Source organism: Nocardia jejuensis NBRC 103114, assembly GCF_001613145.1.
Taxonomy (GTDB): domain Bacteria; phylum Actinomycetota; class Actinomycetes; order Mycobacteriales; family Mycobacteriaceae; genus Nocardia; species Nocardia jejuensis.
Map to the genome: position 1 here is coordinate 1 of NZ_BDBU01000019.1, position 57671 is coordinate 57671.

The window sequence follows — 57671 nt, forward strand, 5'->3', positions numbered from 1 at the left end:
GCAGGTGGCGGAGGCGGCGGAGCCGAACGAGCACCCGTGCCCGCCCCGCCACGACCGCCACCAGATCCTCCGCCCGCAGCGCCGCCACCGCCAGTGCGGCCGCCCGAGCGTGAGACATTGCCTGCCGGAGTCGATTTCGCGCCCGAGGCACCCCGGCCCATCGAGGTCGCCGCCCCCAGCATCGCCGTCGCGGCCGACGCACCCGAGATCCCACCGCCCAGCGAGGTCAACGGCGTGATCAGCCGCATCAGCGCCGGAAGCACGAGGGCCGCACTGCACAGCAGCACGATCCCCACCAGCATCTGCTGGCCTTGCTCGGTCGAGGGGGTTTGCCCGTCGGACAGGGATTGGGTGATCGATTGCGCGCTCGGCCCCGAGGTGGTGAACGCGATCATGTAAATCAGTGCCGCACACGGCTTGTAGAGCACGAACGCGATCGACCACGCCAAGAGCCGGTCATGGAATTGGCGGCCCATGTGCGTACCCGAGCTCGCGGCCGCCAACGGCAGCACCCCGACCACGACCACCAGCAGTGCTTGGCGCACGACCGCGAAGATCGCCTGCATCAGCGCGCCGATCATGCCGATCAACACGATGATGAACACCAGACCCGGACTCAACGCGGTCAAGGCCTGGGTTTGCATCATCGCCTCCGCCACACCCTTGGCGTTGCCGTCGGTGGAGGTGTCGATCACCCAGTCCGCGAAGGAATCCGAGGCTTGCGTGCCCAGGGTCAGCATCGTGGCGAACATCGCCGAGGCGAAGATCGCCCGCGCCAGCACCCGGAAGGACTCGGTGGCTTGTTCGGCGGCCGCGCTGCGGTGCGCGAACGCGAGCCGGATCGCGCACATGATCAGCGACGCGGCCAGCACGAGGATCTGCAGCTGGAAGGTGTAGGAGTTGATCGTGGAGAACAGTCCCGTGTTCGAGACCGTGGTGGAGGTCGGAAGCTTCGTCCACCACGTCAACGACAAGATCAAGCCCTCGCCCAAGCCTTCGAGCAGCGAGTTCACCGCCTTGCCGAAGGTCGTGTCCCACGCCTTGTTCGCCACGGCCTCCACCGCGTCGCCAGGGTGGGTAACTACGTTGCCGAGCTTGCAGACGCCTCCTCCGAGGTCACCGAAGCTGGGCAGGCCGGGGAGCGAAGGGAGTTCGTCGAGGTTGTCCTGAATCTGCTCGCACGTGTCGTTGAAACCATAGGTCCCACCGCCGCTGCCGTCCGGATCAGCGAACGCTGTTGCAGCAGGCGCGAATACGGCCAGGACGACCACAGATATAGCGAACAGGACACGACGGGCGGTGTTTCGAGAGTGGGTCACCATGTCGTCCACCCCGTTAGGGAATTGATCGTGGCCTTCGGGATTGCGCCGTCCTTGGCCAGTCGAAGCCGCCAGTTCCCGTCCCACACCATGACCAGCTGGGAGGACAGCCATTGTGGCGATCCCTTGACATCGGGCTCCTTTTTCGTCGCGACTCGGAGGACACACAAATCGCCGCTTGCAGACCAGGATTCGATCTGGAAGGCATCGGGGGCTACTAGCCATTTGGTTGCCGCTGCCGGAGCCAAGTCGGGGACTTTGCCGGTGGCCTTCATCCGATCGAACTCGTCGTGATCGCTGTCGCTCAAGACCTGCATGTGCTCACGCACGGACCAATCTCCCGGGCGTGCCACTGCTTGCCACGACGCGTACACCGCCGCCAACGCCGCCCCCTGCGGGGTGTGGGAGTAGCCGGTCGGGATGTTGTCCACCAGCGCGGTCGGGCCGTCGGAGGTCGAGAACGGCACCGAAACGTTGAAAACGCGCTGCCAGCCGCCCTGTTCGGGCAGGACCGGCGCAGCGGTCAGCCAGTTCGGATCCGCCGCCGTCAGCGGCCCCCGCGTCTGCGCGAGGGGCTGCCCGTACTTGTTGTTCGGGATATCGACACGACGCCCGAGCGCATCCACGTCCGGAGCGGCGAACCCGGTCGGGGCCGGGCCACCCGCGGCCGGGGAACCCACCTCGGACGACGCGGGAGTATTCGCGGTATCGGAATCCGCATCGCGGTTCATCAACCAGACACCGAGCGATCCGACGAGGATCAGCACCAGCACGCCGACGGCCAGGACCAGAGTCAGCGAGCTCCGCCCGCCGTCGCCGGTGTTCTTCTGAGGTTCGGGAGTAGTGCTCATCGCGGCGCCGCCATCGCGACCATGTCCGCCGGAGTCGCGGAGATCTCTTCCACCGGCGCAGTCGGCGAATCCGGGTCCGGGAGTTGAAGTTTCCAATCCCCGGCGAGCCAGTCCACCTCGTGGTGCAGGGCGGCCTCGGACGAATCGGGGTAGCGGGTGAACACCGTCAGCGTGGTGTGATCGAGGTTCCAGTCCTCGATCCGGTAACCCAGGATCGACGGGCGTGCCTTCGGATCGGCGGGCCCGCTGATCGACACCTGCGCGCGGGCCAGCACGTACGCGTCCTTGCCCGGGCCCGAGACCAACGATTTCGCTGCCACCGCTGCCCAGAAGCCGTCCGGGGACAAGCTGGTGCGGATCGAGTGCTGGATCGCCGCCAACGCCGCACCCTGCGGGGTACGGGAGAACCCCGCCGCCGCACCGGCCACCAACTTCGGGCCGTCGATGGTGCTGTAGGGCAAGGCAACTCCCTGCCAGGGCTCCCACCGCACCTGCGCGGGAGCGCGCCCCGGATCGGCCGGCGCGGGCCCGGCAGGGGCGGGGGTGTCGTGGTGGGGTGTGCTGGTGCACGCTGCGGTCGCCGTGAGCACGGCCGCGGTGAGCGCGAGTAGGACTGGGGTGCGCATCGCGATTCCTCTCTATAAAGGGGGTGTGCTCTATTCGGTCCCGAGCGCGAAAAAGGGCGGTCAGACGCTGTGGTCAGACTTGGGTCAGGACCGTGGCCGCGACCGTCATCGACACCGTGGCCAGCACGGCGGCGATCAGCGTGCGGCCGATGCCGTTGTGGGCTTCGGCGTAGGTTTCGACCGTGGAGTGCTTGAGCGCGAAATACCGGCACGCTCCGACGATCAGCCAGATCAGGCAGAGGAAATCAGCCATCCACAGCAGGTAGCCCAGCAGCGTCATCAGCGGCTCGCTCACCTCGCTCGGGAGGGTTTTCACCTCCCCGGCCACGTCCATCTCAGGATCCCGCCGCGGTGATGACCGCTTCCAGCAGCGGGGTCGCGACCGCGATCACCGCGCCACCGACCAGGCAGGCGGCGATGATCTTCGGGGACTCGACCGAGCCGCCGTTCCATTTCTCGACCGCGAAACGGCCTCCGCCGTACACGATTCCGACCAGAGCAGCGAAGTAGGCGAGGTATTTGATGTAGCTGCCGATCGTGCGCAACGCACCCGATCCCGGCGGCGCCACAGGGTCGAGGTTTTCCACGGCGAGGACGACGGTCGAAAAGTGTTCGGTGATCATGAGTGCGCTCCTGACGGATTCGCGGATTCGGTGCCGCCCAGCAGGGCGGTGATCGTGGCGAGCAACTCCTCGCCGAGCTCACGCACCCCGGCAAGGGGGTCGCGGCCCTTGGCCGGGCGTTCGCTGCCCGGCGTCCACACAGGCAGGTCCTCGAGGGGGCTCAAGGGCCACCCGCGCTGCCACTGCACCCGCCACAGCGCGCCGGGGGGCACCAGATCGGCGACCACGTTGCGGTAGCGGCGAATCGCCGCCGGCATCGTCCCGGGCTGAAATGCCACGGTCACCAAACCCAGCAGGATCACGCGGCCGGGTCCGGCTTGGCCGCAGTGGTATTGGCGCAACAGGTCATGCGCGCGGGTCAAGCCTTGGATGCTTTCGCGGGCGACCAGGACCACGAACGGGGACTCGTCGCCGAGCACGGCGGGCCATTCGCGCTCGCAGTCCGCTGCGGGGGCGATCTGGCGCGCCAGCGATGACACCCCGGCACCGCCGTGCGCGCCCAACAGCCACAGCAACGGCGGCCGCGTGCCTTCGAAGGTGACCGGCTTGCACCAGACCCCGGCCCGGCGGCCCTCTGCCGGAGGCAGCGCGGAGAAGTCGAGGCTGCGGGTGCGGGCCTTCGCCAATCGCGCGGTCTTGCCGCCCGGTGTCACCGCAGCGAGTGAGGTGTCGAGGGTGGCGGTCATGACCAGACCTCGGTGCGCGGGTTGTTGTGAGCCACCATCGGGTCCACCTCCCCTTTCGGGCAGTCGAAGGAATAGAACGAGGGTTCAGTTCGCGCCAGGAGCGGGTTCGCCACTGGCGGCAGGGATTTCGGGTTGTCCCGGTGTGAAGGTGCTCGGTGCGGGGGCCGCAGCGGCGGGGACTCCGGCGATGTCGGCGGCCGCGGCCGCGAACCAGTCCGCCACCCACCGCACCGCGGATTTGCCGTCGGCGCTGATCGCATCGACCTGATACGAGCCGTGCCGGGCCAGCACATCGGAGTACTTGGTCCAGGTGGAGGCGTTGAGCAGGTCGCGGTTGTCCTGGATGTTGTTCACGACCTCGGTGAACGCGGACTGGATCCACGAGGACGCGGTCGCCGGTGGGATCAACTGCGGGATCGCGCTGACGAGCTTCGTGCCGAACAACGCCAGCCCGGCAATCGGATTCGCGAGCCCGGCGGTGGCGATCTCGGCGATGTTGGCCGGGGTGAACACGGTCTTGACCACGGTGGAGATCGCGTTGATCGCGATGGTGCCGACCTTCAACAGGGCCTTGAGCGAGGCGTTGATATCGAGCTCGGTCCGCGGATCCGACGCCTCGGCAAGGGTTTTGGAGATGCTCTTGCCCGAGTTCAGGCTCAGGTTGGCCAGGGACGTGCCTTGGAGGTTGTCGTTCACCAGCCCGGTCGCGGCCTTGATCCCGGTCAGCGCGAGGGCTTGGGTGATCGAGGAGATCGCCTTGATCGGATCCCCGCCGATCTCGACTTGACCCGCCACGTTCGCGACCGTGCGCAGCAGCGCCGCGTTGTCGGGAGCATCGCAGCTCAGGTCACCCGAGGAGCAGAACGACGCGACACGGCCGGTCAGGGAGCCGTAGCTGGTCGCGATATCGCGCTCGGGAGCGATCCCGCTGCCCGAGGCGGTCGCGACGGTGGCGGCTTCGACGCCGGACACCGCGTGCCCGGAGGTGCCGGGCACCGGATCCGGAGCCGATTTACTCGACCCGGGGAACAGGTTCGCCGATTGGCCGCGGGTCGGATCGCCGAACAACGCGACCCCCGCCACACGATCCGCGGGAATCGAGGTGGAACCGGCGCCGATCTTCTGCGCGAGCATCGAGACCACATGCGCGCCTTGCGAATAACCGGCCAGCGCCAACCGCGTGCTGGAGCACGAGGAGATGACCTGTTCGGCCTTGCTGGTGAGCGAGGCCAGACCATCGGTGATCGACTTGGTGTAGGCGGTGGTGTCGGTGCTGGAGCCCATGCCGCCGAAGGACGCTTCGTACGGGATGTATTCGCGCGCGACCGGCACTTTCGCGGCCTGGGCGTCGGCCAGGAACGGGGTGAACAACTGCGACAGCATGCCGGTGTCGCTGGTCGGGGCCGCGTCCGGAGACGATTCACCCGTGCCCTGCACCCCGAGCGCGTACACGGCCGGGCAGCTGCCGGCATCGGGTTCGGCGTGTGCGAGGACCACGGTGCCCAGCGAGGTGGTCACGACGGCGGCCGCGCCGAGGGCGAGCGCGCGCAGGTGGGTGTGTGTCATTGCAGTTCTCCCATGGCGAGGCGATAAGCGGTGCGGGTCGCGCGCTCGAAGCGCTCCCAGATCAGCGGCCCCCCGGCCGCGAGTGCGCGGTCGTACGGGATCTCCACCACGGCGCGGACCCACCGCGCCAGATGCGTGCGCACATGCGCCACAGCCGCGGCGGAACCACCCGGGAACTGGTGGTTCACGACCACCACGACACGGTTGATCAGCCATTCGCCGTACTGGTTCAACAGCCACGACAGCGAGTGATTGAGGCTGTTGAGCGAGGCCGGGGACGCGGAGACAACCAGGGCCAGGCCCAGGCGCGGATCCTCGATCAGCGGCGCGATCAAACGGTTCGCGACGTGGCCGCCGCCGTCGTAGACCGCGACCGAACCCGATTCCTCGAGGAGGCGAGCAACCGACACGAACGAATGCCCTTGCGGCAGTGGCTCACTCGCGCGCGCGAGGATCCGCACCCCGGTCGAGGAGCGGCCGGTGCACGCCGCGACCGCCGAGGGCAGTCCCGGCTGCGGAGTCCCCAGCCACGCCTGCAAGGTCGAGACCGTGACCGCGCTGTCCGCGCCGCGCCGCGCCAGGTCCCCGCCCCACGCGGTGGCATCGACCGCGACCGCTTCACGGTCGGTGTCGGGGTGGGTCCCGATCGCGGCCGCCACACCCAACACGGTGGTCGTGACGCCGACTCCCCCACCCGAGCCGAGCACGACCGTGGCCGGGACACCGGTGCGCAGAAGGTTCTTCACCCCGTGCGCAACCGGGACCATGTCCGTCGGCGCACCGGGGGTAGCGGGCGTGGCCAGCAGCGGCGGCACCTCGGCACCAGCGGCAAGTGGGGACAAGTCGATTTTCATGCCGCACCCCCGGCGGTGATGGAGGTGATCACGGTGCGCCCGTCCTGCACCGCAGTAGTGACGGTCTGCTGCCAATGCGCGCTCGTGCCGTCCCCGTGCTTCTCATCGATCTGCACGTCGAACTTCTCCGGCGCGAGGGCGGTGATCGTGACGCAATGCTTCGTCCCGGCCGGGACCGCCGCGACCGCGGCGCGCGCGAGCTCCGGATCGGCGGCTTGGGCATCAGCGGCCAGGACCGCGCGGGAGGCATCGGCGTTGCGCGCGACGTACCACTGCCACTGCTGGTTCAGGATCAGATCCGGGCCCGTGACTCCAGGGCCCGGGGTGCGGCCTTTGCCGTTGCCGACAACGACTGCGGCCGAACGAGATTCAGCACACCACACGGGGGCGGCCGTGGCAGGTGTCGTGGCCGCCGACGCGGGGGCCGCAGCATGGGAGTCACCGTTCTGTATCGAGGTCAGCCCTATCGCCGCGCCCGCGATCAGCGCCGCCACCGCTGCGATCGCGCCACCGGTGCGCAGGAACTTCTTGCGCGAGGCGCCGGTACGGGCGCGGTCTCGCACCGCGAGCTTGATCTCCAGAAGCGGGTCGTCGTCGATGAACGGTTCGTGCTCGGCGATCGTCGCGGCACTGTCCGCGATATCGGTGTCCGGGAGCCAGTTACGCCAGGAATCAGTCATCACGTCACCTCGAGTACGGGTTGCGAAGCTCAGTTGCCGACCGCGGCCTGCACAGCGGCCAGGCGTCGTTGATCGGATCGGCCCACGCCCCGAACTGCTCCGGAGCCACAGGCGGGATATCGGCGACCGCGTTCGTGAACGAATCCACGACGCCGGCCAGGCCGGGATCAGCGGCCGCGACATCCTCGACGAAGGTCACGACCTGCTCGGTCACCTCGGCGGCGACCGGGATAATCGGTGCCGCGATCTCCTCGATGGGCATCGGATCCGCCACCGGGGCAGCGACTTCCACGATCGGCGCCAGATCCGCTACCTCCACAGCCGGGGCTTCGTAGGCCGGTGCCTGCGCAGCAGGGGCGTCCACGAGCGGGGGGACATCCGCGGGCAGGGCGACCTCGCGGTCCGCGCCGCCGATCACCGCACCGGTGCCCGCGCCGGCCAGACTGCCCGCGACACCACCGGCGGCGGCCGCGCCGAGCCCGCCTCCGACACCACCGACACCACACCCGACCGCGGCACCGATCAACGCACCGGGCACGGCCATCGCACCGGCGGTAGGGATTCCGCCGATCAGGCCACCGGCGATCGCGCCGACCACCGCGCCCGCACCGCAACCACCGACCGCGCCCACCGGGGCGGCCAGCGCCGCACCGGCCGGAGCGCCGATCACCGCGCCCCCGATCGCACCGGCGGCCAGGCGGTCACTCTCGTTGCTGGGCAGCCCGATTCCGTCTCCGGCGGCCGCGAGGTTCCATTCGGCCAGATCGATGTACGACTGGGCCTTGTCGCGGGTACGCACGTCCACCTCGCCCGGCAGCGCCATCGTGCCGTTGCCCACGCGCAGGGTGTGCGGACCGACCGGCACCACGACCGGCGCCTCCTCGATCACGGTCTCAGGCTCTTCTTCCTGGATCTGCGGAGCCACGTACTGCTGCTGCGGTTTCGGGGCCACATACTGCTGCTGTTGTGGTTTGGGCGCGACGTACTGCTGTTGCTGCGGTGCGACGTATTGCTGCTGTGGCTGGGTCTGCTGCTGCGGGCGCGGCCGCGACGGCACGGGCAACACCTGTTCGGGCTCGGGTACCCAGTCCGCGAGCTGCGCACCCGGTGAGGACTGCGGCGCCACCGGAGCGACCGGAGCCACGGGAGCTGCTGGGGCCACACTCGCGCCGGGTTGGCCCGTGCCCGGAGCGACCACACCCGGCTGTCCGGGAGCCGCTGTAGCGACACCGGCGGCGACCGCCAGCAGCGCGGGCCACGCCCCCACCATCAGGACCACTTTGCGGCTGAAGATCTTGCTGCTCATCGGATTTCCCTTTCCACCAGAGCCGGGGGCGCGGACCGCCGCCTCGGCTGGACCGAATCGAGTTCGGAAAGCTCAGCGAGCTCGCGGTACGCGGCGTACCAGCGCAATGCAGCGATGACCCATGCGTCCTCGGCCGCCAGGGCAGCCAGCACGCGCGCACTCACCGCGCACCCCCGAGGTGAGGGGTGTGCGCTGGTGGCGCAGTACATTTCGCCGCCGCCCACAACACGACCGGGGCGGTAGCGAGGGTGAGCCATACCCGCAGCCCCGCGTACAGGTCCGTGATCATCAAGGCCAGGACCCGGGCGGCGATCCGGCGCGAGTCGTGCATCGGGATACGGGTGGCGACCCGCACCGCAGCGGCCGAGGTGTGCGCTGCGGTGCGGGTCTGTCCACGCCTCCGGACCCGCGATGCGGGCCGGGTGACCAGGACATCCCACGCGTGCGGGCGAACCGAGACAGGCGCGAGATGCGCCGGGAGTTCGGTTCCAGCCGCGTCGAGCCCATGAGGGAGCGTGGCGTCCTGGACGATCGGGTGCTGCGCACGCGGGAGCGCGAACCGCTCCAGACACGCAGCGCTGGTGAGGCATTCGCGGCGCGCATCGAACACGTACATCGCCTCGCGGTCCAGGCAGTCGTCCAATTGCTGTGTCAGCGTGGCGATCTGCCCGGTGAGCTCCGCGATATCGCGTTCACGGGACAGGAGTTGTTCGCGTAGCCGGGCCACATCGAATCGGCGGGAACCAACTTGTGGCCCGGCATCAGCGACTCCCACGGCGAAGGCCCCGCGAGAGCGATCAGGAATACGCATTCCTCTGTGCGCCAACACTGTTGAGGAGTTGTGTGCCCGAGTGGTCCCGCCGACGCGCTGCCTCGAGGTTGGCAGACTCAGGCGGGACCACCGGGCTACCCGTGCCTGCTGGCGGACAGGCCGGGTGACCATGGAGTTGCTGGCAAGGGTTGGCGCAGAAGAAGTCATGACAGGGACCCCCTTTTGGGGCGAGGGTGGCGGCGATCCCCGCACACACACCGACAAGACCCGGTGGAGGGGATCTGATGAAGGAATGAGAGCTGGAAGCGATTTCTCGCACCACCGCCGAAGCGGATCCAGCTACACCTTCAGGGCTGCCAACACAGTCCCTGGACTGCTCGTGCTGAGGGCTTATCCGATTCGCTGAATCGTTGCCTCGTTTCGAGTGAGATCAGACTAAACCCAAAATTACGCCCACACAACAGGGCAAACCGTGACGTATTTTCTTCGGGCCGGTCAACGCCAGGAAATCCGCGCACGCCCGCACGGCACGCCGGGCACCTACAGCCAGAAAATCGGCCTGTCCCGAAACTTTGCCACCGACACCGGATTTCGGGACCGCGCGGGTGCGGATCAGTCGATCCTCGACATCCGGCGCGGGTGCGCGTGATGCTGAAACGTGTTGACCGAGGTCTGTCCTTGTGAGGGACCAAACCAGAGTGTGATCCGGCGCAGCGTGGCCGCGCTCAAGGACTATCCCGTCCAGATCGCGGCCGACACCGCCCGACGAGGCCGCCCACTTCGGCCGAACCGCCGCGACCGAGGGGCAAGGTGGCTCTCTCCATTTCTGAGCAGTCCTGAAGGCGGCGTCGTGATATTTCGCCGGATTTCGGCACCGTTGCATCGGCTGCCGCGTTCTACGGGCCGCGGGCGGGCGGCAGAAGCACTGACGACGATCAGCGTATGGAAAGCATGGAAGCCGTGTAGGCGAGTGCAACACCTAGCAGGAGCGAAGCTGGGCCGATCCACGTTTTCCAACGGTTCGGAACCCGTATTTCGGACAGCAGATAGGTGATGATCTGCTGCGTCACCAGCTCGACTTTCCGTGCACGTAGGTCAATTTCAACCGCCGGGCGAATCATCGTGGCCCACGCCTCGTCATCGCCTTGGGTGCGCTCCCGGGCAACTTGCATCGAATCGTCCTGTAGGTCCTGATGGGCCTTCTCGATGAGGTTCATTCTCTTTGTGAACCGACGGGCAGTGCCGTGCGCTCGCATCAAGTCTCGTACCACTAGCACGACGCCGACGAGCTGGAAGACCAGTCCCAGAGTGGCTGTGGTGAAGATTCCCATGTTGGACTTGAGGAAGTCGATCACTTCCTTATCCAAGCACTGATCGCGCGCACCACGACACGGGCGCGGCGCGGTGTCGAGGTTCTCGACCACATTGTCTCTAAAACGATCGGCACGAGGATTGATTTCGTCGTCCGCTGGCGCTGCGCCGTGGCTAGCCTTGTGACAGGCGGGATTCGGTGTCCGCGTGAGGGAGGAACACAGTGGCTTCGACAGGAGCGGTGCTGACAAAGGTCGCGATGCCAACAGCAGTGGTGGCAGTAGTGTCCACTGGGACCGCGGTGGCGGTGAATATGGCCACCGGCGGCGACGCGCGATGGTGGTGGTGGCTGGTCGTGGCTGGGTTGACCGCAGTCGGGTTCGCCTGCTCACTGTGGCAGTTCCTGCGCCAATCCAGTACCAACCCGCACCGCACGATCGATGCGTCAGGGCGTGGCACTGTGGCCGCGACCGGCACTGTCACCGGCCCGATCCGAGGCGGGAACATCGCCAGCCCGACGCCAGGCCCGGCACCGACCGCGCCGCCGGTGAACCCTGCACCGGGTTCGGTGACCGCGTCCGGGGACGGGTCCGTGGCGTTCGAGGGCACTGCTGAAAGCATTTCCGCCGGCGATATCTCCTGAAACCAGGCCGATGACGTGAGCTGGTTCGGTCGCCGTCGTCGCGAGAGTGAGAAGCAGCGCGAGTTCACCCTCCGGCCGACGACGCACGCAGAGGGAGCGCAGTCGGTCGCGATCGGCCCGGAGTCGGTGGTCGGTGCTGTGCTCGTCGGTGACAACGCTCAGGCCATTGTCCTGCCGCCAGATGCCTTCAGACCGATCGCCGAGGTCGACGCTGTACCCGGTATCAGCAACCTGCCGGCGGATTCGGGGCATTTCGTGGGCCGCGAACACGAACTCGCACGCCTGGACACCGCGCTGGCGGTCACCGGGCCGGTCTTGGTGCAGGCGGTGCATGGGTTGGGCGGGATCGGGAAAACCACCCTGGTGACCCGATGGGCGCACACTCGTGCGCACGGGCTCACCCCAATGTGGTGGATCACCGCCGAGGATCCCGCTCGAGTGCAGCAGGGTCTGGCGAAACTCGCGGCGGCACTGCAGCCGGCAGTGGCGCGGGTACTGACCGAGGAGCAGCTAACCGACCGCGCGCTGCAATGGTTGGCGACCCATTCGGGGTGGTTGTTGGTGCTGGACAACGTCGAGGACCCCACCCACATCGAGGAGGTCCTGGCCCGTGCACGCAGCGGACGGATCGTGCTCACCAGCCGCTTAGGAACAGGGTGGGCGCGCACCGGAGCTACTGTTGTGCATCTCGGTGTACTGGACCCCGTGGAATCGCGCGCCCTACTGCACGACATAGTCACCGGCGGAGGGACCAAGGAACGCACGCTCAAGGGTGCAGTCGAGTTGTGCCACGAACTTGGGTATCTGCCCCTGGCGATCGAGCAAGTCGGCGCGTACTTGGAACAGAACACGCTCACCCCGGTCGCCTATCTCGCATTGCTCGCGCGGTATCCGGCCCAGATGTACCAGCACGGGGGCGAGCACACCAAGTCCGAACGCACGATCGCCCGGATCTGGCGGGTGACTATGGATCGAATCATCATCAAATACCCAGCGGCCGCGGAAGTTCTGCGCGCCGTGGCATGGTACGCACCCGAGGCCATCCCATTCACACTGCTCGACGGTTTGGCCGAGCCTCCCGCTCTGCATACGGCATTGGGTGCTCTCGCCGCCTACAGCATGATCACGCTCGACCCCACGATGGCGACCGTGTCGGTCCACCGGCTGGTGCAGGCGGTCGCACGAACTCCCGACCCTCAAGACCCGCAGCGCACACCAGCACTGATCGAGCGATCCCACGATCGAGCGAGCACGACGCTGCGCGACGTGCTGTCAGAGCCCGAAACCCTCGTCGACTGGCCCGCTGTGCGAATCCTGTTGCCGCACATCGCTGCTCTGATCGCCCACACCACCGAAGACACCATCATCACTACGAACATTCTCGTGGTCGCAGTCCAGCTCCTCAGCGGCCAAGGTGCGACCGCGCGCGCCATCGAATACGCGGAACGCGCCCTCGCCAGCTGTGAGCGGATCTTCGGGCCGGAGCAGCCCAGAACCTTGACTGCCCGCAACGACCTCGCGCATACATACCAGGCAGCGGGTCGTCTCGACGAGGCGACCATCTTGCTCGAGCAGAACCTCGCCGACCGCGAACGGATCCTGGGCGTCGAGCACCCCCACACTCTCACTTCCCGCAACAACCTCGCCTATACGTACGGGGCGGCGGGTCGTCTCGACGAAGCAATCACCCTGTTCGAGCAGACGGTCACTGACCGCGAACGGATTCTGGGCGTCGAGCACCCCCACACTCTCACTGCCCGCAACAGCCTCGCATCCACGTACGCGGCGGCAGGCCGTCTCGACGAAGCAATCACCTTGTCCGAGCAGAACCTCACCGACTGTGAACGGCTCCTGGGCGTCGAGCACCCCAACACTCTGACCTCGCGCAACGACCTCGCGCACACGTACCAGGCAGCGCGTCGTCTCGACGAAGCGACCATCTTGCTCGAGCAGAACCTCGCCGACCGCGAACGGATCCTGGGCGTCGAGCACCCCCACACCTTGACCTCCCGCAACAGCCTCGCCTACATGTACGGGGCGGCGGGTCGTCTCAACGAAGCAATCACCCTGTTCGAGCGGAACCTCACCGACTGTGAACGGATCCTGGGCATCGAGCACCCCGGCACCCTCACTTCCCGCAACAACCTCGCCTACATGTACAGGGCGGCGGGTCGTCTCGACGAAGCAATCACCCTGTTCGAGCAGACGGTCACTGACCGCGAACGGCTGCTGGGCGTCGAGCACCCCGACACCCTGACCTCCCGCAAGATCCTTACCCAACTGCGCAGTCAGAGTCTGTAACCTTCGTTCTCTGAAGGACCGCTTCCAAGATCCGTTGCACGGCAGCGCGATTCGCTGGATGAATCGGCCTCGGAACCGGTCTTGATATCATCGTGCTGGTCGCTAGGTAGGCGGCGCCGCCACTTCCGGGACCTTAGACCGTCAGAGAAAACCAGGGCGCGTCGGGACAAGGTGCGAGCACAATCGAGCGATACTCGTGTGGGTGCGCAAGCGCAACAAGGCAATTGGTCGCTTCATCGGACGGATCGGCGCTGCCGTCGGTCGTACTGGCGCTGTTCGGCGGCTTGGCCGTCGCGGTCCTCGCGTTCAAGGTGCTGCGTGCGATCACCACAGTGGATCCAGCCAAGACCGTCGGCGGTATCGATGTCACCCGGATCGCGTTGACAGTCGCGGCCGGTGGCGGTGGTGTGGTCGCGTTGGTGATCGCGTACCGCCGCCAGCGCGACACCGCCGGGTTCGAGTCCGCGACCTTCTCCGACACCGTCTGGTTCGGCAACGTCACCTTTTCTGCCACCACCAGTGTTTGTTAGGGAAAATTTTGGGACCCAGCCCATCTCGTTCAACCATCCAAGGGGATATCGGAAGCGACCGCCACCGACTCACGGCCGGGACGACTGTTCGTCCCGGCCGCCGTGGTAGTCACTCGGTTTTGCTGATCCGCACCACATGCAGGTTCGCACCCACCTCACCCGGATACCGGCGCGAGCACATCTGCACCGGCTGCCACCCGGACTCGGTGAACCCACGAACCCGGCAGGTGAGGGTGTGTTCCTGTTCGCCTTCCAGGGTTGTAAAAGTTTCGCGGATCCGCGCCCAATCCTGCGGATGGAACATCACGGTGTCGCCGGTCTCACGCTCCCAATCGATCCACTTCGGCGCCGGACCGATCCACTGCGTGATCACCGGCCGATCGATCGACTCGGTGGACGCCAGCAACGCCGCGGCTGGACCATCACTGCCCGGGCGTTCGGTATTGAGGCCCAATGCCTCGAGCGGGCTGATCGGCGGGGCCTGGAAATCGGTGATGTCCAGATTCAGCCCGCGCATTCCGGTGTGCTGCTCGTCCGCGCGCCCACGCGCGGCGGCCTGCCACAACATCAAATGCCCGTCGTTGTGCAGCACCGTGAAGGTGGCGTCGTGGATCGCGGCCGGATCCGGCCCTATCCCGAGTGCGATCACCTCCGGCAGCGCGTCATAACGCACCACACGGCGGAACATCTCCGCCGGCGACAGGGTGGTCGCGTGGTACCCGGCATCCTCGGGCAGATTCGACATCGCCCACGATTCCTCGGTGAGCTGCGCTTGGAGGGTGTCCAGGTGAAAACACATGCCGGCGGCCGGACGGTGCGGGGTCGGCTCGTCCTCGAGGCCCCCGATCCACACGTGCATCCCGTACACGTCCCCCTCGGGCCCCAGGACAGGCACGACCCGGATCAGGCGGTCGGTGCCGTCGCGCCCGCGCACGACCTGCTGCACCGCCTCGCCGCTGCGCGAGTTGCGGACCTGTTCCAGCAGCTCGTCCAGGTCCACCGCTTCGTGTCGGTGCAGAGACCGTAGCGAGATCCATTCCCGAGGCGCGCCGTTCTTGTTGATGATCGTCATCGGCTCCGAGGCGCGCGCCAGAGACTCGACGAAATACCAGGTCAAGAATTTTCCTTCCGCTCGCAGGAACTCAACGGCGGGTCGCGAGGAGCGCATACGGCTCCGGTCGCAAACTCCCCCGCTCATACAGTCCCAGCGCCGGGGTGACCTCGCGTGCCTGGACACCGACAACGTGTGCCAGATCATAGCTGTCAGTCAGACGCGCCAGCAGAAGCGTCGCCTCATGCAGGGCGAATGCCATCCCGATGCACGCTCGAGGCCCTGATCCGAACGGTTTGAACCACCGATCCGGAAACAATCGCTGATTATTAGCTATAAAACGTTCGGGATCGAAGACTTCCGCGTCCGGCCCCCACACCTCCGGGTCGCGTTGCGCCGCGAGGGACAGCACGAACACCGCTCGGCCCTTCGGGATCCGGTAGTCCCCGAGCATGCAGTCCGCGCGCGCGACCCGGAACAGACCCGGCACCGGCGGGTGCAGGCGCAGGGTTTCGTTCAGGACGTTGCGGACTCCGCGCATGCCCGCGACCGCGTCGTAGTCCCAGCCCCCGCGCGCGGTGATCTGCTCTCGCAGGCCCGACTGGAGTCCCGGGTCGGCAGCGAGGTAGTGCAGCGACGCCTCCAGCAGAGCTGCGGTCGTCTCGTGCCCGGCCACCAGGAAGGTCAACAGTTGGTCGCTGATGTTGCTGTCCGGCAACGGCTTTCCCGTCTCGGGATCGGTCGCGGTCACCATCAACCCGAGCAGATCCGAAGTGCTGGTGTCACCGCTCGCGCGGCGCTCGCGCACCAGCTCGTCGACGAACCCGCGCGCCGCGGTGATGTCCCGACGGATACGGGCCGCTTGCAAACGGGTGCGCACCGCCCCCACCACCGGCAGATCGTTGGTCTGATCCGAGGCCCACCGCAGGATCCGAGCCAGCGCCTGGACGAACCACCGCGCATCCGTGCCGGTCTCGGGCGGATCCCCGAGCAGCCCAAAGGGTTTGCCGAATGCCGCGCGCGCGATCACTTCCAGGGTCACGGCGGTCATCGAGGCGTGCACGTCGATCCGCCCGCCCGCGGCCGTGGCCCAGTCCGCGATCAGGTCGTCGGCCACGCCGCTCATGGCCTCGTGATAGGTACGCATCGCGCCCTGGCTGAAACCGGGGGTGAGGATGCGATGCGCCATGCCCCACAACGGATCCCGCGACCGCGCCGTGAACAACCCGCTCGGCACGATCTCGCGCAGCACCTCCCCCGGCCCCGCCAGACACCGCGCCCACGAACTCTCCTCACACGCCTGCGCGGCCAGCCGCGCCCCGGCCACCACGATCACGCGCGAGTTCAGGAGTTTGCGTTCGAAGATCGGGCCGAGGGTGCGTGAGAGCTCGAGTTCGTGCTGGGTGGGCCGGCGCCGGTCCACGCTGGCGATATCGCCCAGGATCGGGATCCGGCTCCGCGCGTGCGGGAGCTGATCGAGCGACAACCCCTCGATGATGCTGGACATTCGCTGAACCTCGCTTATCGACGCCGAAAAACGAATCATTGCTGTTCACACAGTCGCTTTTTATGTAGCTGAGGTGATTGACGCCACAACCTGACGGTGCTGTACTGATCGTGCGCTGGGCGGTTTCCCCTGGTGGCGTCGCTAACTACATCCAGATCACCCCCACATACCGGCCAACCGCGCCGAGTACACGTCGCTGATCGGATTTCCGACACCACCCAACCGAGGGAACCGCCTATGTTGATCTACGCCTCCGCTGCCAGTGCCAGCACATGGAACCCGAACCCTGGGCAATCTTGAAACCGTAGAGGAAAGCGCGCCATGCGACCGTCCAACAACACCAACACCACCTCACCCGTCGCGGGCCCGGCTGCCAAAAGCCTCACGCCCGAGCCACCCACCACTGCCTGGCAATGGATCGTGATCGACACCATGGACGGGCCGGCCAACGCTTCGCTGATCCTGGATGGGTCCAACCCTCGAAGGTTCTCGCGGCTTGCACGCTCGAGTATTGCCCGCAACGGCTCCGCCGCGCACTGCATCGAACCTCTGGTCAACGAGGTCACCACCGACGGAGCCACACACGACAAGTACTTCCACGACCGCACCGACCACGTGCACCATATGATCGCTGTACCTGTGCTGGGCCCGTTCGGCGCCGTCCACGCGGTCGCGATGTGGGTTGGCAAGATCAACGAGCCCTTGCCGAGGATACCGATCATCGGCGCGGTCGAATGGGACGCGTCCGGACTCGTCTCGGCCTCCCCCGCCGCCCAATTCCTCCTGCGCACCCGCCATGGAGATGCCCTCACAGGGCACACCATCACCGAAATGCTCGCCGCCCTGGACCATCTCGAGGACCGCTCGGGGTTCTTGGCATTGTTCAACATGACCAATCTCGCTACACCGACCGATCAATGGTCTGGCATCGCAACCACCACCGACGAGACCGGGCAGAAACACGATATCTTCCTCGCCGCCCGCCCCACCGTGGTCAACGGGGAACGCCGCGTGCGCGCGGTTGTCGCGGACATCACCGGCACCGCGAACCCCGGCCGTCCGGACCTGACCCTGGCCGCGATCCGTCACATGCCTGTCCCACCAGGCCATGTCCTGGCCCTCGCGGACCTGATCACGGGGTTCATCCACGAGTTCATGTGCGCCCCGAATTCCCCCCTGGTCGCGTGGCGCCACCACAATCCGATCTTCACCGACGACGATCACATCGAAGTCGCGAACGCGTGCTTCTCTCTGGCAGCCGGCGTCGTGGACACCGTCACCTCCCGCGTCAACGTCCGGTTCAGCCCCGACGGCGAACCTATTCTGCTGGACGCGCGTTGGACCCGGGTCCTGGACGGAGAACGTCCACAAGCCTTGATCGACATCACTCCGATCTCCCAGATCCCGTCTCCCGTCGTCCCCGGATGCCGCGCGTGTGAGGAAATCGCCGCCAACCAACCCTGAAACCGCCTGACTGCCTTCAACAGCCGAGCACAACACGGTCAGGCTCAACTGCTCAGCGACTCCAGAATCTCCTCAGGACAATCCACGAACGCCAGATGACCTACACCCGGCACGATATGCAAATCGCTGCGACCCAGCCCGCCCGCAAGACGGCGCGCTTCGCACGGAGAGACGTTCGTATCGTCCGCACCGTGCCAGATCTGCACACACTGACGCACCTGAGAGAGCGAAAACCCCCAGTCCCAGGTAAACAGCAACCGCATATCGATCGTGAACCCAGCCGGACCGCGAGCGAACGCCTCCTGGATATTGGCGGTTAACTTGGTGTGCAACTCCATGTCGCCAGCCACCCGCACCCGATCCGGTGCCGCCATCCGCCCGACCAGGGCATCCACCCCCTCCTGCGACGCAGTCACCTTCCCCAACCGGGCGGCCATCGGCCCGAGCAGGAACGGCAACCTGCGCAGCATCACCAGCCCACGCCGCTTCTTACGCCCGACCGCGTCGAGGTCGTCGAGGCACTCATCCAGCGGGGCCGGCGAACTCACCACCGCAGCAGCGTTCACCCGATCACCCAACGCCACAGCACATCCCAGCGCGAACGGGCCACCACCCGAGACACCCAGGACCGCGAAATCCTCAAGTCCCAACGCGTCCATAGTCTCGGCGACGATCGGCGCCCAGTCCAACACTCTGCCCTTCGGCGAGAGAGCTCTCTGCCCAAGACCGGGCCGGTCGATCGCGATGATCCGCACACCAGCCGCGAGCGCCGCGTCCTTGAAGACCTCCGCTTCGCGCCACGCTCCGGGACTGCCGTGGAAATACACCACAGGCTTGCCATACGGGCTGCCGTACTCCGCGATCCGGACCGCACATCCAGGCAAATCGATAGAACGAGCCACCGACGATGTCATGTCGGCAGAGTAGACGCGTTACGCCTCTCACCCGTGTCATCATCGGACGGCACGTCGCGAAACTTCCTGAGATGCCGGAATTTTCGGCGCGGGACGACCCTGCACGGCACAATGCGTCACCCCGCAATCGACCAGGTTGGCCCGTTTGGAGCGATGACCCTGCACACGGCGGAACTCCCGGGCAAAGCCGTCACGGGTTCGACACCACAGCCCCTCGCGGTCGAGGAATTTCCCGATGGTTGTGGTCGAGGTATAGCACCTGATGAATGTGGAACGGAGATCGCTGGCGCGCAACAGTGCGATCACGGCGGGAAGAAACGCCGACAATGACCGATCGATTGATTACAGCGCTTAGGCAGCCCCGAGAACCCGCTCGCGCCAAACGATTCGACCATCTGAGTGATACGAGGTAAGAGCCCCGACATCGAGACACGATCATCTCCCGGCTGACCGAGTCGCTGCATCTCCACCAGGAGGGCCACCTGAGTACCACGAACTCGCGACGTCCTCCCCCCGTCTCCGACGCCACGCGGCGCAAACACTGACGCCGGCAACATCTTCCGCGGGTGAAGGAACCGTGCGCGAGATCCTGCCCGTGTACGAAGGCGCCATCGACGCACTCAGACCTACGCCGGGTCTGAGGCAACGAGCACACGCTGTCATCGACGCGAACGCCTTCGAGGCGCTTCAAGTTCTACTTCACAGCCGCTCCTCGCAACAGGACCGAGCACCACGGGGCGCTCTCGTACGTCAAATACCGAGGATCCCAGTGAACTCGCCTTGTGCATCTACCTGGTCACCCGCCGCGCACTCCCCGCCACAAACCAACCAGACCACCGATATTTAGACCAATGGGACGCTTATTCGACCGATCGGTTGATAAAATCAACACGGGGTCGGTAGCGTCATTCGGACAACCACCACACGAAAGGAGCTTCCCGTGGATCTCACACACAAGGTCGCAGTGGTTACAGGTGCAGCCTCCGGTATCGGACGTGCCATCGCGATCGGTCTCGCAGAAGCAGGCGCGAGGGTTGCTGCAGTCGATATCAACGGCGATGGCCTCATAGACACAGCGCCGATACTCGGCCCAGGCGCTACCACCCACAAGGTCGATCTATGCGACCAACAAGCGATCTCGGCCTTACGAGACGAGGTCATCACTGTGCACGGGCTACCTCATGTGATCGTCAACGCCGCAGGATTCGACCAGGTCGAACCGTTCATGCAGAACAGCGACGCGCTCTGGGAATCACTGGTCGCGGTGAACTTCCTCGGCCCGATCCGCCTCACCCGCGCGTTCCTCGAACCGATCCTCGCCCAGCATCACAGAGCCAAGATCGTCAACATTGCCAGCGACGCCGGCAGAGTCGGTTCGCTCGGTGAAACGGTCTACTCCGGCACCAAGGGCGGGCTCATTGCCTTTACCAAATCACTCGCTCGCGAGCTCGCTCCGCACCAGATCAACGTCAACTGCGTGTGTCCCGGCCCGACCGACACACCATTGTTCGCGACACTGCCACCTAAAGTCCGTTCTGGACTGATTCGAGCAATCCCGTTCCGCAGGCTCGGCACACCCGCCGAGGTCGCGGACGCCGTGCTGTTCTTCGCCTCGGACTATTCGGACTTCGTCACCGGTCAAGTACTCAGTGTCAGCGGAGGCCTGACGATGGTCGGCTGACCAGCTCCTACCTTGGAAGGGGAACCGACTTCGGACCGCCGCGGCCCGAGCTGTGCGAAGAACCGCTCCGAGATCGGCACACGAATCATTTCGCCGCGAGTACAAGTGCACACCACGTGCCCTTCGTCTCGCCGTACTCGTATTGTCTCACCGCCACAACACACCAGGCTCAGTTCGCTGTGCAACCGCGGGCGCCCATCATCAGAGAAGCGGTGTCAACTAACTGTTCACGCAAGGTCGCTTTCGACTCACGGTCCATTGACACGCGGATCCACAGCGATGACTGATTGAGTGCACCGTGCAGACACTGCAAGGCGACATCGGGGTAAGGGCAGTCGAACTCACCCGCATCGATACCCCCCTCTACCACACTCCGGAAGATTGCGTCGTGCCGACGTCGACTGTCCTTGATAGCCCCGCTCAAGGATTCGGGCCACGACTTCGGCCACGAAAACACAGCCGCCACCTCGGGAGCGGTTTCGGTCAAGATCCGCACCTGTTCTCGAATCAACGCGCGCAACTGTTCGAGATAACTGAGTCCGATCACCTCGTTCAATGCCGTTTCGAGCCGCATGACTACATCCATGGTCAGGCTCTCGAGAACAGCCCGAACCAACTCGTCCTTCCCGGAAAAGTAGTGGTACAGAGTCGCTTTAGCAATATCAGTGCGCTCCGCAACGTCTTCAAGGCTCATCCCCTGATACCCCTGCGCTGACAACAACTCTGTCGCCGTGCGTACGATTTCGGCCTTGCGCCGGTCTCGTCGACGCGCGACCCTGCTCGACGGCCTCGCCTCGGCAGATGCCTCCACAGCACGAGCGGAACTATCGGTCGCCGGTGACTCGGCCAAGGCTTACCACTTCCGTAAAGGCACCGCGCTCGGCAGCACCGACCATCACGAGTTCGAAACGAGTATAAAGAAGACGAATAACCGGCCAATCAGTCTCTATTTCGGCCAACTCCACCGAAGATCGACCTGACGGTTCATCGGCAGAAAGCAGCCACACAACGCCCAGGTGTGCGATGGCCCGACTTCGGGCAGCGTGATCGGCACCGTCTAACCACTCGAGCAGTCCCGTCCCGATACGGACAAAACAAGCCAGCTGCGGGTATCCAGACCAGCCTTGTAGCAGGTCGACTCTGCCCGTGATCACCGATCTGTTCCTCGCGCCGCCGATGCAACCGACGCGAGTCTCGCGTCACTTGCGGCACTCCGCGTCAGACCAGCTACGCAATATCACTGGGAACCAACTCACCTCGTCTCCGCCGACGAGCGTTCATAGACAGGTTTCTCCCGAAGCTACGTACCGTCGCCCAGAAGTGTCCCGGGGCTCTGGAGTTCGAGATCCCCACGACGAACCGCCCGCTGCTCCCGCGTCGCCCGCACAAGTCCCAACCCGGCGTCAGAGTAGCCCCAGCACAACTGTTCGAGTGCTAGACCACCATCCGGACGAAACCAATGCGACACCGACGTGCACATCGACAAAAGCCCGCTGGCGATCGTGTTGGGGTGCCCGACATCGAACACACCTTCGTCCACTCCCTGCTGAACCGCATTGCGCCACACCTGCTCGTAGGAATCACGCAGGCTCAGAACCCGTTCACGCCGCTTCCCCTCGAGAGCGCGGATCTCGGTATCACTGACCACCTTGGCCAGCCGATCCGAAGCGTGAGCCCACACATGCTGCTCTATCAGCGCGCTGAGCAGATACTCAGGTCGATCGTAGAGGTCAGTGAGCGCGATAGCAGCATCACGAAGTGGTTCGGTACTCGTCACCATGATGTCGACCAGAAGGTCATCTTTATTGCCGAAAAAGTGATACAGCGACGACAAGGTCGTGCCAGCGCTGGTGGCGATATCGCGGATACCCGTGCCGAAGAAGCCCTTGTCCGCGAATAGTTCCACCGCAGCATCACGAAGGCGCTGCTGCGTGGCCGCCGATTCCGCCGGGCGTGTGCGTGCCATCAAACCCTCATTCCCTGTACACCCAGCACTGGACGATAACTTCCACGATCGGGGACCAATGCCGCGAACCCGGACGCGTAGCCGCAACCCGGGGCGTCACCTCGGACTCGGCACCCACAACAACACACCGAGGCGAGGCTAGACACAGCCACCCTCATCCCGCCGGTCTTCACCACGCGCTCTCGACCTTTCCAGTCGCCGGCTGACACAACTCACACACCACTACCCCCCGAAAGCGGCAATCGAGTCAGATCTTTGACACAGGACGCCATCAGATCATCGCCAGTGGACCTTCGAACTTCAGCAGCTCAGCTCCTTCGTCGGTGCTCTCAGCAAGAACGATGACCACCCTTTCCGCTCGAACCGACACGTGCGGCCGCCGATGCCGTCGTATCGCGCGTGGCAACGGACCCCCGCCCCCCTCTGCTCATCATCACACCGCACACAAGCGACCGCTCCCGAGCACAGCAGCCCATCGGGCTGAACACCACGACACCATCATACTCTATCGATCGATCGCATCAATTGAGTTGCGGTAGTCGCCTAGCGCCGGAGCCGGAAGCAATTACGCCTCAAGGCGCAAAAACGAATCAGCGAACCCCACCGTGTTGCAGCGGACCGCGAATTCGTACAGCAACCGGGTCCTCGCTGTGCACGAACGGCACGACGCGGAACGACCGTCGCGACAACAATCCACGCTCACAAACCTCAGGCCCACAACGGTTCCCATCAGTGGGACTTTCCTACAAGCTCGATAACCACGACTGGTTCTACACTCGCCACATGGTTGGGCAGACAGACGAGACCAACACCTCCGGGCCGGGTCACCGGTCCTTTCGCCAACAACTGAGCGCTGTCCGGCACCGATACTCCACCAGCCCGCTGAGCCATACGACGATAACCCGACATCTCGGCTACTTCACCGCCGTACTCGGCTCGATTCTCACCTTCATATTGCTGTTCCAGCCGTGGGCCACCGCATCCAGCTCCAACGGAATGGCCAGCTCGAACGCCTTCGGACGCCTCAACAGCTCCACCAAATACCTGACGGTGCTGTCCCAACACCGCGCACCCGCTCCCAGTATCTCGGGAATCGGAGCGCTGCTGGCCAGCGTCACAATCCTCATCACATGCCTGTCGGCAGCGATCTACATTCGCATACGTATGGAAGCGATAGCCACTACCATCACCCTCGCCACCGTCGCGACTTCGATATTGGTGCTGATCACCCTGTTGTACCTCAACAGCAAAATACCGCAACTGCAGGCAATGACATCCCGAACCTACGACCTCGGAGGCATGATCGGCAGTCTGATGGCCTGGGCAGGAGGCAAGAGCAAACTACCCTTGCCCGGATTCAACGACCCCGCCGCTTTCTCCGGCGCCCACATGACCACCTCGGCACTGCTGGCCGGAGCAAGTTCCATCACCTCAGCAATCGCCGCAATAGTGCAATGGTCCTTCGACCACCCGCACGCCCGCCTCATTTTGCGGCGACGTTCGACGCCCACGGCCAGGTTCCACGCCACCATACAAAAACCAGAATCCTAGGCCCGCGCAGCCGCCCCAGTGCCTCCACGACATTTACGAGCAGAGCGCGTAACCAGCGCGGAGACACCGATACGAGCGAGTCCGCGCCCTGTCGGCCGCGACAGCACTCACCGTCGCCCCCTAGACCTGCCGCCGCAACGGTGCCACCGCCGCGAGAAAGCGACTACGGGAAGAGGCCTGGCCGAGTCGACCAGGCCGGGGAAACAACCACCACCGACGATCGCCGCCCGCAGCGACCAGCCTTTCCCGTTCAATGCTGTAAAAAGGTATGGAACACCCATGCATTCTCAGATGACCGTACGCGAGGTAGCAGACCGGATCGTCGAGCTCGGCCTTGTCGATACAGCAGCCGTATCAGCGCTGGATCCGCGGGATCTCGACTACGCCTTGGACGACTTCGGAGCCACAGAGTGTCTCGGGGTCCTGCTGCTACTCGACGATCTGAAGGTTCGATACAGCACAGACTACAAAACCTTCCGCCACGCGTGCGAGGACAACGCCTGGGCATACCGCACAGAACTGGCGCGGGTTGCCGCGTGCGGACGTGGGGCATTCACGTTCACCGAGGTTGAGTTGATCAACACAGCCGAAGGGAACCACCTGCTGCGATTCCGATGCAATGGACAATCACACAACTGGCCGATCATGCACGGACCGACCGAAAACACCGACGCCCAGACGATATTCTGTTGGGCTCTTGGCGAACTGATGCCACGGGACTCACCAGCCCGATGGTGCACAGTGACCCCGGCTGATCCATACGTGACCTCGGAAGCCTACTTCGGGGACCCGGCCACTCTCAACGAACTCGGCGGACCGTTCGATCTCCGATTCGAGCCAATCATGGCGAGCCCCAGCATCGCCTGTCACGAGCCCGATTCTGCTGAAACCGAGCACCTCCACAACTGGCTGCACACCCAGCAAGCACGGTTTCCTGACTGGATCGCAACCTACGGCCACCAGATCGCCTGGGATCACTCCCCCGAGTCGGTAGAAGCGTTGGGCGCCATCGTGTTACGCCGCATACCGACACTCGACGACGTGACCGATCCGGCGAATGCAGAATTCATCGACAGCGCAAGCTGGTACATCGGCGAAACATTGCGCTTGATCAAGGGCGGCCGATGGGCTTATCGCGACGGCGATCCAGAGAAGTTCCTCTATGACGGCCTTCCGTTCGTCGAGCAATACGGGGACAGTGCCCACCGAGTCGTTCCGCACCGCGCCCTACGCGTGCTGATCAAACGCGCCGATCCTCACTACCTTCGCCAACGATACGACGCTTTCGCCACGCAATAGAGGCCGTGGCTGCTGCGCGCGATGTGCCCCTCGGGCCGGGGCACCACCGCGCCGGCGAACGCCGCACCGGGAGAGACCACAGACCCGCCGGCCTCCGAGGCTATCGGGCAGGCACTCCACGCCCAACTGCGCCCCGTTCACCTGATCGCTGAGCGCCGTGCTCGTGAGACCGTAGCCGTCCCGCCGATCTATGAACAGGCTGCTAGACCCCGAAATTAGCGATCCGACCTCTACACGTGGAGACAGACTCGGCGCACATCTGTAGCAGATCGCTATTCCCAGTCTTGGGAATAGCGATCTGTGCTGCGCTGCAATGCTGGACTTCCGGTTCTGGCCACCGGCGGAGCCATCACCATCGCGGCAGGAGCCCGGATGCTGAACTCAGCAGACCGAACCGATAGAGACCAGTTCGCGTCGCGCATCGTTGAACAACTGCTCACTCGGGGAATGCGCAACCCCTCTTACAATCCGGCCAGTTTCCAGATCCGATACGACAGCAAGACTCTGGACCTCCACAACATCTTCCACGAGTTTCGCAAACTACACCCACGGGAATGGAACGAGTGGATCGAACACGTGGTCTCCACGATTCTTTCACCCCACCGCACACCACAGACATGGGAAGAAGCACGGACATTGCTGCGCCCGGTTCTGCGCCGCCGCTTGCAGCACACCCCGACAGCACTTCCACAACGAACCCCATACCCGCTCATCGACGAACTCGTAGCGATAGACCTACCCAACACAATAATGTTCCCCACCCGAACCCAACTGGAGAACTGGGGTGTCTCCACCGACGACGCATTCGACACCGCGCAACGAAACCTCTCCGCAGAGATTTCGTGGAAAGCGCTACCAGATAACACGATTACGCACATTGTGACCGAGGATCCAAGCTACCTCACCTCATGGCTCCTCGTACCCGGTTGGCTGGTAACGGTCTCCCACACATTCACTCATCCACCTGTCGCCTTCATCCCGGACGACAGCACACTGATCATCGCCCCCAACAACCGGATCATAGACGAGCCCTTCCTCCGGGCCATTAGGAATAAATACCGCACTGCCGCACGACCATTGTCTCCAACCGGCTACACCATCAACAGTTCTGGACGCGTGATTCAGATCAATCCGGTCTGCTAGCCCAAACCTCGTCACACACCAGAAGCCCTTGTATCGCGCACGCCATAAACGGGATCGGCCGACAGGGCCCCGGCCGTAGGGATGCTGGCAAGGATCGTGTCACCAGCCGCAAGCCGGTCTGAAAGACCGAGCGTAGTGCTGGTAAGACTCGTGTCATCTACCGCAATCGCATTTCGGGGCCTACGACCAGAACATATTCACCGAACACCACTCCCGCTATGGTCGCCGCAGTGCGCTGATCTACTGGAGCGTCGAGCGCAACGGATCGGTGGTCGTGCACTCCCAGCTGCTCAACTGCTCCGCCTCGGAAGTCCACGCGATGGTCGACGGGCACAATCCACCACGGGACTGAGATGGCCGTGGAATCCTCGTATGTCGATACACACGGCCAGTCCGACATCGGCTTCGGGATCACGAAATTGCTGGGATTCGACCTGCTGCCTCGGATCAAGCGGATCAATAAGGTGAAGCTGTACCGGCCGACGGTCGGGGGACTCCGGACCTGTGGCCCGACCTGAAACCAGCCATGACGCGGCCCATCAACTGGACGAAGATCGCTGAGCAGTATGACCAGATGGTGAAGTATGCGACCGCAATCCGCACCGGTACCGCATCGACCGAGGCGATCCTGCGCCGGTTCATGAAGGCCAACTCCGCGCACCCGACCTACCAAGCGGTGATCGAATTAGGACGTGCGCAAAAGACAGTGTTTCTGGCCCGCTACCTGCGATCGAGAGAGCTTCAGCGGGAGATCAACAGCGGCCTGAATGTGGTCGAAGCCTGGAACGACGCGAACCAGGTCATCTTGTATGGCAAGAACTCCGAGATCGCCTCGACGAACAGGAAATGTCGGTGTTGTGCCTGCGGATCTGCCAGGCCGCCCTGGTGTAGGTGAACGTACTGATGATTCAGGACATCCTCGACGACCCCGACAACCCGATCGAGCTGGGCGTCGAGGACGAACGCGGCCTGACGCGGCTGTTCTGGTCGCATGTACTCCCTTACGGCGAGGTCAAGGTCAACATGAACACTCGCTCGCACTCGGTACGTAGGTGACGCCCCAGGCTTGATCGAGTGACCGACTCGGTCGACTTCCCAGCCAGGGGTAGTGGCTAGTTTGTCGACATGGTTATAGATCCGCTGTGGGACGGCTTGGAATCAGTGCCATGGGCTGAGCTGCATCATGCCTACGGATCGGCTGAGGACGTGCCGGAGCAGTTGCTCCAACTCCAGTCCAGCACCGACGACGAAGCCGCGACAGCGTTGCACGAGCTGTTCGGGAGCATTTGGCATCAGGGCACGGTCTACTCCGCGACTGCGTACGCGGTACCGTTCCTGGCTCGATTGGCCGGCGCGGGTATCCAAACCTGCGGCGTCCTGGATCTCTTGGCAGCGATTGCCGCCAGCACCGATGAACGAGGAGTCGCCGAACCAGGCGCCGCTCGACACGCAGTCGCACAACAGTGGCCGCTGCTGCGCCCCTTCATGGACGACGCCGACGAGCAGACCCGACGTACCGCGCTCCACATCATGATCCGAACGCAACGCAGCGAACTGCTTCTCCCCTTGCTGCTCGAGCGGTGGGAGTTCGAGACCGAGCCATGGGTACGGACCGACATCCTCACTGCCGCACAAAAGCTCGACGACCTGCTGGCTCGTGACCTGGCGATCGCAGCGTTGGGACCGGCCGAAGCCCCGCAGACCCGCCTGCGCGCGGCCACAACCTGCATCGCGGCTGGCACGCCATGGGAGGGTGAGGTGTACGCAGCCGGAACTGCCTGGCTCGCCGATGACTTGGGGCACCACATCATTGGACAGCTGGACGACCACATCACCGACCTGGTAGACGCCCTCGTTCATCACTGTGACATTGCAACCGCCGCGGACCTGATCACCCTCGCGCTCACCAACTCGGGCCCTTCCGCTGAGTTGATCCGGCGCTGCGGCATGTCCGAGGCCGAGCGGCTTTCTGCCGAATTCCGCAGCGCCGCAAAGATATTCGTTCCTGTGCTGGCCACTGTGGCGACAAAAGGAGTGGTGGAGGAGTATGTCAGGCGCAGTGCAGTGAATCTGCTGTGCGCGTTCGGCCCCGAGTCCGCCCCGGGCTTGGCCGACAAACTGGCCACACTCGCTGGACTCCCCGAAAGCCCGGAGCTTGCCGATGCGGCGGTGGCGTGTCTGGTGCAGTGGCGAGATCCACGGGCCACCTTCTTGCTGGCCCAGGAGTTACCCACACGGCCGGAAGCCTTGTCGCAGATGGCCGAGGCATGCGCGTCGTTCGAGTTATCGGCGCCCTTGCTCGATGCGATCCGGAACCGACTCTCACAACTGGCCGAGCCCTCCTCCTCTTCCTCCTCCGACGGCCCCTTCTCCGGCATCTCTCGGCACAACGAGCTCATCGGGCTGTTCCGGATCCTGCGCACCTGGGCAGCACACGCACACATCGCCAGTCCTGAGGTAATCAACCTCCTCAACAGTGGATCGTTGAGCCGTATTCAAGCAGTGGCCGCACTCACCGCGCTCGCCGCGATGGGCATCGAACCGCAGTGGACCGTTGACATGCTCACGCAGTTTGCCACCCAAAAAACCGGCTTCAGCACCCTTGATGCGGCTACCGCATTGCACGAACTGACCGGACACACCGAGCCCTTGCTGACAGCCATCGAAAACGGCATCCAGAAAAGCCCTATCGCACGCATGGCGGCAGAGGCCAGCCTGTCACTGGCTCCCTCCGAACGGCTGGTGACCGCATTGACAAATAAGGTGGCTCCGCCACCGTCACCGGACGCCCCCGCACATGAACTCATCGAGCGTGTGCAGATCGCACGGTTATGGGTGCATCACGGCGGTGAACCGGCAGCGGTTCTCCCAGTCCTGACTCGGGTGTTGCACCGACCCCCTCGGACCGACCTCTGGACAGTGATCGACGCCGCAAACCTGGCCGCACGAATCGGTCCAGCGGCCGAAGAACTACTTCCCGCGCTGGCTTCACTGCTCGATTCCCCCCGACTCCGCCCAGCCGCAGTCCGCGCATTACTGAATATCGCCCCAGCCCAATACAACACCGAGATAGCCAGAGCCGAATTGATTGACATGATCGTGGCGGACCTACCGAAAACCGACTCCCTCTATCAGCAACAGCCCATCGAGCTGTTCGAAGAGCTGGGCCCCTCGGCCTTGACCCCTGATGTCGTGAATACGTTGCGGCAGCTCGCCGTACAAGACCGCAGGATGGTGAGGGCCCGTTCAGCCCCTGAATCGATTCAGAACGACGAGTCGTTCCGGCGGAGCATTCTCGCGATCATCGCTGACCAGACGCCGCCCAAGTCCTGATTCTCTTCACTGCCCCGAACCCCTGAAACTGTCATGAAGTGCAAGGTACGAACGGTGTTGCTGGCGTAGTGGTGGTGTTCCGTAGGCCGTCGGCCACCGGAACACAACGACGCGCAAACTCCGACCCTCGCCATGGTCGCCGAGTTCGAAGCCAGCCTGAACCACCTGCGCAGCCGCGAAGGCATGGCCAAGGCCCGCGCGAAGGGCCGACTCAAGGACAAACAGCCGAAACTGCCTCTGGCAGCACGTAAAACGTTCGACCGCCGCTAACACGACTCCGCCGACGCCGCGAGCCTTGCCGACCTCGCCGAGGAAGACAGCGTCGGCCGCTCTACCATCCACCGCATCATCAGCGGTGCCACGCCACGGACCTAATCCTCACTTGCGGCTGGTGACACGATCCTTACCGAGACCCCTGTAGCGATATGACATGGATTCGGTTCGAACAAGCCTTGGCGGCTTTGCCTCGTCCGATCATCCAGCCACCCAGGAATTCCTCGGGTGGCGACGGCATCTCCTCTGGCATGGATCCCCGCCAATCACGCTGAATCAACGTGCCCGGGCGGGATAGGAAGCCGTTAAAGACATCGCCACCGGGGTGTCTGCCGGTTGATCAGCGAAGTGCCGGGCCGCAAACCCGATCGCCGGCAAGCGGTCCCCGCGCTGACACCTCACTCCGTCCAGCATCCCGGCGAGGTGCGGCGACAGCAATTGCAGTAATTCGATCGTTCGATACAATAGCTTCATGCTTTCCGACACCGACATCGGGGCCGACACCGCCGGCCACGACCTCATCACCCTTGAGCACCGCGGACCGGTCTCGCTGGTGACCCTGAACCGCCCCGAAGTACGCAACGCCCTGTCCCAGCAGATGTTGCATGAACTGCTCCAAGCACTGACTGCGGCGAACGAACGGACGGACTCCCACGCCATCGTGCTGACCGGTGCCGGTCCAGCATTCTGCTCTGGTGACGACCTCGACGAAGCAGCACGAACCGATGCCAAAACCTTCGACCGAAGCATCGAATTACTGCAGCAAGCCACCAGACTGCTGCTCGATTCAAGCAAGCCCAGTGTCGCCGCCCTCAACGGCGCGGCCATCGGGGGCGGCCTTGAGTTGACTCTTGCCTGCGATCTACGAGTGGCCGCAGAACACACGACCATCGCGTGTCCCGAGGTTACCTGGGGACTGACCCACACCAATGGTGCATCAGTGCTACTACCTGCACTGATCGGACTCGGCCGAGCACAGGAAATGATGCTCACCGGTCGCAGCCACAACGCAACATGGGCCCTGACATCAGGTCTGATCAGCGAGGTACTACGTCAGGAACAACTCCTCGACCGCGCAATAGAACTCGCCAGCGAGCTGGCCGAGCGCGCAAACACCGTGAGATTGATTCGACAGTTGCTTCGTCAGACCAGCAGCGAGATGATCACCCGAGCACTCGAGCGAGAATCGCACACTGCAGCGCACGCCCGACGCTCCCACGCCGCAATAACAGGACTGCGCACGTTCGCCGACCGGCACGAACGGAAGGGACCACAGCAGTGATGCCTGCTCGAGCAACGACATTGGCGGACTACCTCGACACGCACGCCCGGACCCGCCCTGACCACACCGCCCTACACATCGAGAACGAGACACTCACCTATAGCCAACTGGCCCACCAGGTTCACTCGGTCGCATCCGGATTCACCGCCCACGGCATCGGACCGAACGAGACTGTAGCCCTCGTACTCCCCAATTGCATCGAGTTCGTTGTGGCATGGCTGGCATTGGGAAGAATCGGCGCTATAACAGCACCGGTCAACACCTCGTTGGGAACGGACGGGCTAGCGCACGCACTGCATCTCAGCGGCGCGACGAATGCGATCGTAGATGTCCGGTTCGCAGCAACCGTCAAGGCGGCACTACCCCGAGCCACCAACATAGACACCATCCTTCTTCGCGGCGATACCCCGGAACCAGACCTGAACACGGTCACCGTCAAAAAGTGGTCCGACCTCTACACACCTCCCACTCACGCTCGACAGAACCACGTCCACCCGGGTGACGCAAGCATTCTGCTGTTCACTTCCGGAAGCACGGGCCGCTCCAAGGCATGTGTACTACCTCATCGCTACGTCACACGCCAAGCCGAGATTTTCATCGAACAGCTCAAACTCTCACCAACCGACGTACTGTTCTGCCCATTTCCCCTGTTCCACGCCGATGCAGCAATCTTCACCGTCGCCCCAGCACTGATTCTGGGTGCAACCGCGGCACTGGTCGAACGATTCTCAGTACGCCGATTCTGGGACCAAATTCGCCACTACCACGCCACCGTGTTCGATTTCATGGGCGCCACACTGACGATGTTGCACAAACAACACCCCGCTCCGGATGACCTGGACAATCCTGCCCGCCTGGGATGGGGTGTACCGCTACCAGACTGGGCACAGAGCTTCGAGCGCAGGTTCGGCCTGGAACTGGTCGAGGTCTACGGGCTCAGCGACGCCGGCATCGTCCTGTACAACCGCCCCGGCGAACCTCGGCATCCGGGATCGTGTGGACACCCCATTGGCTCCTTCGACGTGCGAATACTCGATGAAGACGGGTTCGAAGCACCCACCGGGCAGACCGGGGAAATCTGCATTCGACCACGCGAACCACACATCATCATGACCGAATACCTCGGCATGCCCGACGCCACCGCGCAAGCATTCCGTGGTTGCTGGTTCCACACCGGCGATCGCGCCTACCAAGACGAGGACAGATACTTCTATTTCGTCGGACGCAACCAGGACGTGATCCGCCGTCGCGGTGAAAACATTTCTGCGCTAGATATCGAAGACACAATCAGTAAACATCCCGCAGTCCTCGAGGTCGCCGCATTCGGTGTGCCGAGCGAACTGACCGACGACGAGGTCATGGTCACCGTCGTCGTGCGCAGAGGCCACAGCCTCACCGCCCCCGAACTGCTGGAATACTGCGACCACCACCTACCCACACACATGGCGCCCCGATATATCGAATTCGACGACAACCTTCCCAAGACACCGACGGAAAAGGTCGAAAAACACGTTCTCCGAACACGCGGGCCTAGCGACACCACCTTCGACCGCGACACCAGAAAGCCCCGGACATCACGCTGACGAACAGCGCTGACTCACACATCATTCACTGCCACCGATAGTCCCTTTATCGCCACCGTGCCGCCTCGTGCACCCGGTGGCCCGTCATCGATGCGCTGACGATGAACCTCAAGTCACTGGACCTCGAGTTATTCCGCGGTGGCTTCCTGGCGACAAACAGCAGCAGCACTGAGGTTCCCCGCTGATCGGGAGAGCGGATAATCTGGTTCCAGACAGAACCTGTTGATGGTAACCAGCTTCGAACTCGTCGGATGATCGCCAGTCCAGCATCTTCTGGGTGCGCTGAGTTGTACCAGCCGTCGAGGTAAGCGAACGGGGCGTTCTCGGTCTCATCGCGAGTCCGCCAGGTCCGCCGGTAGACCAGTTCGGTCTCGAGCGTGGAGAAGAAGCTCTCCCATCAACCCATCGTCGTAACGTCACCGACAGAACCTATTGATTGCGCAGTATCGTCTACGAGCTCGATCGGGTGTCGGCTGTTCTGCTCGACGAACTGCATGATCACTGCCGGTCGAGCTGACCTGGAGGCGCAATACGCACTCGCAGAACGCAATACATCGTTGACCTGCTCGAGTTCGGCGACTCGATTCTTCAACGCGCGGTTCTCAGCGGCCATGTCGGTGCTCGGCCTGTCCGTCCGCTCACCGGCGTCGTCGGCCTCGGCCCGGCAGATCCGTGTTCGCAACGCCCTCGGCACGAGTGGCGATCGATGCGAGCGGGAGCTGAGGCAGGCAGCGAGGTCAGGTCTTGCCCACCTCGACCAGGACAGCACGGTGCCGGTGAGCATGTGCAATTTACCGCGGTGCCACGAAGCGAACTGTGAGGCGACGATTGTCTGCGCGGCGAGCACGACTGCTTCGGCGCCGCATCCTCCTTCCACATTGACGACCCGCGTCGGGCTCGGCTCACATACCGGTGCGGCAATGCCGCGGCTGTGCATGGAACCTGGTGGAGGTCGAAACATCGGGCGGGCCGACGCTGCGTATTGTGTAGCGGGCAATCGAGCGAGACCTGATAACCGAGGAGCGGGCAGGACTACGCACAAGAGCGACTTTGGGCCTGACCCAATTGTGCCGAACATATTCCGACAGCAGACTGCGCCTGGTGCGGGCCACCGACTACGGACGACCCGTGCGCAAAGATGACTCGATATCGGCGAGCCCGCTCGGTATCGCTGTGGCTCACGGGCTTCGCCGCACAACACAGGTCGAGGCAGCTCGCGACGGTCGAGGAGATCTCGATCAACCACAAGAGTCTGAGAGTTGGCTCGAGCCAGCATCCGAACAACAAACACGATCGACACCGGACGGGGTACCTACCGACACCAGCGGGCAGTGCGAACCCCCGCGGAGCTCATCTCGCACAGTTGGAGTCAGGCGAACCGGCTGAAGTCGGCTGCGCGCTTCTCGGTGAACGCGTGCACACCCTCGAGGCTCTCCTCGGTCTGATAGAACGCGTCCAAGCCGGCGAAAGCCAGGCTACCAATACCTCCGAGATGATCGGAATCGGCATTGAACGAACTCTTGAGGAAACGAATCGCCGTCGGAGACAGCAACGCGATGTCCTCGACCCACCGCCTGGCTTCGTCCATCAACTCATCGGCCGGCACAACAGCATTCACCAGCCCCCATTCCAATGCCTTCGTCGTGTCGTACTGACGGCACAGGAACCAAACCTCCCGTGCTCGCTTCTCCCCTATAGCTCGCGCCAAGAACCCTGTCCCGAAACCCGCATCGAAGGAACCCACTCGGGGGCCGGCCTGACCGAATCGGGCGCTTTCGCTGGCGATCGACAAATCACAGATCACATGCAGAACATGCCCTCCGCCGATAGCGACACCATTGACCGCCGCAATTACCGGCTTGGGGATATCACGTATCACCTTCTGCAGATGCTCGATCTCCCACAGGCCCGATTCACCTGTGCCGTAGTTGCCGCTGGCAGCCTTGAGCTTGATATCACCGCCACTGCAGAAGGCCTTGTCCCCAGCGCCGGTGAGGATGACCGCCCGCACTCGTTTGTCTGCCCAAGCCGCACGGAACGCACGGATCAGCTCCTCCACGGTCTTTCCCCGTAAGGCGTTGAGTCGCTCCGGGCGATTGATCGTCAGCACTCCCGCAGGGGCGTGCACTTCATAGGTGATGTCTTCGAACTCGCACGGAATGCGCGGATGTTCGTGACCAGCCGAAGATGTGCTCATGATGGCCTCCCATAACCGTGAACTGGGCCGGAGATTCCAGCAACTTCCGATTCCCCTCATCAGAACCGGAGCAATTTGCTGGAACCTCCTACCTCAGGGACGCTAGGACCAACCGCGCAAAAACTCAACCCTTCGGTCGAATTTTATCCGTATCAGTCAATTAGGCGTTGGATCGGTCGACCCAGAGGCGATAGTTCACCGTCGTGCGAGCCGAATTTCCCCGCGCAACATCGCAACCGGTCCCTCCTTGCACCGGCCGACTGCACCCGTTGACCCTCAAGCGGCCCAGCCGCCTCGACTGCCACCAGGAGAGCTGCGCACCCTGTCGCGATGCCAGCCGCGCAATAAACCAGTGCCGGACTGCCACGCCCAACACGAGGGGCACCAATGCTGGCGCTCGTCCGGAACTTAACAAACGTGGCACCTCGAACTACAAGTCGTGACGTGCCGCCGGAACTAAACCACTACTCGTCACACACTGCCCCGGCTGACAATTGAGCAAGCCAGGGATTCGTGCGTTCGAGGCCGAGGCAAACTATTCAGCCACGGGAGCCTCGACGCTACCCGCGGCCGGAAACACAGCACCCCGATCGACGACAGCCCTCGCGCGGGTGCCGCGCCAACGCCTCACGAGATGGACCGCCACGAACACGGCTGGGGCGATCAAACCCAACCCGAGTTGCTCCCGGGAATCGGGCAGGATCAGCATTGTGACGACGATTCCGACGAGCAACCCCACGGTGAGCCAACTCAGATAGGGATATCCCCACATCCGCACAGGCAGGGCCCCGCCCTCGCGCTCGATCATCTTCCTGAGTCGAATCTGCGACGCCGCGATCGCCGCGTAGATAAGCAATGCGACCCCACCTGCAGCGTTGAGCAAAAAAGTGAACACTGATTCGGGTGCGGCATAGGCGATCCCGACTGACACCCAGCCAGCCAAGGTCGCCAGCAGAATGGCCCGCACCGGTGTACCCCGTCGGGAGGTCGCGGCCAACACGCGCGGAGCTTCATGACGAGCAGCCAACGAGAACAACATGCGCGACGACACGTAGATCCCCGAGTTGAGCACCGACAGCACAGCAGTCAGCACAACCACCTGCATCGCCTGCGACGCGCCCGGCACACCTACACCGTCCAGCAACGTGACAAAGGGACTCTCACCTGTCGTGACCTGCGTGTACGGCACAAGCAGAACGATCAGCGTGACCGACCCCACATAGAAGATGATGACGCGCCACACCACGGTGACAGCTGCACGAGCGACCGCGCGGACCGGGTCGTTCGCCTCGGCGGCCGCAACCGTGACTATTTCGGCACCGAAGTACGAGAACACCACAACCACCAGCGCACTTAGCACCCCGCCGACACCAGCGGGCATGACACCATCGGCTGTCACCGCCACGGCGTGCATCCTCTGATCCGGCAACAGGTCGAAGACACCAGCAATGGCAATAGTCAGGAACGCAACGATCGCCGCGACTTTGATGGAGGCGAACCAGAATTCAGCCTCCCCGAAGCTGCGCACGGACAGCAGATTCACCGCCGTCATGGTCGCCATGATCGCCGCAGCGATGACCCACAAGGGCACACCCGGTAGAGCGCGTCCGATGATGGCAGCCCCAGCCGTTGCCTCGAACGCGACGACGACCACCCAGAAGTACCAATACGTCCAGCCGATGACGAACCCTGCTCCATTTCCAAGCGCCAGCCGCGCATAGTCGGCGAAAGACCCGGTCGACGGGAGCGCAGCAGCCATCTCCGCGAGCATCCTCATCACGAGAACCAGCACCACGCCGCCAACGGCGTAAGCCACCGGTGCCAGCGCACCCGCAGTGTGGATGACCGCGCCCGAACCCACGAACAGGCCGGCACCGATGATCCCGCCCAGGGCGATCATGGACAAGTGACGCGAGCGCAACGCTCGCCGCAAAGTTGGGCCCGGCCCGGGCTCGAAAACGGTCGGCATGGGATTCTCCTCGATCTCTTGCATGCGAGGGCGATCGCGGGGCGGGCGTTGCCACGCGGGAGGGCAGGCTGCGGGGCGGTCTCCGGTTCGCGCGTTTGAATAGTTCCCGCAAATCTAACTGATTCGATCGATCGATACAATACTTTCGAGTTCATACCTCTCGACACGCTCGATTCGCAGTGCGATCCCGGCTAGCACCCTGGCTACCGCATCGAACACGAGATTCGAAGAACCGCAACGACATCGACGATGCCGAAACACTCTCCGACCCGTCGCTGGCGCCTGCCAGTCACTTCTTCCTTACTGGCCAAAGGTTCAGATGCAGGTCAGCGTCCGTGGAACTGCGATTCGGAGATTGATAGGTCTCCAGCTCGGTCGGCAACAGCGCCAACAAATCCTTGCCTGGCCGACCACGCGCCAGACCCCCGGGGCTGCCCCGAGTGCGGGTGCGCACCGTCGGCGATGCGTCCAGCCGCTGCCAGCCGAGATGGGCAGTCGAGTCGTCGAAGTTTGGGGTTGAACCGTAACGGCATCAACGGCAATCCCGCACGGGTCGGAGCCGTCGGTCTGCGCTTTCACATGCTGATCAAAGGCCCAGACGGGTTCACACCGTATGTCGCCGCACCTACACCGAGTGCGCGCGCCTTCAGTTCTGGCCGCCGATAAGGTTCACTTATCGGCTGCCAGAACTCACCATAATGTTTCGTTTGTTTCGTGTGCCTACAACGTAACAAACGCAACGAATTATCACGGGGATCTGGGGACCGTAAAACCTGCGCCCATGAATGCCCCGCTTGGAGAGGCCATGACGTCGACAACCCGGGGACGACCCCTGCCCGACGCAACGTCACTGTGACGAACCACGGGAGTCCCACCGAGCATCCGTGCGAGTGTCTGGCATACGCGGCCGAGCTGCGACGATGTCACCTGAGGGACGTGCCTATAGTTCCCAGGAACGGAGCGGACGTTCAGCTCGCGCAAGAGACCGAGGTTGGGCTCAAGCGCCGCGCGAAGACACGGGCAGATCGGTTCATATGCCCTCACTGAGGGGCGAGACGATCGGTCCACTGTTTTTCCAGGCATGCCTGGCGGAGTTTGGTACATCTACCGACATCGGTATGCCTACCCGTCCCGCAAGCGCCCCTCAACGGATGTTCGCTCGAAGCGACAGGAGGGTGAGGCCAGCGCTGTCCTAACTCCAACTGTCTCGGAGAACTGTTCCGGATAGGGGCGCGAACTGGGGATACTGCCATCAGCGCGCCATCTGTCGGGGTGCGGCAATTGGGATTCGTCGACGCACCGAGGGGTGCTGGGAGTTGCGCCATGCCCCGGCATCTCCGAGTTGCCGCCCCTCCATCGAATTGCTGTAATACCGAGGTATTATCGTAGGTGTTGTGGAGTACGAGTGGGCACCGACAGCCAAGCAGTTCCTCCAGCGGTTCCAGGTCCAGGCCTGGGAGGTGATGGAAGTGTTGTTCTCGGCGCGCCGATGGCCACGGCCGGCCCGGACAGGCCAAAATCTGCCGGTCCTGACCGTATGGGGCCGCAGCGACGACGGGCGAGCGCTCATCGTCGTCCTGCGGCAACCGGACTCGCACTCCGCGCGCTGGCAGATCCTCATGGCCGTGCCCATGGGCGAACATCAGCAGACCGAGTACAACGCATGGGAGGCCAACCAATGAGCGATCCGCAGGACCAGGGCTACCCGAGCGCTCCCGAGGACGCCGCGGACTTCCTCAACGGCCTCGTCTTCGATGACACCGCGCCCACACCCGAACTCCCGCCGACCTCCGAGCAACTCGAAGCCGGCATGGTCACCACGTCCCTCAAGCTGCCGCCCGAACTGCGTAACCGCCTACGCGCGACCGCCGCCGAGCACTGCATTCCCATGGGCGCCCTGATCCGCCAGTTCTGCGAAATGGGTTTAGCTGCCCAACAGCCCGACCGGATGATCCCGTTGTCAGATGCCATCCGGGTGCTGTCGAGCCTGCGCGAAACCGCATGACGTCACACGGAACTCCGTCAGGGCTACCGCGCGCCGTGATCTCTGCCCACAGTTCCCTAGCCAGTGGTGAGACGGCGAGCCCGCGCAGGCGCAAGATCAGAACGTCTCCGGGGAATCTGCTGGAGATCAATCGGAATGGGGCGACCAACCACCTAACAGGTCGGTTCGCGATCGGGCTCTACGGCAGAAATGCGGCATAGTTGTCTTCAAACCCACCGCGATCGGGACCAATCCCAGCTTTGCACAAGCGAGTTCAGTGGCATGCACCATGACCTTGCGCCGGATCTCTCGACTTGATTCATGGCGTTCCTCCCACACAGCTATACCTGCGTCAGGTTCTGTATTACCTTTCCCCCAGAGGTGCTCTCTTTATCGGCGCAGCTCCATTTCCAAAGTGCCATCGCTGAGGTTCCGTTGGACTTCGACGAGGTCGCTGATCATGGATTCATGTCAGAACTGCACGCAGTCCGACCACGACCACTCTCGAAAAACGATTTGGCGTTCAAAGTTGAAGAGGGTGACTGGGCGGGCCCAGAAGGGCAGCTAGGCGCGTGAAGGAGCGCCCACGCACGTCACCCAGATCCTGACAGACTCCGTCGACTGTGCGGCAGCAGTACAAGCAACCACTTCCAGAGTGGTTCACCAGTTTGACCTGCTATTCCAGCTTGCGATGATCTCGAATGCAGAGTCCAGAAAGAGCCGCGTTCACGCCTGAGGTGCAGGAATCGATGCAGGTGTAAGGCGTGCCACGGCCCAGGCACTCAGCTTACCCGACCAAACCGTCGGAGAAACCGATCAGTTCGTATTGAACGGTGCGCATAACGATCCTGGCACCATCACCAAGACGAGGACGGCACAGCATTCGACAGGAGTCGGCGCATCAGAACACCACAACGAACAGGCCAGAATGGTCACCCAGGGGGGCCATTACGTCAACGTTGCGTATCGTTGCGTACACAATCGGACAAATGTCTCCAACTGCAATGGCGTAGGATGGACCACACCCCACGGATTGTGAAGCTGTATCCCGCTACGAGTAAGTCCGACGATCTGATACGCATGGTGCGGATAGATACCGCGAGGCGGGGTATTCAGTCTATGTAGCGCATCGGCTGTCACTACGATCGGCTTGTGGTTGTTCAACCGGTCGCGGAATTCTCGAAGAAGGGTCGATCCGTTCGTCGGCATTTGCCGGACTTCGGCAGGCTCACCGCTGAGTTGTGCAAGAAGGTTCGCATGATCCCATGCGGGTATGCCACAATCGAGTCGGTTGTAGCCGAGCGGGGGCGAGCTTGGCGAGGACGACAAATCCCCATCGTGCCGAACTGAATCGACCCATTCCTTCTTCGAAGACGCCCACTTCTTCCCCCAATCCCTGAGCTGCTCGTCGGTCCAGGCCTGGTCCTCGGCCGCGAGAGCCTTCTCAAGAAGGGAGGGCCACGCGCACGTGGGGCCACGCGCTCCGATCGGTTCGCGGCGTCGACCAGAACCAGCGTAAGGAACTTCGTCACTGATTCGAAAGATCGTCGTTCCACCGATGGGGTAAGCGACCGGATTTTCCTTCGTCGCGCGTTCGATCGAATGTAGCGTCACCTCGTAGATACCGTCGCCGCGCGAGACAATCGCGTTTTTGATGGCCTCGGGGCGATGCTCCGCGACCGCTCCAATGGTCGCGATAACACCACAGTCATGGATAATTCCTTGGTTCGCTTGGAATCTCGTAGGATACCCATCGAAGGCCGGAGCGTCGACAGGTCGAAAAGCTACCACAGGGATATGGGGGCCATAGTCGTTCGTGCACATCGGTCTTCGTACCTCGACGACACGGTCGAAATGTTTGGTCGGCGACATGTCCTGCGCGACATCATCGATCAATCGTTTGAGTTCTCGATCGACATCGTCGTATTCTCGCACCTTGCTCTGAAGCGCATGAGCAAGTTCTCGCGGGTACCTGACCAACATCTCGTCGCTGATGAGCGATATGTCCTGATTGAGCGTCGATCGAATGCGGCGCACCAACTCCACGAGTTCGCTGATCATCTCTGTGCACACATCGCAGCGAGCACCCGCGCCCTCCGGCAACCACAGAGACTCCTCAGCCGAGTGTGCGTGACCGAGTTGAGCCACGTGCTATCGATCGCCTCCAAGGACGACCGATGCGCGGATCGAGTCTCCGCAGCGTCTGCTCGATAGTCAGAACTCATTGCGAGTAGACATCCGTGCAACGGTAGAGTGTTCAGCGGCCTCGTGCAGACCCTCGTTCCGCCGCCAAGAAGGTCGCATCGGCCGTCCTAGGATCACTTCGCTCCCTATACCTTTCGTGCACCCCAAGAGCGCGGCTCTTGAACGCCCGGGGAGCGCTGCACTCGGCGGGTGTGACCAGCGCACAGTCATCCTTGTGAGCACTCTCTCGCTCGCGTCCGATAACATTCACCACGTCTGACATCGTCGATAGAAAGGCCGTTCATGGCACGCAAGGTCGTAGTGACGCTCATCGACGACTTCGATGAGAAGTCCGCTGCGGAGGAGACGGTCTCGTTCGCACTGGACGGCGCTGCCTACGAAATCGATCTATCCTCGCGTAACGCCAAGCAACTGCGTGAACTCTTCGCCGAGTGGAGCGTGCACGCGCGACGCACGGGACGCACAGCCCGTACCAAGAACACCAAGGCCCGCCCCGCCAGTGACCGCGACCGCGAACAGAGCTCCGCCATCCGAGAATGGGCACGTAACAACGGTTTCGATGTCTCGAGCCGTGGCCGCATCCAAGCCCATGTCGTCGCCGCCTACCACGTCGCCAACCCCTAGCTATAGGAGCCCTCGCCACAGCTGTCGTATTACAAGTACCTGCAATACGGCAGCACTCCCTCTATACGAGCGATCGTGCGCGCTAGAGCGCTCGTCGAATCACACCATCGCCGACGGTCCTCTCGTAGACGGTCCCCTCGTCGGGGTATCAGCAAGTGATTTCGCGAACGCCATCGCATAACCGATCCGTTCCTGTCGCGTGGTTCCTTTACTTCGCTCGTAAAACTCGTCGAAATATGCCGCACCCTCGGCCGGCGACAATGCTGCACGTTCACGGAATCCAGCGAAAGCAGCCGATTCCGAGCCATTCAGCTCATACATCATGAAGTCCACCTGCGCTCGCCAGTCGCGCACACGAGCACCCGCGAACGCCTGCAAATTATCATCGCGCCCGCCTTCCCACTGGATCAACCCGATAGCACCTTCCTGCTTGTTCTCGTTCCCCGGTTTAAGTCCAGACTCGACCTGCATGTTGCCGAGAATGGCGACAGCTTCGTTGTGCGTTAATTTGTATTTGCCTCGGAGATAGCTATAGATCTCCTGGGGATCTACCGGCTGCTCGTCGTCAATCGGTTGATTGCGCGGAAAACCGGCCTTGCCGAGCTTCTGACTGCCCGATCCACCATACAAACGATCTGAACCACCCCTCGACATTGAAGGCATTACCACCCCACCACCACTGCCTGCAGGCAGGCTCGCATCCGAACCGACCGGTGCCGAGACTTGGTCGCTGATGCCTCCTGCCCGAGTCTTCATCTCCGCGATAGCCTTGAGCACTCTGTCGTGCGTCTTGCCCACCGCGCCCGCAATTGCCGACATCAGGGACGTCTCCACGCCTGCAGGCAGATATTTGCTCGGGTAAGGATCGTCAATGCTGGGTTTGGGTCGAATAGCTGGTGGAGTGTTCTGCAGCGTCACCCTCAATTCGGTCACGTAGTGATCGATATCGGACGAGACCTCCCCGAGGAGCACCGACACTGACGCGGTGGATGTGCCGACATCGCGGTCACTCACCTGAATCTGAGTCTTCGCAGAGTCGAGTTGTTGCGCAAGGTCCTTGTAGTCGGTGACTGTCACCGCACTGGACGCGTGATCGATGGTCAAGACCTGCCGGTCACCTGCGAGTTGCGTGAGGAAATCGGGGACAGTCCCACCCGGGCCGACAATGTGGAGGTAGGCCTCGATCGCCGTAGTACCCCAGTCGATGAAACCGCTCAGAGCTGTCGATGCTCCATCTGGATGCGGTAAGGGTGGATCCACCTTGTACCGACTGCTCATCAGGCACCGCCTTTGACTGCCGTGTCGGATCTTGCTCGCACTCAGCCACACGCGCCGGCCAGCGCGCCGATGCCTCCCAGTCTTGATCATTCCCGAGGATGAGAAGAGCACCGCCGAGCCGCATACGTTGCCTGCACTGCTTGCTCTCCCGCTCAGTGACCGTGCGAGCACAGACCGCCGCCCGAGTTACAGCTCACCGGGCAAACCTTCCCAGTAGTGGGATGACCACCGCGTACCGGTCGACCAATCACGGGCGCGACCACATATCTGTGCCGATCGAAACACACACTGCCCCAACGGAACATCTCTTCCTTGCGGTTGCCACGCGATCAGGTTCACGGTCTCCGATCACCTACCCCGGATCGAAGAATCACACGGTGACTCCGTCGATGAGTCATAGCATCAGCGAGGCATCCCCCTCCCCACCATGGCAGGACAACATATGCGTGACGGAACCCGTCTGACTGACACCCGCTCCCCTCGTCCCCGACGCGGGAGCACCACAGCTGGTCGGACGCTGCCATCACTGCTAGCTGCCGCTGCCGCACACAGTCCCGACACCATCGCCGTCCTCACCGAGGGCACCACACTCAGCTATCGAGCGCTCGACGCGCACACCAACCAATGGGCTCGCAAACTGTGCGCGCTCGGCATCGGACCCGAGGACCGGGTTGCCATTGCACTACCCCGATCGGTGGATTCGATCAGCGCCACATGGGCGATCGCCAAGACCGGAGCCGCGTTCGTACCGGTAGATCCCACTGCCCCCCGTGCACGGATCGACTACCAACTCACCGACAGTGGATGCACCTATGGACTCACTCATCAGCGGTATCTGATCGATCCTCCCGCCAACATCCGCTGGCTAGCGGTCGACGACCCACACCTGCGCGAGCAACTGGCATTGGAACCGACAAGCGCGATCTCCTATCTCGATCGCCGTGCACCACTACGCATCTCGAACATCGCCTACATGATCTACACCTCCGGCTCGACCGGAAAACCCAAGGGTGTGGGTGTCACACACGCAGGGCTCGAGAGCCTCTGCGCGCATCTGCGCACCAGCCTGGCGGTCACCACCAATGCACGGGCACTGCACTGCGCCTCACTGAGTTTCGACGCCTCTATCCTCGAACTGCTCATGACGATCGGGTCCGCCGCCACATTGGTGATCGCCCCGCCCACGATCATGGGCGGGGCAGAACTCGCCGAATTCCTGCATCGGCATCGCATCACCCATGCGTTCTTGACCCCCTCGGTCTTGGCAACCATCAACCCCGACGGGCTCGATACCCTCACCACGCTCGTCGTGGGCGGAGAACCCTGCCCACCCTCACTGCTCACGCAATGGGCCAGCACCGACAGACGCTTCCATAACCTCTACGGCCCCACCGAAACCACCATCGCGGCCACCCTGAGCAGACCACTGCACTCTGACACCGCCGTGACCATCGGGGCGACGATCCCCGGCGTGGGCTACCGAGTACTGGACGTACGACTTCGACCGGCCGCCCCGGGCGCGATCGGCGAGCTGTATCTGACGGGTCCCGCTCTCGCACGCGGATACCCAGGACAAGAACAGTTGACCGCCGAACGATTCGTCGCGGACCCACTCGGCACCGCGGGTGAACGCATGTACCGCACAGGAGACCTGGTTCGCCGCCTCGACACCGGCAACCTCGAATATCACGGGCGCACCGATCACCAAGTCAAAATTCGCGGCCAACGGATCGAGCTCGGAGAGATCGAGCACGCGCTGACTCACCTGCCGGGTGTAGAGGCCGCCGTCACCGTGGCTCGCGCCACTGCAACCGGCGACACCGAACTCGTCGCCTTCGTGCGAGCACAACCGCACACCCAACCACACCCCACCGAACTCACCGACGCCCTCGCAACGCAATTGCCGACCTTCATGCTGCCGAACTCGGTGACCGTGTTGGACCAGTTCCCTCTGACACCCACCGGAAAAATCGACAGAACCGCACTGCGTGCACTATCCACACATCGGGACCCCGCCCTTGCGCGCCCCGCGGCGAACGTCGGCGAACAAGCGATCACCGACGTCTTCGCTCACGTACTGGGGCACCAAAACCTCGGCAGCGATACCGACTTCTTCACCGCCGGCGGCAACTCTCTCCTGGCGACCCAGGTAGCAGCCCGCCTGAGCGATACCTGGCAGTTACGCATCCCCACCCAACTGATCTTCGATCACCCGACCGTCGCCACCCTCACCAAAGCAATCCGTTCCCAGCATTTCGACGCACCGCGACCACGGCTACAGGCCGGCATCCGGCCCGAACGAATCCCCCTCTCCCCCAATCAACTACGGTTCTGGCTGCGCAACCAATTCGATACCGCCTCCGCCGTGGACAACATCGGGTTCGCTCTACACCTGACCGGCATCGACGAACCCTCGCTCCACGCCGCACTCAACGACGTGCTCACCCGCCACGAAGCCCTGCGCACTCGATACCCCACCGACGAAAGCGGCCCCTACCAACAGATCCTGGACCCCGCCTCGGTCACCGATCTGTTCGCCACGCGCGACATCGACACGCACGACATCTCCGCACACGTACATCGCATTCTGCGCGCGGGCTTCGATGTCACCACCCACGTCCCACTGCGGGTACGGCTACTGCGCACACCAGATGAACACATCCTGGTCTGCGCCATGCACCACATCTGTGCCGACGGCTCGTCCCTGGCACCCCTGGCCACCGACCTGACGCTGGCCTACACCTCACGCCGCACAGGAAACACACCCACCTGGACTCCGATCAGCGTGCAGTACGCCGACTACGCACTCTGGCAACAGAACCTGCTCGGCGACAGACACACCGCCGGCTCTCTCCTGGCACAACAACTGCGATACTGGCAGCAAGAGCTCGACGGCCTGCCCGAACAACTCGATCTGCCCAGCGACCGGCCCCGCCCAGCGATCGCGTCACTTCGCGGAGCCAGTCTCGACGGCACTGTCCCCTCGCAGGTCCACAGGCAACTGCTCGAGTTCGCACGCAGTCGACACGCGAGCATATTCATGGTGATGCGCACCGCGCTGGCGATCCTGCTCGCCCGCCTCTCCGACACCCGAGACATCGCGATCGGCGTGCCGATGACCAACCGCGCCGAACCTGCCCTCAACGGTGTCGTCGGCATGTTCGTCAACACCACGGTCTCACGCACACGTCTGGATCTCGCCGAAAGCTTCGTCTCGCTGCTTGCACGAACCCGCATTCAGGACCTGACCAACTTCGCCCACTCCGACGTGCCCTTCGAACACGTCGTGGACACGATCGACCCCATACGTTCTCCCGGACGTCACCCGCTCTACCAAGTCGGGTTCGCCTTCCAGAACTTCACCCAAGCCCACCTCGAAATACCCGACACCGCCACGACAATGGTCGAAGTCGACTCCGACACCGTCAAAACCGACCTGCACATCGGCGTGATCGACACCCGAAATACCGACGGCACCCCCGGACCCATCGCCATACGATTCGGCTACAGCACCGACCTGTTCGACCAATCGACAGTGCAGGCATTCCTCGACGCCTACCTGCATCTACTCTCCTCGATCCTCACCGACCCACACACCCCCGTCGGAGACCTGGCACTCACCGACGACAACCCGCCGAACCGGCTGCACGGTGCCGACCACCCCGTGCCACACGAACCCCTCGGCGCGGCTCTGATACGCCAAGCAGCTCGAGAACCGGACGCAATCGCGGTGACCTGTGGCATCGACTCGATCACTTACGCTCACCTGCACGCCCGCGTCACCCGACTGGCGCGCTGGTTGATCACCCAGAAAATCGGCCCCGAATCGATCGTCGCTGTCGCCATGCGCCGATCGATCGACCAAGTCGTGACGCTGCACGCAATCGCCGAAGCAGGCGCAGCATGGGTACCGATCGACCCCGACCATCCGCACCAACGGATCGAGCACATCCTGCAATCGGCTGGCGCCCAAATGATCCTGACAACCACCAGCGACCAGTTCACCACCGGAAACCCTCACACGATCGACACGCTCGACCTTGCCGAATTCCCCAGCGCACCGGTACACGACCGTGAACGCACCACCCCGCTACACCCCGACCACCCCGCCTACGTGATCTACACCTCCGGATCCACCGGCCGCCCCAAAGGCGTCGTGGTCACCCATCATGCGATCGTCAACCAACTCACCTGGATGCGCACTCGTTACCACGTCGAACCCCCCGACATCTATCTGCACAAAACCGCTGCCACTTTCGACGTCTCACTCTGGGGATACTTCCTGCCCCTCTCGAGCGGGGCTCGACTGGTCCTGGCCACACACGACGAACACCGCGACCCCCACGCAATCGCTCGGCTGATCGACACACACCACATCACCCTGACCGATTTCGTCCCCACCATGCTCACCCTCCTCACACGATCGGCACAGCCACATCAACTGTGTTCTCTGCGGGCGGTATTCGTCATCGGAGAGGCACTGCCGCCCGATACAGCGCGCGCGTTCACCACCCTGTGTCCCGCGCAACTGCACAACCTCTACGGACCCACCGAAGCCGCTGTCAGCATCACCGAACATCACGTCCAGGACACCGATCTGTGCACACCCACCGTGCCGATCGGCGTGCCGGCATGGAACAGCCAATGCCACATCATCGATTCACGCCTGCACCCCACCGCCGCACGCGCGGCGGGAGAACTCATGCTCGCCGGTGACCAACTCGCACGCGGCTACCATCGTGCCCCCGCACTGACCGCGGCCAGATTCGTCGCCAATCCCTTCGGCGCACCCGGCACGCGTATCTATCGCAGCGGCGATTTGGCCCGCGTGGGCTCCCACGCCACGCTGGACTACCTGGGACGTACCGACTCGCAAATCAAAATCCGCGGCCATCGCATCGAACTGGCGGAGATCGAATCGGTCCTCCTCGAGGATCCCGCGGTGGCGCAAGCCGCCGCCGCGGTACGACGCCGCAACGGCAACGACTGCTTGCTCGCATACGTGGTCCCGCGACCCGGCGCCACCGCGGATCCGAAACTGCTGCGGCGCCACCTGTCCGACACCTTGCCCAGCTACATGATTCCCTCGAATGTGACCGTGATCCCCGAACTTCCGGTCAACACCAGCGGAAAGCTCGACCGTGCAGCCCTGCCAGAACCCCCCTTCACCACGACCGAAGACACCGTCCCCACCACCGTTCTCGAACGCAACATCGCCCAGGTGTTTCGCGACGTACTCGACGTCCCGCGCATCGGTGTCACCGATGATTTCTTCGAGCTGGGCGGATCCTCGCTGCTGATATTCCTGCTGCACCAACGACTCGCACAACAACTCGGCCACGACGTTCCCATGCGCGCAATCCTGGCCGCACCCTCCGTCCGCGGTGTAGCGGCCTACCTCACCGGAAACCAATCACCGCACCCACACAGCCAGCCTGCGATCGATGCCATCCTCGAACCATCCATCATCGCGCCCGAGCCGATGCCTCGCGCCAATGAACCAGCACACCAGGTGCTACTGACCGGTGCCACCGGGTTTCTCGGCACACACCTGCTTCACGAGTTGCTCACCACCACGAACGCACACGTATGGTGTCTGGTCCGCGCAACAGACCACGAATCCGCGCGGCACCGAATCATCGAATCCCTCAAACGCTTTCAGCTACCCACCGCACTGGTCGATCAGCGTGTCTCGGCGCTGCGCGCCGACCTGGGCGCCCCACTACTGGGACTCGAACCCGCACAATTCGCACAACTCGCCGACCAAGTGGATGCGATCTACCACAACGGAGCACGAGTCAATCATCTCGACCCATACGAACGCCTACGCCAAGTCAACGTGCAAGGCACTCGATCGATACTGCAGCTGGCCACGACCCTCCGAATCAAGCCGGTGCACTTCATCTCCACTCTCGGAGCCGCGATACCAGCCAACCAGGTCCCGCGCATCGTCGCGGAAGACGACCGGCTCCATGCGCACCAAGTGCAAGACAATGGGTATCTGACCTCGAAATGGGTTGGCGAGGAATTGATTCGCCAAGCCGGAGAGCGTGGAGTGCCCACTACGATCTTCCGACCTGGCACAATCTGCGGCCACACCCGCACTGCCGTCAACAACCCCGACGACGCCTTCTGGAACATGATTCGCGCCGCCGCCATCCTCGCTGCCGCGCCACCAATGGACGATGCGCGCGTGTCACTTGTTCCGGTCGACTATGTCGCACAAGCAATCATCGCCATCACCACCCAGCCACGCCAACACAGTGTTTATCACTTGGTCAACCACACACCCGTCGCTGTCGATGAGGTCCTGCAATGCCTGCGCGAACACGGTCTACCGATCGCAGTGACCTCACTCGACGCACTCCGCCGCGAACTGGAGGAGCAGTCGAACACCCGAGCCACCAGCGGCGATGATTCCCTCACACGCGCGGCACTGCTGGCACCTACCTTCGCCGCGCTCGCCGCTCACACTCAATACTCCGACACCTACACCCGAAAAATGCTGCATGGCAAAACTATTCACTGCCCCGCCGTCGATCGGGAACTGATACACCGCTACATCGCACAGTTCTCCAGGGAAGGCTATCTGTCGGCACCCTAAGGACGAAGACTCGGCACAACGACTCACGCAGCGTAATCCTGTAAAGCCTTCTGCGCGTTGCGTGACTGGTGTGGCGTGATCACACGCACCGCCACCACGCCCACCGCAGCATCGCCGCATATGTGGTGATGCTGCGCGCGGCACATGCATGAGTTCTCGATCGATACTCTTGCCGAGCCGGCGAGCGAATGACGAGTCTCAGCCCCCATCGCACTCGGGTCGGTGCCTGGCGAGCGGTCACCGCACTGAGAAAACGAACTGCGACACGGGGATCGACCACCAGTGCATCGCAGCTCGCAGATCCACCACATGCATCGGGTTCTTCGTCGAGGCGGTCCTGTTTGATCCAGCCGTCATGTCGGTTGGGTTCGACAGACGGAAATATAGTGCATACATACGCATATATAGATAAATGTATGTAGTGTGGCGTCACTGTCGGTAGAGCACCGAATCTGGCTAATAGATACCAAATCTTGCGGCGATGGTATCGACCTTGTCCAGGAGCTCGTCGAGTTCGTTCAGCAGAGGCTGAGCACGCCAGCGTGCGGCGATACCTCGCTCGTGATAACCCTGGTCGAGATCACCAGGCAGTGCGCTCCGCGTCTTGGGCCCGAGAAGACGAGCGCTCGCGATCGTCGCGATCTGATCAGCGGAGAGCGGATCGAGCTCAGCCACGACACCCACCGCCATGCCACGCGAGTCGAAGTCGCACAACAACGGCTGGTCGCGATACTCCCCAGGCAGCGACACCAACGCGGAATCGTCACCGTCGGAATGAGGTTCGGACAGCAGAACACACAAGTGACGGTGGCCTACCGCAGAAGGAGCGTGGACCAAAATCTCGTGCCAGCGTCGAAAGATCTCGACCGGGCAAGTGTCACGCTGGTGTGTGGCCGGCAAACTCAACAGCGGTTGAGAGCCGAGCTGGACTTCGTCCTCGGTGAGAATCACATCGCGTTGCTTCAACTCCGCGACCTGACGCCAGGTGAGCCCCGACGCGGCCAGCAAAACGATGACCGCATCACGGCGGCCGATGAGCGCCTCGGGCCAACCGAACATCGGCAGGCGAGCAACGGCGAGATCCGCATACAGTCGCACCGCGTGCAAACGCTCGGCCCGACCGGGATTGAGCACACGCCGCACCGCTTCGGCCGCACCAGGAATCGGCTGTCTGGCCCGCTGATGGGCGGCATTGAGCGCAGTCAGGCGACCGCGTTGAGTTGCGAGGGTACCCGGATACTCGCTCAGATAAGCCAGCACCGTGCACGCCGAGGCCGGCAGCGCAATCAGGTCGGCGGCAGCAGCCCAGCGAACGAATTGCCGCCACTCGCGCGCATGTTCACGGCTCAGCCCCACATCATCCGTGAACGCACCGGCGATCATGGATTCCGTCCCTCGCCTCTCCGCCCCGCCCACTGCGATCAGGGTCCTCTCCTCGACTCGACCCGCTGCGTACTCCGATAACCAGCACACGTGGTTCGGGACGCTGCGTTAGCACCAAGCGCGTCGACGTCTCGATCTCCGAACCTGCCTTGTTATTCAATCGCACGCACCGGTAGTGGGTCACGCTTGTGCCTCCCTACAACCCCGTCGAAGAGGCGGCACTGCGCTGCGCACGACGGCGATCGTATCGTTGCGCGCTCGCAGGATTTCGATATCCGGCCAAGGCCATGACCTGTTCGTCCGTGGCTCCATCGTCATACATCTGAGTTGACACGCCCGCACGCAGGGAGTGCCCGCTTCGGCGGCCGATTCCGGCCTCGCGAGAGCGCGCGTTGATGATTGCGCTGACCGATCGCCCGGATAGGGCGGTCTCCGGTGCATGCGGGATTCCGCCGTGCGACAACGACCGGAATATGCTGGCAGCGGCGCGACCGACCAGCCAGGTTCCGCCACAGCAGTGCTCACGTGGGTCGCCGGTATCTCGACGTAGCAGTCGCTGCACAGCAACAGAGCGAGCGTCGCTGAGAGCCTCACCGCTTCGGCCACGGGCAGCCTCGGCCGCCGAGTCGCAGGCATACAAGACCGCGATCCATCGCGCCAGCCCACACCACGAACACATCAACCCATCGCGCGATCCACGCGGGCGATAAATAAACTGCGCACGACCATGACCAATACTGTTGCCCGGCAATCGCATACGCAATAACCGCTCATTCACGGTGTCGTCCTCGACCACTGCCAGATCACCGATCGTGAGCGCAACGGTGTCACTGCGGCGACGCGCGAAGTCGTAGCTCACAAGGATCAAAGCAATATCGCGACGGGCGGCCACCTGCGCGCGCCATGTCCGCGCATCAGCATGAGCCGTCTCGACCATGGATTGCACATCCGACAGAACGGCAACCGGTGCACGAAGCAGAGTTTCGCCAGACACGGCACGTGTCTTGCGAATTCCACGACGGGTACGACGCGCAGAGGGATCCGCGGTCGGATCGGCCAGCCCGGCCTGACCATGCATACACGCGATCGCCGCCCGCCACACCTCGAGGGTGCTCGAAGCCACCGGATTGTCAGAATCATCGGCGGCTTGGGTCATGTATCTATTGATCGTTTGCGGACTCGCGGGCAACGAAACATGCCCCGTCCGCTCACACCAGGCAGTGAACCGTTTCCACGCCCATATGTAGGTACGCACAGTATTGTTCGAGTCTGCGGATGCGGCATACGCGGCCACGCGCGCGTCAAGGTCGTCGAAGTCCATCCGGTCTGAATCCGCGATCATCTCCGGCGACCCGCACACCGCGCTGGGCCATCGAGACATTCCTTCTCAGCAGGCCAACTCATCGAGCACGCCCCAGCCGTGCGATCTGGCACACCACACCCCTGGCGCAACTCGTGATGATCGAAAACAGAGCGCATCAGATGACATTCCTTTCAACACTCGGGCACGCCCAAGGAACCAGGTCCACTCCCCCGGACGGACGAGGCACACCCCGTCATCGATCGTCAACTCTCTCATGGGATCTGGACGAGACCTATCTCCGACGGTCTGCAACGGTCAGTGCGAGCCCTGCCTGACACCTGAACAGGCGGCGAGACCACATGCAACGCGCACGATCGCGCGGAGCCGATCTCCCTGTACCGCACCCGACGCTCGGCTGGTGCGGTACTCATCCGGAGCGCCCCCCACACTTGAACAGCAGTTAACGGGCCGCTATCTAACGTCTTATAGGGATATTGCTCTTGACTAGGGTTCCCACCGGTCCTTGCGATTGGCGACGAACCGGTCGCAACTGATTGCCAGATCCGACTGTGACCAAGCATAACCCTGGAATAGACCGAGTCGGCAACATGATCTGGCTAAACAGGACAGTTATTGATACACTGACTGACGGCACAATATATAACGTATTAATTGATGTTCGCGTTCGGGTGAGTGATCCATGGGCCACCCACCCCCATGAGGTGCGGGATGACCCATGCATGTCGATTTGAGAGCCACATTCGTTCGCCCCTCCCACTGGATCGACCTCGCAGCAGAAACGTCCGACTACACCGTGTCAGTCCCCTGGCTCGACACCATGGGACCGCTCCTTCCCGGTGAACCTCGATGGCTGGTGATTTCGGTGGACGGGCATCCACAGGTCGGGCTGCATGCCCGGTGGCTGCAGTCTCCACCTGCCGATGCTCGGTTCGATATCGCAGCCGCGCTGCGCGGCGATCTCCCCTCCCCCGCGCCACGAAAACCATCAACCGCGCGATCCGATACCTCGGCACTGTATCCGTCCGTGCTTGTGACCCTCCCCGGATACTCTTGTGCGGCAGCCGGTTCCGGCGCTGCCGATCCGGCTTCACTGACAGAAACGCTGACCGCACTGGATACCTGGGCCGCGGCACAAGGGGCACGATCAGTGTCGTTTCTGTACCTGGCCGAACGACAGGAGCTGATACGTCGAGCTCTCATCCAGTTCGGCGCAGCAGCAGTCGAACTGTATCCAACATGTGTACTTCCGCTGAGATTCGAAAGCATGGACGAATACCTGAACCACCTGCCCCGTCCCCGCCGCAAGGGCATCGGACGGATCCTGCGCCGCCTCGCAGAGAAGGATATGAGCGTCGGCGAGGTCGATCTGGCCGAGGTACGCGACGACGTATTGGAACTACGCCTCGCACTGCTGCGCAAATACAACTCCCCCGCCGATCGTGAAACGCAATCCGCAGCGCTGGATCGAATGCTGACACACTACCGTCGCGAAGACATCGTAGTGACCGCGGTACAGCACGAGGGCCGGATCGTCGGCTTCACCCATGGTCTGCGTAACGGAAATACACTGCGCCAGTTATGGTGCGGGCAACTCCCCGAAGCGGACGGCGCCTACTTCGTCACCTCCTTCTACGCACAAGTCCGCGCTGCATTGCAGAGAGGCATCGAACGTATCGACTACGGCACTCTCGAATGGGGTCTCAAAACCGATCATGGCGCACGATTGGAGTCACTTGTCGGCTACACCTGGACGGTGACTGGCGATGGTCGGTAACCGGCTGTTCCTTCTCGGCCAATCGACCTCGCTGCTCGGTGACGGCTTGGCCGTTCTGTCCGTACCTCTGCTCGTATTACAACTGACCGCGAGTCCGGTCCTGTCCGCACTTGCCGCAGCCCCGCGCGTGATCGGCTATCTGATCGCTGGACTGCCCGCGGGCCCACTGGTGGATCACACCAACCCATGGCGCGTACTGCTCGCCGCAGACGCTGTACGAATGGCCGTCTTCGTACTGATGGCCATGGCACTAGTGATTGGACGATGCCCAGTCGCGGCAATCCTCGCCCTCGCCGGCGTTGCCGGTGTGGCCACAGTATTCTTCGAAACAGCACTCGCCGTCGCGATCCGGGACATATACACAGGCACACAACTGCTACGCGTCAACGGATTTCTGGAAACCTCCGGACAACTTTCACTCGTACTAGGTCCGGCTACAGTGGGTGTGCTCATAGCCGCAGCAGGCCAACAAGCGGCTCTGCTGACAAATGCGGCAACTTTCGCCATATCGGCTCTGACCGTATGGACAACATACCAACGCCTGCAGCCCCCGGAATTCACCAAAATCACCAGTATCGCGACGGAAGATCGTACGGGGACAGCACCGAACGTCCTCGGGTCCCTCGGCACAGAATTCCGGGCGGGACTGCGGTACCTCCTCACCGAGCCCTTCATCGCAGGCATCACGGCGCTGCAAGTGATGACCTCGTTCGGCCTCGCGACCGAGACACTGATCCCGTTCTTCGCCCATGAGCGCCTCGGCGCTTCCTCCGCACTGATGGGCCTCGTCCTCGCCGGAGGGGGAGTCGGCGGAGCGTTCGGTGCGCTGATCACAGCTGCAATCGGAGCGCGCTGGTCACCGATTCCCGCATGCCTGACTGCTGCGCTCATCATGGCCCTCGGGCTCACCTCAGCGGGCTTCGCCCCCGGCCTTGTATGGCTGGCTGCAGCTAACGCGCTCCTTGCCGGGGCGTCCATGGTCGTGGTCGTCGTGGTCCGCACACTGCGCCAGCAAGTCGTACCACGAGCGCTACTGGGCCGGGTTACCAGCGCAGCCCGCTCGCTCGTACTCGTAGCCGCGGCAGCGGGCACGATGCTCGCTGGAGTACTCACCCGATTCGGCGGCGACAACCCACGACCGGTCTTCATCGGCGCCGCTGTGTTCGTCGCGGGGTCCACCGCGCTGGTGTGGATGCGCATCCTCGGCCCCCTCTCACACCGCCTTCGCAAAACCGACAGGAGTGATCAGTGCGCCCCCATATCCTCGTGATTCACCGCTCCCGCGGGCCCATCGTCGCGTACCTGGACCACATCGATCACACCACCAACACCGTGACCTATGTCTGCGCCACACAAGTCCTCGACCGCATCCCACAACATGCAGCAACCGAGACTGTGATCTTCGACGACACCGAACCAGTGCACGACATCGTCCGCACACTCATCACACGACATGGCATACCCGAACGCATCGTGGCAATCAGTGAGACAGATCTGCTGACAGCCGCACAACTGCGATCAGAGTTCGGCATCGCCGGCGACACACCAGCGCACGCATTACCATTCCGGGACAAGCTGGTCATGTACGAACGGGCGACGGCAGCCGGCATCGCGGTACCCGCCTTCGCGGATGCACCAAACGCAACGGCGATCTCGACATTCGCTAGGCGATTCGGGTGGCCCGTGCTCGTCAAACCCCGACTGGGTGCCGCCAGCCGCGACATCGTCACCTTGCGCCATGCCGCCGAACTCGCGAACCTGCCCGATTTACAGGACGAACCCTTTCTCGTCCAACGGTTGTGCCCCGACGAGACCGGCTCGGTCGACGGGGTCTGGACAGGCACCGAACTCGGGCCCTGGCGCGGCTCACGCTATCTCCACAGCTGCCTGGACTTCGCCACCGGCCAAAACAGTTGGGGAACAATCGACATCGACGACCAGGCGCTCAACGTGAAAATGGCAGACTTCGCGTGCTCAGTGCTGACAGCATTGAGCGCGGGCACCCCCACCGTGTTTCACCTCGAACTGTTCTTGGGGCCAGTCAACGCCCCGCGACTGCAACTGCTGGAGATCGCTGGACGGATCCCTGGGGCCGAAGCCACTCACCTTTGGCGCGAGGTACACCATTACGACCTAGTCGGCGCAGCGCTGGACATCCAGATGGGCCGCAGCCCGACGGCACCACCGCGTGGGCCTGGACAACTCGCCGGCCAGCTACTCGTACGCCCTCCCCTACCACCACCTTGTGTGGTCACGGCCACGCGACTCGACGTCTCACCCGAATACGCGCCCTACCACTATGCGATTCCGGCTGTCGGTCAAGCCATTACCGAAACAAGCGGATATGTGGGGATCGGCGCCAGCTTCAGGTTTCGCGCCGACACCTCACGGGCCGTTGCCGACGCCATCGCACATACCGCGTCCGGATTCCGAATTGACTGTGCCACTACAGAATTCGAGAAGAAGGCGAAATACCCGCAACCACCACAACTCTCGGTCGAGTAGGTACAGCCATGAAACTATTCACCGGCGAACGACTCGCGGGACTCGCCCGACGTCGTGGATTGCCCGAAAATTATTTGCGGGACCTGCGGGTCGTATCCGCTGTGCTTCCCTTCCGAGTCAACGACTATGTCGCCGACGAGCTCATCGACTGGGCTGCAGTACCCGAGGATCCGATTTTCCGACTGACCTTCCCTCATCGGGACATGTTGCCACCCCCCATGTTCAACGCTGTGGCGGAACTGCTCGATGCGGGCGCTCCACGCGATGTACTTGCTCAGACGACGGCATCGGCTCGGCGCGCGCTTAATCCGCATCCTGGTGGACAGATCGAAGACAACGTTCCCATGCTGGGCGGACACCCGGTACTCGGCCTGCAACACAAGTACCGAGAAACGGTGCTCGTGTTCCCGTCACAGGGTCAGACATGTCAAGCCTACTGCGGATATTGCTTCCGCTGGGCGCAATTTGTCGGCACAGAAACCCGCCAAGCACTGTCCAGTCCGGATCGCCTGGTCGGATACCTGCGCGAGCATCCGGAGGTGACAGATCTGCTGTTCACCGGAGGCGACCCGATGATCATGCGGACGGAGATCCTGCGTCGCTGGGTCACGCCTTTTCTTGCAGCCGACCTAGAGCACATCGCCACCTTACGATTCGGCACCAAGGCACTCTCGTATTGGCCTGCCCGCTTCGTCGACGACCCCGATTC

46 protein-coding genes and 2 pseudogenes (1 of these 48 running past the window's edge) are annotated in these 57671 nt (G+C 63.2%); 24 read left to right on the forward strand and 24 right to left on the reverse strand.

Annotated elements, in window-relative coordinates:
• The 12 genes from NJ1_RS39025 to NJ1_RS15510 form a co-directional block, all read right to left on the reverse strand.
• The coding region (locus NJ1_RS39025; protein ID WP_067694026.1) for a TrbL/VirB6 family protein at positions 1-1271 on the reverse strand (1271 nt) is incomplete at its 3' end.
• Positions 1272-1315: 44 nt separating this feature from the next.
• Positions 1316-2170: a DUF8175 domain-containg protein gene (locus NJ1_RS15460; protein ID WP_067694030.1), complete on the reverse strand. Its 855-nt coding sequence runs from the start codon at positions 2168-2170 to the stop codon at positions 1316-1318.
• The gene (locus NJ1_RS15465; protein WP_067694032.1) at positions 2167-2796 is read right to left on the reverse strand and encodes a DUF8175 domain-containg protein; all 630 of its coding nucleotides are present in this window, start codon (positions 2794-2796) and stop codon (positions 2167-2169) included. The genes NJ1_RS15460 and NJ1_RS15465 overlap by 4 nt, the downstream gene beginning before the upstream one ends.
• A 73-nt stretch (positions 2797-2869) precedes the next feature.
• Positions 2870-3130 (reverse strand): hypothetical protein, encoded by a 261-nt coding sequence (locus NJ1_RS15470; protein ID WP_067694035.1) that lies wholly within the window; start codon positions 3128-3130, stop codon positions 2870-2872.
• Between the two features lies 1 nt (position 3131).
• Positions 3132-3419: a hypothetical protein gene (locus tag NJ1_RS15475; RefSeq protein ID WP_067694038.1), complete on the reverse strand. Its 288-nt coding sequence runs from the start codon at positions 3417-3419 to the stop codon at positions 3132-3134.
• A complete protein-coding gene (locus tag NJ1_RS15480) occupies positions 3416-4105 on the reverse strand; it encodes a hypothetical protein (protein ID WP_245717399.1) in 690 nt (229 codons plus the stop codon). Before NJ1_RS15480 ends, NJ1_RS15475 begins: the two co-directional genes overlap by 4 nt.
• 84 nt (positions 4106-4189) lie before the next feature.
• A complete protein-coding gene (locus NJ1_RS15485; RefSeq protein ID WP_067694041.1) occupies positions 4190-5671 on the reverse strand; it encodes a cutinase family protein in 1482 nt (493 codons plus the stop codon).
• The gene (locus tag NJ1_RS39715) at positions 5668-6525 is read right to left on the reverse strand and encodes a hypothetical protein (RefSeq protein ID WP_169813144.1); all 858 of its coding nucleotides are present in this window, start codon (positions 6523-6525) and stop codon (positions 5668-5670) included. Before NJ1_RS39715 ends, NJ1_RS15485 begins: the two co-directional genes overlap by 4 nt.
• Entirely contained in the window at positions 6522-7205 is a 684-nt protein-coding gene (locus NJ1_RS15495; RefSeq protein ID WP_157573978.1) for a DUF8176 domain-containing protein, read from the reverse strand. The genes NJ1_RS39715 and NJ1_RS15495 overlap by 4 nt, the downstream gene beginning before the upstream one ends.
• A gap of 4 nt (positions 7206-7209) precedes the next feature.
• Complete coding sequence (locus tag NJ1_RS15500; RefSeq protein ID WP_067694050.1) at positions 7210-8511, reverse strand: hypothetical protein; 1302 nt, start codon at positions 8509-8511, stop codon at positions 7210-7212.
• A 160-nt stretch (positions 8512-8671) separates the two neighbouring features.
• Positions 8672-9238: a hypothetical protein gene (locus NJ1_RS15505; RefSeq protein WP_067694053.1), complete on the reverse strand. Its 567-nt coding sequence runs from the start codon at positions 9236-9238 to the stop codon at positions 8672-8674.
• Between the two features lie 980 nt (positions 9239-10218).
• On the reverse strand, positions 10219-10707 hold the full coding sequence (locus NJ1_RS15510) for a hypothetical protein (protein WP_067694056.1): 489 nt from the start codon (positions 10705-10707) through the stop codon (positions 10219-10221).
• Between the two features lie 170 nt (positions 10708-10877).
• Between NJ1_RS15510 and NJ1_RS15515 the strand changes: the two genes are divergently transcribed.
• The 3 genes from NJ1_RS15515 to NJ1_RS15525 all read left to right on the forward strand — a co-directional run bounded on the left by NJ1_RS15515 (position 10878) and on the right by NJ1_RS15525 (position 14068).
• Positions 10878-11237: a hypothetical protein gene (locus NJ1_RS15515; RefSeq protein ID WP_157573979.1), complete on the forward strand. Its 360-nt coding sequence runs from the start codon at positions 10878-10880 to the stop codon at positions 11235-11237.
• A 15-nt stretch (positions 11238-11252) separates the two neighbouring features.
• Positions 11253-13538, forward strand: a complete 2286-nt coding sequence (fxsT, locus tag NJ1_RS15520; protein ID WP_067694065.1) for an FxSxx-COOH system tetratricopeptide repeat protein — start codon at positions 11253-11255, stop codon at positions 13536-13538.
• A 224-nt stretch (positions 13539-13762) separates the two neighbouring features.
• Positions 13763-14068, forward strand: a complete 306-nt coding sequence (locus NJ1_RS15525; RefSeq protein WP_067694067.1) for a hypothetical protein — start codon at positions 13763-13765, stop codon at positions 14066-14068.
• Between the two features lie 109 nt (positions 14069-14177).
• Here the strand turns inward: NJ1_RS15525 and NJ1_RS15530 are convergent, their stop codons facing one another.
• Together NJ1_RS15530 and NJ1_RS15535 are read right to left on the reverse strand one after the other, a co-directional pair.
• Positions 14178-15185: a GAF domain-containing protein gene (locus NJ1_RS15530; RefSeq protein ID WP_157573980.1), complete on the reverse strand. Its 1008-nt coding sequence runs from the start codon at positions 15183-15185 to the stop codon at positions 14178-14180.
• Between the two features lie 25 nt (positions 15186-15210).
• On the reverse strand, positions 15211-16626 hold the full coding sequence (locus NJ1_RS15535) for a cytochrome P450 (RefSeq protein ID WP_067694072.1): 1416 nt from the start codon (positions 16624-16626) through the stop codon (positions 15211-15213).
• 321 nt (positions 16627-16947) lie between these two features.
• Here NJ1_RS15535 and NJ1_RS15540 point away from each other — a divergent pair, with 321 nt between their 5' ends.
• Positions 16948-18090: a GAF domain-containing protein gene (locus tag NJ1_RS15540; RefSeq protein ID WP_067694075.1), complete on the forward strand. Its 1143-nt coding sequence runs from the start codon at positions 16948-16950 to the stop codon at positions 18088-18090.
• A 44-nt stretch (positions 18091-18134) separates the two neighbouring features.
• On the opposite strand, the gene NJ1_RS15545 is transcribed toward NJ1_RS15540, so the two are convergent.
• Positions 18135-19004, reverse strand: coding sequence for an alpha/beta fold hydrolase (locus NJ1_RS15545; RefSeq protein WP_084478266.1), 870 nt, complete (start codon positions 19002-19004; stop codon positions 18135-18137).
• Positions 19005-19944: 940 nt separating this feature from the next.
• On the opposite strand from NJ1_RS15545, the gene NJ1_RS15550 reads away from it, so the two are divergent.
• A complete protein-coding gene (locus NJ1_RS15550) occupies positions 19945-20685 on the forward strand; it encodes an SDR family NAD(P)-dependent oxidoreductase (protein ID WP_067694082.1) in 741 nt (246 codons plus the stop codon).
• A 169-nt stretch (positions 20686-20854) separates the two neighbouring features.
• Here NJ1_RS15550 and NJ1_RS15555 read toward each other — a convergent pair whose 3' ends face one another.
• Complete coding sequence (locus NJ1_RS15555) at positions 20855-21496, reverse strand: TetR/AcrR family transcriptional regulator (protein WP_067694085.1); 642 nt, start codon at positions 21494-21496, stop codon at positions 20855-20857.
• A gap of 489 nt (positions 21497-21985) precedes the next feature.
• A complete protein-coding gene (locus tag NJ1_RS15560) occupies positions 21986-22651 on the reverse strand; it encodes a TetR/AcrR family transcriptional regulator (protein ID WP_067694088.1) in 666 nt (221 codons plus the stop codon).
• A 732-nt stretch (positions 22652-23383) separates the two neighbouring features.
• Between NJ1_RS15560 and NJ1_RS15565 the strand changes: the two genes are divergently transcribed.
• The 11 genes and pseudogenes from NJ1_RS15565 to NJ1_RS15595 all read left to right on the forward strand — a co-directional run bounded on the left by NJ1_RS15565 (position 23384) and on the right by NJ1_RS15595 (position 33115).
• Positions 23384-24202 carry a hypothetical protein gene (locus NJ1_RS15565; protein WP_157573982.1) on the forward strand — a complete coding sequence of 273 codons (819 nt, stop codon included), beginning with the start codon at positions 23384-23386 and terminating at the stop codon, positions 24200-24202.
• A gap of 291 nt (positions 24203-24493) precedes the next feature.
• Positions 24494-25501 carry a hypothetical protein gene (locus NJ1_RS15570; RefSeq protein WP_157573983.1) on the forward strand — a complete coding sequence of 336 codons (1008 nt, stop codon included), beginning with the start codon at positions 24494-24496 and terminating at the stop codon, positions 25499-25501.
• A 372-nt stretch (positions 25502-25873) separates the two neighbouring features.
• Positions 25874-26644, forward strand: coding sequence for a DUF1444 domain-containing protein (locus NJ1_RS39035; RefSeq protein WP_157573984.1), 771 nt, complete (start codon positions 25874-25876; stop codon positions 26642-26644).
• A 181-nt stretch (positions 26645-26825) separates the two neighbouring features.
• Positions 26826-26996, forward strand: a pseudogene (locus NJ1_RS40985) (Tn3 family transposase); the annotation flags it as partial.
• Positions 26980-27162, forward strand: a complete 183-nt coding sequence (locus NJ1_RS40990; protein WP_369690859.1) for a Tn3 family transposase — start codon at positions 26980-26982, stop codon at positions 27160-27162. The pseudogene NJ1_RS40985 and the gene NJ1_RS40990, both read left to right, overlap by 17 nt.
• A complete protein-coding gene (locus NJ1_RS40830) occupies positions 27159-27539 on the forward strand; it encodes a Tn3 family transposase (RefSeq protein ID WP_281202132.1) in 381 nt (126 codons plus the stop codon). Before NJ1_RS40990 ends, NJ1_RS40830 begins: the two co-directional genes overlap by 4 nt.
• A gap of 8 nt (positions 27540-27547) precedes the next feature.
• Positions 27548-27700, forward strand: coding sequence for a hypothetical protein (locus tag NJ1_RS39045; protein ID WP_157573985.1), 153 nt, complete (start codon positions 27548-27550; stop codon positions 27698-27700).
• Between the two features lie 69 nt (positions 27701-27769).
• On the forward strand, positions 27770-29977 hold the full coding sequence (locus tag NJ1_RS15580) for a hypothetical protein (protein ID WP_067694099.1): 2208 nt from the start codon (positions 27770-27772) through the stop codon (positions 29975-29977).
• A gap of 132 nt (positions 29978-30109) precedes the next feature.
• The gene (locus NJ1_RS40510) at positions 30110-30247 is read left to right on the forward strand and encodes a recombinase family protein (RefSeq protein WP_245717401.1); all 138 of its coding nucleotides are present in this window, start codon (positions 30110-30112) and stop codon (positions 30245-30247) included.
• Between the two features lie 475 nt (positions 30248-30722).
• Entirely contained in the window at positions 30723-31532 is an 810-nt protein-coding gene (locus NJ1_RS15590) for an enoyl-CoA hydratase/isomerase family protein (RefSeq protein WP_067694102.1), read from the forward strand.
• A 20-nt stretch (positions 31533-31552) separates the two neighbouring features.
• Positions 31553-33115 carry an AMP-binding protein gene (locus tag NJ1_RS15595; RefSeq protein ID WP_169813145.1) on the forward strand — a complete coding sequence of 521 codons (1563 nt, stop codon included), beginning with the start codon at positions 31553-31555 and terminating at the stop codon, positions 33113-33115.
• 46 nt (positions 33116-33161) lie between these two features.
• On the opposite strand, the pseudogene NJ1_RS40995 reads toward NJ1_RS15595, so the two are convergent.
• The 3 genes and pseudogenes from NJ1_RS40995 to NJ1_RS15610 all read right to left on the reverse strand — a co-directional run.
• Positions 33162-33497: pseudogene (locus NJ1_RS40995) on the reverse strand (hypothetical protein); the annotation flags it as partial.
• Between the two features lie 987 nt (positions 33498-34484).
• Positions 34485-35312 (reverse strand): enoyl-CoA hydratase-related protein, encoded by an 828-nt coding sequence (locus NJ1_RS15605; RefSeq protein WP_067694109.1) that lies wholly within the window; start codon positions 35310-35312, stop codon positions 34485-34487.
• A gap of 535 nt (positions 35313-35847) precedes the next feature.
• Positions 35848-37305, reverse strand: coding sequence for an amino acid permease (locus NJ1_RS15610; protein ID WP_218025203.1), 1458 nt, complete (start codon positions 37303-37305; stop codon positions 35848-35850).
• 1370 nt (positions 37306-38675) lie between these two features.
• Between NJ1_RS15610 and NJ1_RS15615 the strand changes: the two genes are divergently transcribed.
• Both NJ1_RS15615 and NJ1_RS15620 read left to right on the forward strand, forming a co-directional pair.
• Positions 38676-38963 carry a hypothetical protein gene (locus tag NJ1_RS15615; protein WP_245717402.1) on the forward strand — a complete coding sequence of 96 codons (288 nt, stop codon included), beginning with the start codon at positions 38676-38678 and terminating at the stop codon, positions 38961-38963.
• Positions 38960-39286 carry a hypothetical protein gene (locus NJ1_RS15620; RefSeq protein ID WP_067694111.1) on the forward strand — a complete coding sequence of 109 codons (327 nt, stop codon included), beginning with the start codon at positions 38960-38962 and terminating at the stop codon, positions 39284-39286. Before NJ1_RS15615 ends, NJ1_RS15620 begins: the two co-directional genes overlap by 4 nt.
• Positions 39287-40213: 927 nt before the next feature.
• On the opposite strand, the gene NJ1_RS39055 is transcribed toward NJ1_RS15620, so the two are convergent.
• Positions 40214-41326, reverse strand: coding sequence for a calpain family cysteine peptidase (locus NJ1_RS39055; RefSeq protein ID WP_157573986.1), 1113 nt, complete (start codon positions 41324-41326; stop codon positions 40214-40216).
• 426 nt (positions 41327-41752) lie between these two features.
• Here NJ1_RS39055 and NJ1_RS15630 point away from each other — a divergent pair, with 426 nt between their 5' ends.
• Positions 41753-42094, forward strand: a complete 342-nt coding sequence (locus NJ1_RS15630; RefSeq protein WP_067694117.1) for a histone-like nucleoid-structuring protein Lsr2 — start codon at positions 41753-41755, stop codon at positions 42092-42094.
• Positions 42095-42193: 99 nt separating this feature from the next.
• On the opposite strand, the gene NJ1_RS15635 is transcribed toward NJ1_RS15630, so the two are convergent.
• A complete protein-coding gene (locus tag NJ1_RS15635; protein WP_067694120.1) occupies positions 42194-43372 on the reverse strand; it encodes a phage tail tip lysozyme in 1179 nt (392 codons plus the stop codon).
• Positions 43373-43814: 442 nt separating this feature from the next.
• Between NJ1_RS15635 and NJ1_RS15640 the strand changes: the two genes are divergently transcribed.
• Positions 43815-49976 (forward strand): non-ribosomal peptide synthetase, encoded by a 6162-nt coding sequence (locus NJ1_RS15640; RefSeq protein WP_169813146.1) that lies wholly within the window; start codon positions 43815-43817, stop codon positions 49974-49976.
• Positions 49977-50432: 456 nt separating this feature from the next.
• On the opposite strand, the gene NJ1_RS15645 is transcribed toward NJ1_RS15640, so the two are convergent.
• A complete protein-coding gene (locus NJ1_RS15645; RefSeq protein ID WP_067694126.1) occupies positions 50433-51359 on the reverse strand; it encodes a site-specific integrase in 927 nt (308 codons plus the stop codon).
• A gap of 196 nt (positions 51360-51555) precedes the next feature.
• Positions 51556-52680 carry a tyrosine-type recombinase/integrase gene (locus NJ1_RS38075; RefSeq protein WP_169813147.1) on the reverse strand — a complete coding sequence of 375 codons (1125 nt, stop codon included), beginning with the start codon at positions 52678-52680 and terminating at the stop codon, positions 51556-51558.
• 718 nt (positions 52681-53398) lie between these two features.
• Between NJ1_RS38075 and NJ1_RS38080 the strand changes: the two genes are divergently transcribed.
• The 4 genes in view from NJ1_RS38080 to NJ1_RS15665 are tightly spaced (at most 8 nt apart) and all read left to right on the forward strand, a layout consistent with a single transcriptional unit that may run on beyond the window.
• A complete protein-coding gene (locus NJ1_RS38080) occupies positions 53399-54457 on the forward strand; it encodes a GNAT family N-acetyltransferase (protein ID WP_084478277.1) in 1059 nt (352 codons plus the stop codon).
• Positions 54447-55727 carry an MFS transporter gene (locus NJ1_RS38085; RefSeq protein WP_084478279.1) on the forward strand — a complete coding sequence of 427 codons (1281 nt, stop codon included), beginning with the start codon at positions 54447-54449 and terminating at the stop codon, positions 55725-55727. Before NJ1_RS38080 ends, NJ1_RS38085 begins: the two co-directional genes overlap by 11 nt.
• Complete coding sequence (locus NJ1_RS15660) at positions 55706-56962, forward strand: ATP-grasp domain-containing protein (protein WP_067694134.1); 1257 nt, start codon at positions 55706-55708, stop codon at positions 56960-56962. The genes NJ1_RS38085 and NJ1_RS15660 overlap by 22 nt, the downstream gene beginning before the upstream one ends.
• 8 nt (positions 56963-56970) lie before the next feature.
• Positions 56971-57671: the 5' portion of a KamA family radical SAM protein gene (locus NJ1_RS15665; RefSeq protein WP_218025204.1), read on the forward strand. Its footprint extends 499 nt past the window's final position; 701 of the gene's 1200 nt are visible here — the first part of the coding sequence; its start codon is at positions 56971-56973; the stop codon falls past the right edge of the window.

Excerpts from the sequence above, each read along its gene's own strand:
- NJ1_RS15580 (WP_067694099.1), top strand. The coding sequence starts at position 27,770 with ATGGTTATAGATCCGCTGTGGGACGGCTTGGAATCAGTGCCATGGGCT.
- NJ1_RS15495 (WP_157573978.1), bottom strand. The coding sequence starts at position 7,205 with ATGACTGATTCCTGGCGTAACTGGCTCCCGGACACCGATATCGCGGAC.
- NJ1_RS39055 (WP_157573986.1), bottom strand. The coding sequence starts at position 41,326 with ATGATCAGCGAACTCGTGGAGTTGGTGCGCCGCATTCGATCGACGCTC.
- NJ1_RS15465 (WP_067694032.1), bottom strand. The coding sequence starts at position 2,796 with ATGCGCACCCCAGTCCTACTCGCGCTCACCGCGGCCGTGCTCACGGCG.
- NJ1_RS15485 (WP_067694041.1), bottom strand. The coding sequence starts at position 5,671 with ATGACACACACCCACCTGCGCGCGCTCGCCCTCGGCGCGGCCGCCGTC.
- NJ1_RS39035 (WP_157573984.1), top strand. The coding sequence starts at position 25,874 with ATGCTGAACTCAGCAGACCGAACCGATAGAGACCAGTTCGCGTCGCGC.
- NJ1_RS15475 (WP_067694038.1), bottom strand. The coding sequence starts at position 3,419 with ATGATCACCGAACACTTTTCGACCGTCGTCCTCGCCGTGGAAAACCTC.
- NJ1_RS15470 (WP_067694035.1), bottom strand. The coding sequence starts at position 3,130 with ATGGACGTGGCCGGGGAGGTGAAAACCCTCCCGAGCGAGGTGAGCGAG.
- NJ1_RS15500 (WP_067694050.1), bottom strand. The coding sequence starts at position 8,511 with ATGAGCAGCAAGATCTTCAGCCGCAAAGTGGTCCTGATGGTGGGGGCG.
- NJ1_RS15590 (WP_067694102.1), top strand. The coding sequence starts at position 30,723 with ATGCTTTCCGACACCGACATCGGGGCCGACACCGCCGGCCACGACCTC.
- NJ1_RS15460 (WP_067694030.1), bottom strand. The coding sequence starts at position 2,170 with ATGAGCACTACTCCCGAACCTCAGAAGAACACCGGCGACGGCGGGCGG.
- NJ1_RS15620 (WP_067694111.1), top strand. The coding sequence starts at position 38,960 with ATGAGCGATCCGCAGGACCAGGGCTACCCGAGCGCTCCCGAGGACGCC.
- NJ1_RS15540 (WP_067694075.1), top strand. The coding sequence starts at position 16,948 with ATGCGACCGTCCAACAACACCAACACCACCTCACCCGTCGCGGGCCCG.
- NJ1_RS15635 (WP_067694120.1), bottom strand. The coding sequence starts at position 43,372 with ATGAGCAGTCGGTACAAGGTGGATCCACCCTTACCGCATCCAGATGGA.
- NJ1_RS15570 (WP_157573983.1), top strand. The coding sequence starts at position 24,494 with ATGACCGTACGCGAGGTAGCAGACCGGATCGTCGAGCTCGGCCTTGTC.
- NJ1_RS15535 (WP_067694072.1), bottom strand. The coding sequence starts at position 16,626 with ATGTCCAGCATCATCGAGGGGTTGTCGCTCGATCAGCTCCCGCACGCG.
- NJ1_RS15640 (WP_169813146.1), top strand. The coding sequence starts at position 43,815 with ATGCGTGACGGAACCCGTCTGACTGACACCCGCTCCCCTCGTCCCCGA.
- NJ1_RS39715 (WP_169813144.1), bottom strand. The coding sequence starts at position 6,525 with ATGAAAATCGACTTGTCCCCACTTGCCGCTGGTGCCGAGGTGCCGCCG.
- NJ1_RS15545 (WP_084478266.1), bottom strand. The coding sequence starts at position 19,004 with ATGACATCGTCGGTGGCTCGTTCTATCGATTTGCCTGGATGTGCGGTC.
- NJ1_RS15630 (WP_067694117.1), top strand. The coding sequence starts at position 41,753 with ATGGCACGCAAGGTCGTAGTGACGCTCATCGACGACTTCGATGAGAAG.
- NJ1_RS15645 (WP_067694126.1), bottom strand. The coding sequence starts at position 51,359 with ATGATCGCCGGTGCGTTCACGGATGATGTGGGGCTGAGCCGTGAACAT.
- NJ1_RS15605 (WP_067694109.1), bottom strand. The coding sequence starts at position 35,312 with ATGAGCACATCTTCGGCTGGTCACGAACATCCGCGCATTCCGTGCGAG.
- NJ1_RS15610 (WP_218025203.1), bottom strand. The coding sequence starts at position 37,305 with ATGCAAGAGATCGAGGAGAATCCCATGCCGACCGTTTTCGAGCCCGGG.
- NJ1_RS40510 (WP_245717401.1), top strand. The coding sequence starts at position 30,110 with ATGGTCGCCGAGTTCGAAGCCAGCCTGAACCACCTGCGCAGCCGCGAA.
- NJ1_RS38080 (WP_084478277.1), top strand. The coding sequence starts at position 53,399 with ATGCATGTCGATTTGAGAGCCACATTCGTTCGCCCCTCCCACTGGATC.
- NJ1_RS38085 (WP_084478279.1), top strand. The coding sequence starts at position 54,447 with ATGGTCGGTAACCGGCTGTTCCTTCTCGGCCAATCGACCTCGCTGCTC.
- NJ1_RS39045 (WP_157573985.1), top strand. The coding sequence starts at position 27,548 with ATGATTCAGGACATCCTCGACGACCCCGACAACCCGATCGAGCTGGGC.
- NJ1_RS15480 (WP_245717399.1), bottom strand. The coding sequence starts at position 4,105 with ATGACCGCCACCCTCGACACCTCACTCGCTGCGGTGACACCGGGCGGC.
- NJ1_RS15560 (WP_067694088.1), bottom strand. The coding sequence starts at position 22,651 with ATGGCACGCACACGCCCGGCGGAATCGGCGGCCACGCAGCAGCGCCTT.
- NJ1_RS38075 (WP_169813147.1), bottom strand. The coding sequence starts at position 52,680 with ATGGACTTCGACGACCTTGACGCGCGCGTGGCCGCGTATGCCGCATCC.